58 protein-coding genes (1 of these 58 running past the window's edge) are annotated in these 55,187 nt (G+C 67.5%); 33 read left to right on the top strand and 25 right to left on the bottom strand.

Going from position 1 to position 55,187, the window contains the following annotated elements; translation table 11 throughout:
* The 10 genes in view from cysM to kdsB are tightly spaced (at most 27 nt apart) and all read left to right on the top strand, a layout consistent with a single transcriptional unit that may run on beyond the window.
* On the top strand, positions 1–339 hold the 3' end of the coding sequence (gene cysM / locus F572_RS0110260; RefSeq protein WP_017942311.1) for a cysteine synthase CysM. It extends 573 nt beyond the left edge of the window; only the last 339 of its 912 coding nucleotides appear in the window; its start codon lies beyond the left edge, outside the window; the stop codon is at positions 337–339.
* Entirely contained in the window at positions 336–1,142 is an 807-nt protein-coding gene (locus F572_RS0110255) for a 3'-5' exonuclease (protein ID WP_017942312.1), read from the top strand. The genes cysM and F572_RS0110255 overlap by 4 nt, the downstream gene beginning before the upstream one ends.
* Complete coding sequence (gene rlmD / locus F572_RS0110250) at positions 1,142–2,470, top strand: 23S rRNA (uracil(1939)-C(5))-methyltransferase RlmD (protein WP_017942313.1); 1,329 nt, start codon at positions 1,142–1,144, stop codon at positions 2,468–2,470. The genes F572_RS0110255 and rlmD overlap by 1 nt, the downstream gene beginning before the upstream one ends.
* 27 nt (positions 2,471–2,497) lie before the next feature.
* The gene (locus F572_RS0110245) at positions 2,498–3,136 is read left to right on the top strand and encodes a MotA/TolQ/ExbB proton channel family protein (RefSeq protein WP_017942314.1); all 639 of its coding nucleotides are present in this window, start codon (positions 2,498–2,500) and stop codon (positions 3,134–3,136) included.
* The gene (locus F572_RS0110240; RefSeq protein ID WP_017942315.1) at positions 3,133–3,561 is read left to right on the top strand and encodes a biopolymer transporter ExbD; all 429 of its coding nucleotides are present in this window, start codon (positions 3,133–3,135) and stop codon (positions 3,559–3,561) included. The genes F572_RS0110245 and F572_RS0110240 overlap by 4 nt, the downstream gene beginning before the upstream one ends.
* The gene (msbA, locus tag F572_RS0110235) at positions 3,551–5,332 is read left to right on the top strand and encodes a lipid A export permease/ATP-binding protein MsbA (RefSeq protein WP_017942316.1); all 1,782 of its coding nucleotides are present in this window, start codon (positions 3,551–3,553) and stop codon (positions 5,330–5,332) included. Before F572_RS0110240 ends, msbA begins: the two co-directional genes overlap by 11 nt.
* Entirely contained in the window at positions 5,322–6,458 is a 1,137-nt protein-coding gene (locus tag F572_RS0110230; RefSeq protein ID WP_017942317.1) for a glycosyltransferase N-terminal domain-containing protein, read from the top strand. The genes msbA and F572_RS0110230 overlap by 11 nt, the downstream gene beginning before the upstream one ends.
* A gap of 2 nt (positions 6,459–6,460) precedes the next feature.
* Entirely contained in the window at positions 6,461–7,483 is a 1,023-nt protein-coding gene (lpxK, locus tag F572_RS0110225; protein ID WP_018158455.1) for a tetraacyldisaccharide 4'-kinase, read from the top strand.
* A 3-nt stretch (positions 7,484–7,486) separates the two neighbouring features.
* A complete protein-coding gene (locus F572_RS0110220; RefSeq protein WP_017942319.1) occupies positions 7,487–7,681 on the top strand; it encodes a Trm112 family protein in 195 nt (64 codons plus the stop codon).
* A gap of 8 nt (positions 7,682–7,689) precedes the next feature.
* Entirely contained in the window at positions 7,690–8,457 is a 768-nt protein-coding gene (kdsB, locus tag F572_RS0110215) for a 3-deoxy-manno-octulosonate cytidylyltransferase (protein ID WP_017942320.1), read from the top strand.
* A 200-nt stretch (positions 8,458–8,657) separates the two neighbouring features.
* Here the strand turns inward: kdsB and F572_RS0110210 are convergent, their stop codons facing one another.
* The 5 genes from F572_RS0110210 to F572_RS0110190 all read right to left on the bottom strand — a co-directional run bounded on the left by F572_RS0110210 (position 8,658) and on the right by F572_RS0110190 (position 16,054).
* Positions 8,658–9,518, bottom strand: coding sequence for a PA4780 family RIO1-like protein kinase (locus F572_RS0110210; protein WP_026143069.1), 861 nt, complete (start codon positions 9,516–9,518; stop codon positions 8,658–8,660).
* Positions 9,519–9,965: 447 nt separating this feature from the next.
* The gene (locus tag F572_RS15800) at positions 9,966–10,121 is read right to left on the bottom strand and encodes a hypothetical protein (protein WP_017942322.1); all 156 of its coding nucleotides are present in this window, start codon (positions 10,119–10,121) and stop codon (positions 9,966–9,968) included.
* Positions 10,122–10,374: 253 nt separating this feature from the next.
* Positions 10,375–13,821, bottom strand: a complete 3,447-nt coding sequence (locus tag F572_RS0110200) for an ATP-binding protein (protein ID WP_017942323.1) — start codon at positions 13,819–13,821, stop codon at positions 10,375–10,377.
* 7 nt (positions 13,822–13,828) lie between these two features.
* Entirely contained in the window at positions 13,829–15,109 is a 1,281-nt protein-coding gene (locus tag F572_RS0110195) for a metallophosphoesterase (protein ID WP_017942324.1), read from the bottom strand.
* A 198-nt stretch (positions 15,110–15,307) separates the two neighbouring features.
* The gene (locus tag F572_RS0110190) at positions 15,308–16,054 is read right to left on the bottom strand and encodes an HAD family hydrolase (RefSeq protein ID WP_017942325.1); all 747 of its coding nucleotides are present in this window, start codon (positions 16,052–16,054) and stop codon (positions 15,308–15,310) included.
* 136 nt (positions 16,055–16,190) lie between these two features.
* Here F572_RS0110190 and F572_RS0110185 point away from each other — a divergent pair, with 136 nt between their 5' ends.
* Together F572_RS0110185 and F572_RS0110180 are read left to right on the top strand one after the other, a co-directional pair.
* Positions 16,191–16,775: a cytochrome b gene (locus F572_RS0110185; protein WP_017942326.1), complete on the top strand. Its 585-nt coding sequence runs from the start codon at positions 16,191–16,193 to the stop codon at positions 16,773–16,775.
* Positions 16,776–16,788: 13 nt separating this feature from the next.
* Positions 16,789–18,396, top strand: a complete 1,608-nt coding sequence (locus F572_RS0110180; RefSeq protein ID WP_017942327.1) for a hypothetical protein — start codon at positions 16,789–16,791, stop codon at positions 18,394–18,396.
* Between the two features lie 1,061 nt (positions 18,397–19,457).
* Here the strand turns inward: F572_RS0110180 and fabA are convergent.
* Both fabA and F572_RS0110170 read right to left on the bottom strand, forming a co-directional pair.
* Positions 19,458–19,970 (bottom strand): 3-hydroxyacyl-[acyl-carrier-protein] dehydratase FabA, encoded by a 513-nt coding sequence (fabA, locus tag F572_RS0110175; protein WP_017942328.1) that lies wholly within the window; start codon positions 19,968–19,970, stop codon positions 19,458–19,460.
* A gap of 94 nt (positions 19,971–20,064) precedes the next feature.
* Positions 20,065–20,379, bottom strand: coding sequence for a hypothetical protein (locus tag F572_RS0110170; RefSeq protein ID WP_017942329.1), 315 nt, complete (start codon positions 20,377–20,379; stop codon positions 20,065–20,067).
* Positions 20,380–20,583: 204 nt separating this feature from the next.
* On the opposite strand from F572_RS0110170, the gene F572_RS0110165 reads away from it, so the two are divergent.
* The 9 genes from F572_RS0110165 to mnhG all read left to right on the top strand — a co-directional run bounded on the left by F572_RS0110165 (position 20,584) and on the right by mnhG (position 28,625).
* On the top strand, positions 20,584–21,918 hold the full coding sequence (locus F572_RS0110165) for a hypothetical protein (RefSeq protein ID WP_017942330.1): 1,335 nt from the start codon (positions 20,584–20,586) through the stop codon (positions 21,916–21,918).
* Positions 21,919–22,017: 99 nt separating this feature from the next.
* Positions 22,018–22,719: a TIGR04211 family SH3 domain-containing protein gene (locus F572_RS0110160; RefSeq protein ID WP_026143070.1), complete on the top strand. Its 702-nt coding sequence runs from the start codon at positions 22,018–22,020 to the stop codon at positions 22,717–22,719.
* A gap of 206 nt (positions 22,720–22,925) precedes the next feature.
* A complete protein-coding gene (locus tag F572_RS0110155; protein WP_017942332.1) occupies positions 22,926–25,226 on the top strand; it encodes a putative monovalent cation/H+ antiporter subunit A in 2,301 nt (766 codons plus the stop codon).
* Positions 25,223–25,648 (top strand): Na+/H+ antiporter subunit B, encoded by a 426-nt coding sequence (locus F572_RS0110150; RefSeq protein ID WP_017942333.1) that lies wholly within the window; start codon positions 25,223–25,225, stop codon positions 25,646–25,648. The genes F572_RS0110155 and F572_RS0110150 overlap by 4 nt, the downstream gene beginning before the upstream one ends.
* Positions 25,648–25,995, top strand: a complete 348-nt coding sequence (locus F572_RS0110145) for a Na+/H+ antiporter subunit C (protein ID WP_017942334.1) — start codon at positions 25,648–25,650, stop codon at positions 25,993–25,995. The genes F572_RS0110150 and F572_RS0110145 overlap by 1 nt, the downstream gene beginning before the upstream one ends.
* Positions 25,992–27,491, top strand: a complete 1,500-nt coding sequence (locus F572_RS0110140) for a Na+/H+ antiporter subunit D (protein ID WP_017942335.1) — start codon at positions 25,992–25,994, stop codon at positions 27,489–27,491. The genes F572_RS0110145 and F572_RS0110140 overlap by 4 nt, the downstream gene beginning before the upstream one ends.
* Positions 27,488–27,961: a Na+/H+ antiporter subunit E gene (locus F572_RS0110135; RefSeq protein WP_017942336.1), complete on the top strand. Its 474-nt coding sequence runs from the start codon at positions 27,488–27,490 to the stop codon at positions 27,959–27,961. Before F572_RS0110140 ends, F572_RS0110135 begins: the two co-directional genes overlap by 4 nt.
* Positions 27,962–28,237: a cation:proton antiporter gene (locus F572_RS0110130; protein WP_017942337.1), complete on the top strand. Its 276-nt coding sequence runs from the start codon at positions 27,962–27,964 to the stop codon at positions 28,235–28,237. It begins immediately after the preceding gene.
* Positions 28,230–28,625, top strand: coding sequence for a monovalent cation/H(+) antiporter subunit G (gene mnhG, locus F572_RS0110125; RefSeq protein WP_017942338.1), 396 nt, complete (start codon positions 28,230–28,232; stop codon positions 28,623–28,625). The genes F572_RS0110130 and mnhG overlap by 8 nt, the downstream gene beginning before the upstream one ends.
* A gap of 415 nt (positions 28,626–29,040) precedes the next feature.
* Here the strand turns inward: mnhG and F572_RS0110120 are convergent, their stop codons facing one another.
* Entirely contained in the window at positions 29,041–29,490 is a 450-nt protein-coding gene (locus F572_RS0110120) for a hypothetical protein (RefSeq protein ID WP_017942339.1), read from the bottom strand.
* Between the two features lie 266 nt (positions 29,491–29,756).
* Here F572_RS0110120 and F572_RS0110115 point away from each other — a divergent pair, with 266 nt between their 5' ends.
* Together F572_RS0110115 and F572_RS0110110 are read left to right on the top strand one after the other, a co-directional pair.
* Entirely contained in the window at positions 29,757–30,455 is a 699-nt protein-coding gene (locus F572_RS0110115) for a metalloregulator ArsR/SmtB family transcription factor (RefSeq protein ID WP_026143071.1), read from the top strand.
* On the top strand, positions 30,452–31,768 hold the full coding sequence (locus F572_RS0110110; protein ID WP_017942341.1) for an MFS transporter: 1,317 nt from the start codon (positions 30,452–30,454) through the stop codon (positions 31,766–31,768). Before F572_RS0110115 ends, F572_RS0110110 begins: the two co-directional genes overlap by 4 nt.
* Positions 31,769–31,806: 38 nt before the next feature.
* Here F572_RS0110110 and F572_RS0110105 read toward each other — a convergent pair whose 3' ends face one another.
* On the bottom strand, positions 31,807–32,265 hold the full coding sequence (locus F572_RS0110105) for a DUF6231 family protein (RefSeq protein WP_026143072.1): 459 nt from the start codon (positions 32,263–32,265) through the stop codon (positions 31,807–31,809).
* Positions 32,266–32,369: 104 nt separating this feature from the next.
* Between F572_RS0110105 and F572_RS0110100 the strand changes: the two genes are divergently transcribed.
* The 5 genes from F572_RS0110100 (at position 32,370) to F572_RS0110080 (ending at position 37,864) form a co-directional block, all read left to right on the top strand.
* Positions 32,370–32,852 carry a Crp/Fnr family transcriptional regulator gene (locus F572_RS0110100; protein ID WP_017942343.1) on the top strand — a complete coding sequence of 161 codons (483 nt, stop codon included), beginning with the start codon at positions 32,370–32,372 and terminating at the stop codon, positions 32,850–32,852.
* A gap of 24 nt (positions 32,853–32,876) precedes the next feature.
* A complete protein-coding gene (locus F572_RS0110095; RefSeq protein ID WP_017942344.1) occupies positions 32,877–33,668 on the top strand; it encodes a YdcF family protein in 792 nt (263 codons plus the stop codon).
* Positions 33,668–35,743: a hypothetical protein gene (locus tag F572_RS0110090; RefSeq protein WP_017942345.1), complete on the top strand. Its 2,076-nt coding sequence runs from the start codon at positions 33,668–33,670 to the stop codon at positions 35,741–35,743. The genes F572_RS0110095 and F572_RS0110090 overlap by 1 nt, the downstream gene beginning before the upstream one ends.
* Positions 35,744–35,831: 88 nt before the next feature.
* Complete coding sequence (locus F572_RS0110085; protein WP_017942346.1) at positions 35,832–36,458, top strand: YdbL family protein; 627 nt, start codon at positions 35,832–35,834, stop codon at positions 36,456–36,458.
* 38 nt (positions 36,459–36,496) lie between these two features.
* Positions 36,497–37,864, top strand: coding sequence for a YihY/virulence factor BrkB family protein (locus tag F572_RS0110080; RefSeq protein WP_017942347.1), 1,368 nt, complete (start codon positions 36,497–36,499; stop codon positions 37,862–37,864).
* Between the two features lie 6 nt (positions 37,865–37,870).
* On the opposite strand, the gene F572_RS0110075 is transcribed toward F572_RS0110080, so the two are convergent.
* Positions 37,871–38,302 carry an SRPBCC family protein gene (locus tag F572_RS0110075; protein ID WP_017942348.1) on the bottom strand — a complete coding sequence of 144 codons (432 nt, stop codon included), beginning with the start codon at positions 38,300–38,302 and terminating at the stop codon, positions 37,871–37,873.
* Positions 38,303–38,517: 215 nt separating this feature from the next.
* On the opposite strand from F572_RS0110075, the gene F572_RS0110070 reads away from it, so the two are divergent.
* Positions 38,518–38,976 (top strand): hypothetical protein, encoded by a 459-nt coding sequence (locus F572_RS0110070; RefSeq protein ID WP_026143073.1) that lies wholly within the window; start codon positions 38,518–38,520, stop codon positions 38,974–38,976.
* 79 nt (positions 38,977–39,055) lie between these two features.
* On the opposite strand, the gene F572_RS0110065 is transcribed toward F572_RS0110070, so the two are convergent.
* From F572_RS0110065 to metG, 12 genes are all read right to left on the bottom strand, one after another.
* Positions 39,056–39,481: a DUF1841 family protein gene (locus tag F572_RS0110065; protein ID WP_017942350.1), complete on the bottom strand. Its 426-nt coding sequence runs from the start codon at positions 39,479–39,481 to the stop codon at positions 39,056–39,058.
* A 29-nt stretch (positions 39,482–39,510) separates the two neighbouring features.
* Entirely contained in the window at positions 39,511–40,158 is a 648-nt protein-coding gene (gene nth, locus F572_RS0110060) for an endonuclease III (protein WP_017942351.1), read from the bottom strand.
* A 66-nt stretch (positions 40,159–40,224) separates the two neighbouring features.
* A complete protein-coding gene (locus F572_RS0110055; RefSeq protein ID WP_017942352.1) occupies positions 40,225–40,662 on the bottom strand; it encodes a hypothetical protein in 438 nt (145 codons plus the stop codon).
* Between the two features lie 108 nt (positions 40,663–40,770).
* Entirely contained in the window at positions 40,771–41,472 is a 702-nt protein-coding gene (locus F572_RS0110050; RefSeq protein ID WP_017942353.1) for an electron transport complex subunit E, read from the bottom strand.
* A complete protein-coding gene (rsxG, locus tag F572_RS0110045; protein ID WP_017942354.1) occupies positions 41,469–42,164 on the bottom strand; it encodes an electron transport complex subunit RsxG in 696 nt (231 codons plus the stop codon). The genes F572_RS0110050 and rsxG overlap by 4 nt, the downstream gene beginning before the upstream one ends.
* On the bottom strand, positions 42,157–43,218 hold the full coding sequence (gene rsxD, locus F572_RS0110040; RefSeq protein WP_017942355.1) for an electron transport complex subunit RsxD: 1,062 nt from the start codon (positions 43,216–43,218) through the stop codon (positions 42,157–42,159). Before rsxD ends, rsxG begins: the two co-directional genes overlap by 8 nt.
* Positions 43,218–44,876, bottom strand: a complete 1,659-nt coding sequence (gene rsxC / locus F572_RS0110035) for an electron transport complex subunit RsxC (RefSeq protein WP_017942356.1) — start codon at positions 44,874–44,876, stop codon at positions 43,218–43,220. The genes rsxD and rsxC overlap by 1 nt, the downstream gene beginning before the upstream one ends.
* Positions 44,877–44,908: 32 nt before the next feature.
* Positions 44,909–45,493: an electron transport complex subunit RsxB gene (gene rsxB / locus F572_RS0110030; protein WP_017942357.1), complete on the bottom strand. Its 585-nt coding sequence runs from the start codon at positions 45,491–45,493 to the stop codon at positions 44,909–44,911.
* Positions 45,490–46,068 (bottom strand): electron transport complex subunit RsxA, encoded by a 579-nt coding sequence (gene rsxA / locus F572_RS0110025; RefSeq protein WP_017942358.1) that lies wholly within the window; start codon positions 46,066–46,068, stop codon positions 45,490–45,492. The genes rsxB and rsxA overlap by 4 nt, the downstream gene beginning before the upstream one ends.
* 142 nt (positions 46,069–46,210) lie before the next feature.
* Positions 46,211–46,918, bottom strand: coding sequence for a hypothetical protein (locus F572_RS0110020; RefSeq protein ID WP_017942359.1), 708 nt, complete (start codon positions 46,916–46,918; stop codon positions 46,211–46,213).
* Positions 46,915–47,535, bottom strand: a complete 621-nt coding sequence (gene mtnB, locus F572_RS0110015; protein ID WP_017942360.1) for a methylthioribulose 1-phosphate dehydratase — start codon at positions 47,533–47,535, stop codon at positions 46,915–46,917. Before mtnB ends, F572_RS0110020 begins: the two co-directional genes overlap by 4 nt.
* A 101-nt stretch (positions 47,536–47,636) precedes the next feature.
* The gene (metG, locus tag F572_RS0110010; protein ID WP_017942361.1) at positions 47,637–49,676 is read right to left on the bottom strand and encodes a methionine--tRNA ligase; all 2,040 of its coding nucleotides are present in this window, start codon (positions 49,674–49,676) and stop codon (positions 47,637–47,639) included.
* Between the two features lie 460 nt (positions 49,677–50,136).
* Here metG and apbC point away from each other — a divergent pair, with 460 nt between their 5' ends.
* The 4 genes from apbC (at position 50,137) to F572_RS0109990 (ending at position 53,108) form a co-directional block, all read left to right on the top strand.
* Entirely contained in the window at positions 50,137–51,228 is a 1,092-nt protein-coding gene (apbC, locus tag F572_RS0110005) for an iron-sulfur cluster carrier protein ApbC (RefSeq protein ID WP_017942362.1), read from the top strand.
* A gap of 30 nt (positions 51,229–51,258) precedes the next feature.
* Positions 51,259–51,825 carry a dCTP deaminase gene (dcd, locus tag F572_RS0110000; RefSeq protein WP_017942363.1) on the top strand — a complete coding sequence of 189 codons (567 nt, stop codon included), beginning with the start codon at positions 51,259–51,261 and terminating at the stop codon, positions 51,823–51,825.
* A gap of 34 nt (positions 51,826–51,859) precedes the next feature.
* Positions 51,860–52,765 carry a carbamate kinase gene (locus F572_RS0109995; RefSeq protein ID WP_017942364.1) on the top strand — a complete coding sequence of 302 codons (906 nt, stop codon included), beginning with the start codon at positions 51,860–51,862 and terminating at the stop codon, positions 52,763–52,765.
* A 124-nt stretch (positions 52,766–52,889) separates the two neighbouring features.
* Positions 52,890–53,108 carry a hypothetical protein gene (locus tag F572_RS0109990; protein ID WP_017942365.1) on the top strand — a complete coding sequence of 73 codons (219 nt, stop codon included), beginning with the start codon at positions 52,890–52,892 and terminating at the stop codon, positions 53,106–53,108.
* Between the two features lie 40 nt (positions 53,109–53,148).
* On the opposite strand, the gene F572_RS0109985 is transcribed toward F572_RS0109990, so the two are convergent.
* The 3 genes from F572_RS0109985 to fnr form a co-directional block, all read right to left on the bottom strand.
* Complete coding sequence (locus F572_RS0109985; protein WP_017942366.1) at positions 53,149–53,718, bottom strand: DUF2058 domain-containing protein; 570 nt, start codon at positions 53,716–53,718, stop codon at positions 53,149–53,151.
* A gap of 111 nt (positions 53,719–53,829) precedes the next feature.
* Positions 53,830–54,330, bottom strand: a complete 501-nt coding sequence (locus F572_RS0109980) for a DUF2390 domain-containing protein (protein WP_017942367.1) — start codon at positions 54,328–54,330, stop codon at positions 53,830–53,832.
* The gene (fnr, locus tag F572_RS0109975; RefSeq protein ID WP_026143074.1) at positions 54,323–55,057 is read right to left on the bottom strand and encodes a fumarate/nitrate reduction transcriptional regulator Fnr; all 735 of its coding nucleotides are present in this window, start codon (positions 55,055–55,057) and stop codon (positions 54,323–54,325) included. The genes F572_RS0109980 and fnr overlap by 8 nt, the downstream gene beginning before the upstream one ends.
* Positions 55,058–55,187: the final 130 nt, after the last annotated feature.

Raw genomic sequence — 55,187 nt, 5'->3', positions numbered from 1 at the left:
TCGCGCTATCTCAAGGAACGCGACCCGGAGGTGCAGATCGTCGGCGTGCAGCCGACTGAAGGCTCCTCCATCCCCGGCATTCGACGCTGGCCGGAGGCCTACCTGCCGACCATCTTCGAGGCCTCGCGGGTCGACCAGACCGTGGACGTGACCCAGGAGGAGGCCGAGGACACCATGCGCCGGCTGGCCGCCGAGGAGGGCATCTTCGCCGGGGTCTCTTCCGGCGGTTCGGTGGCCGCGGCCCTGAAGCTGGCGGCCGAGACCGAGGGCGGGACGTTCGTCGCGATCATCTGTGACCGCGGCGACCGCTACATCTCCACCGGCGTGTTCCCGTCATGAGCGCCCCGGTCCTGATCTTCGATCTCGAGACCGTCCCGGACATCGAGGGCGCGCGGCGCCTGCACGACTTCGAGGGCCTGAGCGATCACGAGGTCGCCGAGGCGATGTTTGCGCTGCGCCGTGCCCAGACAGGCTCCGATTTTCTCAAGCATCCGCTGCATCGCATCGTGTCCATCGGTGTGCTCTATCAGGGTGGCGATGCCCTGAAGCTCTCCGCCTTCGGCCGCGAGGGCGAGGATGGTCAGGCGCCGACCGAGGTGGAACTTCTGCGCCAGTTCTTCGACGTGATCGACAAGCGCACCCCGACGCTCGTCAGCTGGAACGGCGGCGGCTTCGACCTGCCGGTGCTGCACTACCGTGCCCTGGTCAACGGCGTGCAGGCCCCGCGCTACTGGGAGCAGGGCGACGACGACCGCGAGTTTCGCTACAACAACTACCTGTCGCGCTTCCACTGGCGGCATGTGGACCTGATGGACGTGCTGGCCGGATTCCAGGGCCGCGCGGTCACCAGCCTGGACATGATGGCGAGCCTGCTCGGCTTCCCCGGCAAGCTGGGCATGGACGGCTCCAAGGTCTGGCCGGCCTGGCGCGACGGGCGTCAGGCCGAGATCCACGACTACGTCGAGCACGACGTGCTCAACACCTATCTGGTCTGGCTGCGCTTCGAGTACATGCGCGGCAACCTGACCGACGCCGCCCTGGCCAGCCGGCAACAGCAACTGGCCGAATACCTGGACGGCTCGGGTGCGGCCCACCACCGGGAATTCCTCGACGCCTGGCAGCCGGCCGGTCGCGCGGACTGATGGCACGCATCGACAAGACCCCGTTCGAGGCCACGATCGAGGAGGTCACCCTGGACGGCCAGGGCGTGATCCGCCGCGATGGCAAGGCCTGCTTCATCCACGGCGCGCTGAAGGGCGAGCGCGTGATGGCGGTGCAGACCGGTCGCAAGCGCCGATTCGACAGCGCCGAGGTGGTCGAGGTGCTGGAGCCGGCCCCGGGCCGGGTCGAGCCGCCCTGCGAGTTCTTCGGCCTGTGCGGCGGCTGCAAGCTGCAGCACGCCTCCATCGAGACCCAGCGGGCCATCAAGGAACAGGCCCTGTTCGATGCGCTGGAACGCATCGGCCACGTGACGCCGGAGGCGCGCTTCGAGCTGCTGACCGCCGACACCCAGGGCTATCGCCGCACCGCGCGCCTGGGCGCGAAATACGTGCCGAAAAAGGGCGGGGTACTGGTCGGCTTCCGCGAGCGCGGCAGCCCCTACCTGGCCGAGATGGACCACTGCGAGGTGTTGCACCCGGCGGTCGGCCAACGCATCCGGGCGCTGCGCGAGCTGTTGGACGGGCTCGAGGCGCGCGACCGCCTGCCGCAGATCGAGGTCGCGGTGGATGACGACGAACGCGTGGCGTTGATCTTCCGCAATCTTGATCCGTTGTCCGAGGCGGATACCCGGCGCCTGTCCGACTGGGCCGAGGCCGAGGGCATCCAGGTGTACCTGCAGCCGGGCGGGCCGGAGACGGTGGAGCCGCTGGCCGGGCCGATCGAGCCGCTGGTCTATCGCCACCCGGACTACGGCGTGTCGGTGCCGTTTATGCCCACCGATTTCATCCAGGTGCACGCCCAGATCAACCGCCAGATGGTGCCGCAGGCCCTGGAGGCGCTGGACCTGCAACCGGGACAGCGCGTGTTGGACCTGTTCTGCGGGCTGGGCAACTTCACCCTGCCGCTGGCACGGACCGTGACCGAGGGCGAAGTTGTCGGCGTCGAGGTGGACGACGCGATGCTGGCGCGGGCGCGTGCGAACGCCCGTGATCAGGGCATCGCCAACACCTGCTACGAGCGCGCCGATCTGGACGACATCGAGGCGCTGAAGAATGCGGGCTGGCTGGGCGAGCGCTATGACCGAGTGCTGCTGGACCCGCCGCGTACGGGCGCGGCCGCGGTGATCGAGGCCCTGGCGCCGCAGCGCATCGAGCGCATGGTCTACGTGTCCTGCAACCCGGCCACGCTCGCCCGTGACGCCGAGCGCCTGGTGCATCATCATGGCTATCGCCTGGAGCGGGCGGGGATCATGGACATGTTCCCGCACACCGCACACGTGGAATCCATGGCCGTATTCCGGCGCGCCTGAGGCGCACCGATATCCGAGGGGAATTGCATGCTGGAGATCGTACAAGCGGGCGGGTGGCTGATGCTGCCGATCCTGCTGTGTTCCGTACTGGCCGTCGCCATCGTCCTGGAGCGGCTGTGGACGCTGCGCCGTTCGCGCGTGGTGCCGCCGCGGCTGCTGACCTCGGTGTGGGAGCAGATGCGTACCCAGGGGCTGAAGCTGGACGACATCCAGCGCCTGCGCGCCGGTTCTCCGCTGGGCGCGATCCTGGCCGCGGGCCTGGCGACCCACGACCGCGCCCGTCAGATTACCCAGGAGAGCATCGAGGAGGCCGGCCGCCGCGTGGCCCACGAACTCGAGCGCTACATGAATACCCTGGGCACGATCGCGATGATCACCCCGCTGCTGGGCCTGCTGGGCACCGTGGTCGGCATGATCGAGGTGTTTACCGTGATCACCGAGATCGGCGTCGGCAGCCCGCGTGATCTGGCCGGGGGCATCTCCCAGGCCCTGATCACCACCGCCACCGGCATCGGCGTGGCCATTCCGGCACTCGCCTTCCATCGCTACTTCCGCGGGCATATCGACGAGCTGGTGCTGGAGATGGAGCAGGAGGCCACCAAGCTGGTCGAGGTGATCCACGGCGAGCGCGAGGCCGGCGCGGCCGAGGGCGGGGCGAAGGCGTGAACTTCCGCACGCCCCGCCGCCAGGAAGAACCCGGCGTCAACCTGACGCCACTGATCGATGTCGTCTTCCTGCTGCTGATCTTCTTCATGGTCTCCACGACCTTCGACCAGCACGCGGACATCGAGCTGACCCTGCCTTCGGCCGACCGCGAGGCCGAGGCCGTTGAGCGCGCGTGGATCGACATAATCGTGGATGCCAACGGCAACTACTTCATCAACGGCCAGGAGCTGATCAATCGCCGCGCCGAGACCCTGGAGCGTGTGCTGTCCGAGGCCCGCGAGGGCCGCGAGGACGATCCGGTCCTGATCCGCGCCGACGCCAATGCCAGCCACCAGTCCGTGGTGCGCGTGCTGGACGTGGTCGGCCGCCTGGGCATCACCTCGGTCTCCATCGCCACCCTGGGTGAAGCCGCCGATGACGACTGAGGAGCAGCACCCGCAGCACTTCGATTCGGGCTGGACGGTCTATCGCCGCCTGCTGAGCTACGCCTTTGTGTACTGGCCACTGCTGGCGATCGCCACAGTCGCGATGCTGGGCATGGCGGCCACCGAGGCCGGCTTCGCCGCGCTGATGAAGCCGCTGATGGACGAATCCTTCGCCGAGGGTGAATCACATCCGATGGTGCCGTGGATCCCGGTCGCGCTGATCGGGCTGTTCCTGATCCGGGGCGTGGCCGAGTTCGGCTCCGTTTACGCGATGCGCTACGTCGGGCGGCAGGTAGTGAAGCGCCTGCGCGAGGAGTTGTTCGAGCGCCTGCTGCACATGCCGGTGCAGCGCTTCCAGGAGCAGAGCAGCGGCGAACTGATCTCGCGGGTGACCTACAACGTCGAGCAGGTGGCCACGGCCGCGACCGACGGATTCAGCACCCTGGTCCGGGACACGCTCACGATCATCGCGCTGCTGGCGTGGATGTTCTGGCTGACGCCGACCCTGACGCTCACCATCCTGATCATCGCGCCGTTGATGGCGATCCTGGTGCGAGTGGTGACCAAGCACTTCCGGCGCATCTCGCACCGCCTGCAGTACAACATGGGCGACGTGACCCATGTGACGCAGGAGGTGATCGAGGGGCACCGGGTGGTGCGTATCTTCGGCGGCGAGACCTACGAGCGCGGGCGTTTCGAGGATATCAACGAGCGTAACCGCCGGCTGCACATGCGCATGGAAGGCATCAAGGCCGCGTATACCCCGACCATCCAGTTCCTGGTGGCGGCGGTTCTGGCCTTCGTGATCTGGGTCGCGACCTCGGATTTCGGCGACGACACCGTCACGGCCGGTACCTTCGTCTCGTTCCTGACCGCCATGCTGCTCCTGTTGAGCCCGATCCGCCGGCTGTCGATGATCAATGCGACCCTGCAGCGCGGTATCGCGGCGGGGCAGAACATCTTCGCGGTGCTGGACGAGACCCCGGAGCGCGATACCGGGCATGTACCGCTGGACCGGGCCGAGGGGCAGCTGGCCTTCGAGGACGTGGCGTTTCGCTACGGTCCGGAGGGCCCGGACGTGCTGAAGGCCATCTCCTTCGAGGTGAAGCCGGGCGAGAACGTGGCCCTGGTGGGGCGCTCGGGCAGTGGCAAGACCACGCTGGTCAACCTGCTGCCGCGTTTCTACCACCCCACCGAGGGGCGCATCCTGCTGGATGGCCACGACCTCGAGACCATCCGCCTGCGCGATCTGAGGCGACAGATCGCTTATGTCGGCCAGAATGTCACGCTGTTCGCGGATAGCGTCGCGGCCAATATCGCCTACGGGCGGCCGGAGGCCACCGAGGCGGAGATCCGCGAGGCGGCGCGTGCAGCGCATGCGCTGGAGTTCATCGACCGGCTGCCGCAGGGGATGCAGACCCTGGTGGGCGAAAACGGAACCCGGCTCTCCGGTGGACAGCGCCAGCGCCTGGCGATCGCCCGCGCGCTGCTGCGGGATGCCCCGATCCTGATCCTGGACGAGGCGACCTCGGCGCTGGACAACGAGTCCGAGCGCCAGGTGCAGGCCGCACTGGAGGCGCTGGTGAGTACCCGCACGACGCTGGTGATTGCCCACCGTCTGTCCACCGTCGAAGGCGCCGACCGCATCCTGGTGATGGATAACGGCCGGGTTGTAGAGAGCGGCCGCCACGATGAACTGATTGCCCGTGGCGGGGTGTACACGCATCTGCACCGGCTCCAGTTCCGCGAGGAGGCGGGGGATGGGGCTTGATGTCAGGGGGTACGGGGATCGCCCGTTCCCGGTCTGGCGTGCGACCTGGCGGGACTACCGGCGGGGCGATGGCAGCCGGGCGCGGGCCCGGCGGGGGTTTCTCACGCCGCCGGAGGATCGCGGGCGGCTGATCTGGATCAAGGCCGGAGGCAGCCCCGAGGACGTGCGCCTGGGGATCGAATTTCTCGGCGCGGTACGCGACAAGCGCCACGATGTGCGCATTGTCCTGACCTTCGAGCAGGACTACCCGGAACTCTTCGAGCGCCATATGCAGCCTTTTCGCAAGGTGGGCGTGGGCTATGGCCCCTGCGATCGCCCGCGGGTGGTGCGTCGGGTGCTTCAGCGCTTCCAGCCCCACGGCATCCTGCTGGCCGGCGGTCAGGCCCCGGCGAATCTGCTGCAGGCGGCCGAGACGCCGGTGATTGCCGTCAATACGGCCCCGCCGGTGCGGACTGTGCCCCCGGTGGTTCGCTACTGGCCGGTCGACACCGGTGCCGCGGCGACGTGGCCTGAAAATGCGTACGCCGAGGCGCTGGTGCCAGCCGATCCGCAGGCGCGCTTCGTCGAGGCCCAGGCGGATGTGGTCCTGCGCTCGCTGGTCGGGGGCGAGGTGGAGCGCCTGTGGTGGTGGCATGGCACGAAGGATCAGTGGCCGGCGTGGCGAGCGGCCTGGGAGGCCTCCGGCTGGGGACGGACCGATATCCTGCTGGCCAGTCAGCACGGGGAGACGGACGACGGCGGACTGGCCGCTGCCGATCTGGCGGTGTCGCAATGGGACCGTTCGGCGCTGGCGCCCGGAACCATTTTGCACCTGGACGACCGGCGCTGGTTTGCCGCCGCGGCCAGCGCGGCCCATGCGGTGCATCTGGCCACGCCGGATCGTCAGGCCCTGTGGCAGGGCCTGGCCGGCGGCGCCGCGGTGAGTCTGGGCGAGACGACGGCCGCAGCGGTGCCCTGTCCGCTGCTGGGCGAACCTGGCGCGGTACTGGAGGCCTGGCAGGGCCTGCGCGATGACCCGGCGGCGCGACGCCAGCAGGGGGATGCGGCACGCCGGCGCTTCTGGGACGAGCGGCGCCAGGTGGATGCAAATTTTGACGCCGTACTGCAGCAGGTCTGGGACTGGTAGTCATGGGTTCGCTACAGGCATGGCTGGGGGCCCGGCTTTGGGATCAGTGGAGCCAGCGCGGCCCGTTCGCGGCCGCCATGTTCCCCCTGTCGCTCGTGTATGCCGGCCTGGCGGAGTGGAATCGCCAGCGCCAGGAGCAAATGCGCCGCGAGATCACCATCCCCGCCAGGGCCGTGATCGTGGTGGGCAATCTGACGCTGGGGGGCAGCGGGAAGACCCCGATGACGGTCTGGCTGGCCAAGCGCCTGCGCGCAGCCGGCTACCGCCCGGGGATCGTCAGTCGCGGCTATGGCGGTCGTGGGGACGTCGCCGGGATCGCCGTGACGGCCGATTCCGACCCGGTCGTGGTGGGCGACGAGCCGCTGCTGATCGCGCGGCGCACCGGCGTGCCGGTTCAGGTGGACCGTGACCGGGTCCGTGGTGCGCGGGCCCTGACGGATCAGGGCGTGGATGTGGTGATCGCCGACGACGGCATGCAGCATCACCGCCTGCCGCGCGACATCACCATCCTGATGGTCGACGGCAAGCGCCGCTTCGGCAACGGGCTCTGCCTGCCGGCGGGGCCGCTGCGGGAGCCCAAGCGGGCGCGCGAGCGGGCCGACTTCGTGATCGTGACCGGTGGCGAGCCGGAGCCCGGCGAGATCGCGATGGAGCTGGTCCCCGCCAGTCGCCTGCAGCGGGTCGACGGGGCGGAGGAGGCGCGCAAGCCCCACCGCTTTGCCCGGCGCGATGCCCACGCCATTGCGGGCATCGCGGACCCGGAGCGCTTCTTCCGTACCCTGGAGGCCGCGAAGATCGGTATCATTCGGCATCCGTTCCCGGACCATCATCGCTTCCTGCCGCACCAGATCCGGTTCGACGATGAACTGCCGGTTCTGATGACGGAGAAGGATGCCGTAAAATGCCGGTCGTTTGCGCAGGACAATCACTGGTACTGGCCGATCGCGGCCCGGTTGCCAACCACTTTCGAGCCGGCGCTGCTCGCGCGTCTGGAGACCATCAGTCGGCTCAAACACCTGGGGTAATGCATGGACAAGCGTCTGCTCGATATTCTGGTCTGCCCGGTCACCAAGGGGCCGCTCAAGTACGATCGCGAGAACCAGGAGCTGATCTCCGTCTCCGCCGGTCTCGCCTATCCGATCCGCGATGACATCCCGGTGATGCTCGAGGACGAGGCGCGGGCCCTCTCCGAGGACGAGAAGGAACGCTGGCGCGCGGCCTGAGTCGCCGCATGACGGGCTTCGTCGTCGTTATCCCGGCCCGCATGGCCTCCAGCCGCCTGCCGGACAAGCCGCTCGCCGCGGTGGCCGGGCGCCCGCTGATCGCCCACGTCATCAGTCGGGCGCAGGAGAGCGCCGCGCGACGGGTGATCGTGGCCGGGGATGACGAGCGCATCCTCGACGTGGCCCGCCAGTGCGGGGCCGAGGCCTTCCTGACCGATCCCGCGCTCCCCTCGGGCACCGACCGTATCGCCGCGGTCGCCGCGGCCGAGGGCTGGGGCGACGAGTCGATCGTGGTCAATCTGCAGGGAGATGAACCGCTGACGCCAGGCCCGTTGCTGGACGACCTGGCGGCCCTGCTGGAGCAGACTCCGCAGGCGGATATGGCCACCCTCGGCGTGCCGATCCGCTGCGCGCAGGATCTGGCCGATCCCAATCAGGTCAAGCTGGTGACCGACCGCAACGGACGGGCCCTGTACTTCTCCCGCGCCCCCATCCCTTGGGATCGCGAGGCCCATCGCGCCGGGCAGACACCCGCAGTGGAGCAGGCGACCCGCCACCTGGGCCTGTATGCCTATCGTGCCGGGTTCCTGCGCCGCATGAGTGCCGAGCCGCCCGCCGCCTTGGAACAGCTCGAGCAACTGGAACAGCTGCGGGCTCTGGCAATGGGCGCCTGGATTCAGGTGGGGAGGAGGACCGAGGCGCACCCGCCCGGCGTCGATACCCCCGAGGACCTGGACCGCGTGGACGCGTTTCTCTCGGGCACGGCCCGCGCGTAACGCGCAATCGGGCTTCTGACTGGCCCCATCCTTCGCGGGCCAGAACCCCCTGGGCGCTTCCGAGCCGCCGGATGGTTCGCCTGCCAGCAGGCTCCTACCGGGTCTTGCCCTCGTAGGAGCCTGCTTGCAGGCGAAGGGCCCCCGCCAAAGAGCTTCGATCCTGACCAGGCCAGGCCAGGCAGGATCGCCCGGACAGCCGTTTACTGGTTGTCGGGGTGGGTCGGGTCGAGGGCGGCCAGCAAGGCCTCGTGTTCCAGTCGCGCATCCTCGATCTCGTCGAGCACGCCATCGACATCGGCGATCTCTTCGCTGTGCTCGAAGTGCCCGGTCAGGGGTGTGTCCGGAGTCAGGTCGCCGTTGGCGAACAGATCCCACATCTCGTGCGCGTACTGCGTCTCCAGCAGCGCAGGGTCCGCGCGGCCGAAGGTTGCGCGCATGTTGTTCACGTCACGCTGCAGCATGCGGAATGCGTTGTTGTTGCCGGCGGCGTCGACGGCCTGGGGCAGGTCGATGATGACGGGTCCGTGCGCGTCCACCAGCACGTTGTACTCGGAGAGGTCGCCATGGATCAGGCCGGCGCACAGCATGCGCTGGATTTGGCGGATCATGAATACGAACCACTCGCGCGCCGTCTCGGGGTCCAGTTCGACTTCGTGCAGCTGGGGCGCGGTGTTTCCGTCGGCGTCCAGCACCAGTTCCATCAGCAGGACGCGGTCGAATACGCCGTAGGGGACAGGCACGCGCACGCCCGCGTCGGCCAGGCGGTAGAGCGCCTCGACCTCGGCGTTCTTCCACTGGGTCTCCTCGACCTCGCGGCCGTGACGTCCCCGTCGGGCCATGGCCCGCGCATCCCGGCTGCCGCGGACCTTGCGGCCTTCCTGGTACTCGGCCAGTTTGTGGAAGCCGCGATGCTTGGCTTCCTTGTATGCCTTGGCACAGCGTGTCGCGCCCCCGCTGCGGACGAGGTAGATGTTGGCCTCCTTGCCGCTTTGCAGTTGCCCGAGGACGGTATCAATGACGCCGTCTTCGATCAGCGGCTGGAGCATCTTGGGGGTTTTCATGAGCGGGTACGGGGTTAGTGAAACGAAAGACGCCGACCCGGGGAGAACCCCGGAGGCCGGCGTCGTGCGTTCCAAAACGGTTGGGTCAGGGCAGAAAGATCTTGGGCTTTCGCTTCTCCGCCTTGGCGGTGCGTTTCTCCATTAAGGCAACACTGATCAATGTACACGTTCGCGTTGGTGCCCCCGGTTTTCCGAGACAAGGCGCGCCGCGCAGAGCCGTAGCCATCCTACGGCCAAGCGGTGCAACGCAGAATCGGGGAACCTGGGGTACCAACCCCGAAGGGGCTCGGCCGCTTTTGAGCGCGCACGGCGTTGCGGCTCCCTTGTGCAGAGTGACTGCACGGCAGTCACCGCGCCTTGTTCGCACTCAAAAGCGACTCGAGCGCGAACGTGTACATTGATCAGTGTTGCCTTAGGTTCTTTTCGGCCTTCTTCTTGCTGTCGCGCTTACGATCCATGCTCTTCATGGGGTGGGTCCTCCGGGGCGCCGGATGGGTCATCCGGCTGATTGCGTGCCCGTTTCTGCTGGCGTTTTTCTTCCTGCTTGGCGGCTTTTTTCAGCTCGCGCTGGCGCTTTTCGTATTGGTAGTTCGGTTTGGCCATAGGGCAGCAGGGTCTCCATCGGGGTGTCGCCAGCGAGGCGGGGTCACGAAGCGTGGTCTCTCCACAATAGCACCGAAACATCGCCGCAGGGGCGAGCGCACATTGAAGGTCAGGGGCCGGCAACAGGAAGACAAGAAGCGTAAGAAGGTTCTTGATGGGATGACCGGGTGGTTCCAAGCGCTACCACCATTATTTTACTTCCAGTCTTCGTATCTTCCTGTCAACGGTTTTCGGGCTTCCGTCGTTGCACTACTCAGGCGGGCGGGTGCAAGCCGGCTTGCAGGGCGCGGGCCAGGGCCTGGCCTTCGGTGACGGCCTGCTCCGGTGTGGTGTGGTGTGGTTTCAGGGTCGCGATGGCGCGGTGTTCGAGTTCGGTTTCGGTCAGGACCGGGTTCGGGTCGATATAGCCGTTGTCGGTGAGCCATTCGGACAGCCGTTCGCGGGCGCTGCTCTGGAAGCGCTTGACCGTACCGTTTTCCAGTTCGGCAAGGAGCTTTTCGCCGTCGCCATTCAGCTGGCTCGCCAGGTCGGAGACGGCGTCGATGAAGGTCGCACTGACGGCCTCGGAGGCCTCCAGGGCCGCGCGGTCTACCGGGCGGCCGCGACCCTGGCGCCAGGCGCGAATCCAGGCGCGGGCGGCCTCGCTACGGGCCTGAAGCATCTGGCGTTCCGCGTGGTCCAGCAGGGAGTCGGCGGGGCCTTGCAGCAGGGACTCCAGCGCGCCCAGGCGATCCACTCCCAGCTCCAGCAGGCGCTGCAACAGCTCCAGACGGTCCCGCAGCAGGTGAAACAGATGGATACCGGCCGGGTCCTGCCAGGGGGCGATCAGCGGGACGCCTCCGATCCGCTGGGCGTAGTCCTCGGGCGAATCGTTGCCGGGGGCGGGTACCGGTTCGGTTTCCGGAAGGGTCAGCTGTTCGGGGCTCCCCAGCGTTTGCTGTCCCCAGCGGCGTGCGGCCAGGTCGATGATCTCGACGCTGGAGTCCTGTGCCTGCCAGTAACGGGCATCTTCGGGCTGGGCGGTCAGGTAGAAGACCTGGCGGCCGGCCTCGTGGGCCAGTGCTTGCAGGCTTTCGGCCACCGCCCGGAAGCGGTCCGGGTCCGCCGTGCCCAGCGCCTCGTCGAGGATGAGCGGGAGCGCGCTGCGGCCGCGCTCGGCCTCCAGCGCAAAGGCGATGCGTACGGCGAGCAGAAGCTGCATCCGCGTCCCGCTGGAGAGTTCGGTGAGCGCGCGGGTCGCCCCGCTGGCGGTCTCGCGGGCGCTGAATCGGGCCGTGGCATGGGGCGAGAACTGAAGTTCGTATTGATGGCGAGTGAAGCGCTGGAACCACTCCCGGGCCTGACGCAGGGCCGCAGGCTGCACCGCCTGTTCGTGTTCCATCTCGACCTGGTCCAGCAGAAAGTTTCCGGCCGTGGCAAACAGGGCCTGGTCGAGGCGCTCGCTCAGGGCGTCGCGGGCGAGTTCGCGGCGGGCGCGGGCCGATTCCAGCTGGCGTTCATGGCCGGCGCGGTCGATGGCCGCTTCGATGCGGGCGACCTCCTCGCTCAGCCGGTCGCGTTCCCCCGCCTGGTCGCGCAGGGTCTGAAGTTGCGATTCCAGGGGCTCCGCGGCATCGGCCTCGACCGCCTCCAGCAGGTCCGGGCGGTCCTCGAGGTGGCGGCGGCGTTCGCGCTCGCGTTCGCGCACATTACCCAGTTGCACGCTCAGTTCCTGCCAGTCGGGCCATAGCCGCAGCCTCTCGCGCAGGGTCGATTCATCGCCATTCTCCAGGCCGGCGGCTGCGTACAGCGCGGCGATCTGCTCTCGCGTGCGGTTCGTGTCCGCTTGCAGGCGTTCGAGTTCGCGCTGGGCGGCCTTTTCCTCGCGCTGCGCGGTGTCCCGTGCCTGCAGTCGCGCGGCGAGACGGTCCAGGCGCTGAGCCAGGGCATCCGCCGACGGGTTGGGGTCCTGGGGGACCAATGAATACTGGGCGAGAAAGGCCATGATGGGCGCCCGGGTCGCCTCCAGCTCGGCTGTCAGGCGCTCCTGCTCTGCCCGGGCCGCACTAACGGCCTGGCGGGCCCGGTCATGATTCGCGGTCAGGTGGATCCAGCGCTGCAGCGAGGCATTGATGCAGTCGGGGTCGAAGCCGACCTGCCGGGCAATATCCTTCAGGCGCTCCTGTTCCTGCTCGCGGGCGGCGCGCCGCTCTTGCAGTTCGCGTTCGAGTCGAGCGCGGCGCTCCGCCGTTCGTCGCGCGGCCTCCGCAGCTTCCAGGTCGCGCTCCAGGTGGGCCAGGCGCTCGCGGACCGCGTCGGTCTCCCAGTCCGTGGGCGGCTCCAGACCGGTATCGCGGAAGCGTGCCTTGGCCGCCTCGCGGGGTATGCGGTCGGTCGCCGGGCGAGCGGCGATGTAGGCGCCCCAGGCGACCGGCAGCGCGAGTACGGCGAAGGCGGGGTGTACCAGCACCGCCGCGGTGCCAATGGCGCCGCTCGCCGCGAGCAGGGCGATCCCGGCGGCGACCCGGCGCAGGCCGGTCCAGGGGGCGGGACGCGGGGACCCCAGCCAGTGCAGCAGCTCGTCGCGGCCGCGGCGCAGTGTGTCGGGGGTGGGCAGGGCGTCCTCGGTCGGAGGCAGGGAGGCGAGTTCGTCTTCCCGTTGCGTGATGCCGGCCTGCAGCCCGCGCAGGGTCTCCAGGGACTGTTCCACCCCGTGGAGCGTGGCGGGGTCCAGGGCTGGAGCCGCCTCTGGCGTGCCCCCCAGTTCTTCGGTTGCCTGGCGCAGTGTTGCCTGCGCCTCGTGCAGCTCGCTCGTCGCCTGTTCCAGCCCCCTCTCCAGCTCCAGCAGCCTGCGTGCCACGGGGCGTTGATCGTCCACGGAATCCGTATGCAGCTCGGAGTCCGCCAGGCCAGCTTCCTCGCGGCGCTGACGGGCGTCCTCCAGGCGTTCACGGGCCTGTTGTTGTTCGTGTTCCAGGCGCCGCAACTCGTCCTGGAGCGGGGCGAGGCGTTGCAGTTCGTCGCCGCGCAGCCGGTCCAGACCGGGAGGCAAGGCCGCCATCCGGGTCTCCAGATCCCGGTGTTCGCGTCGGGCCCCCAGCAGGTCCAGGGCGCGTTCGTACTGATCGGCCTCGTGGGCGGCGCGCTGGGTCTGCTGGCGTTGCGCCTTCAGCTCGGTCAGGCGCTGTTCGTCGTGCTGCAGGCCGCGTTGCTGCTGGCGGCGTTCGCGCAGTTCCTGTTCCGCGGCCGTCAGCGCCTGAGACTCGCTACGGGCATGGGTCGACTTCAGGGTCAGGTCTTCGCGCAAGGCGGGCAGGTCGTAGCCACCGGCCAGCTCGCGGGCCAGGCGCAGGCCGATCTCCTGCTCGGTGCCGTGGTCGGCGTTCAGCAGGTCCTCGATGCGCAGGGTGTAGCAGTCGATGAAGCGATGATCCGGCAGCGGGGGCGCCTCGACGCGTTCGCCGTTGCGCGACCAGGTCAGGTCGGTCCCCAGCCGATGGGCCTGCAACGGGCCCTGGGCATCGACGAAGGTCGCCTCGATTTGGACTCCGGTCTGGCGCAGTTCCTGGGTATACAGGACGGCCCGCAAGGCGCGCACAAGGCTCGATTTTCCCGAAGCGTTGGGTCCGACCGCCACGTTCACGCCCGGCCCCAGGGCATCCAGACGGAAGCCCGGATGGATGCCCGGCAGGCGGACGATATCCAGTGAGTCCAGTCTCATGCGGCCCTCACGCTTCGCGCTCGCGCTGGAGCAGCAGCTGGTCAAGGGCGTGCAGGGCGGCCGCTTCCAGGTGGCGGGCGATCGCCTCGTCATCCGGGACGTCGGGGGCGAGGGCGCGATAACGCGGGTCATGAATTATCTGGGCGAGCGGATCGCGGGCCTTGTCCAGGAGTTCGCGGCGGGCCGCGTTGTCCGGGCCTTGCAGCAACTGGAGCTTGCGGGCCAGCAAGGCGGCGGGGTCGCTGCCCGCGGCGAGTTCCGCCAGATCCAGGGCGGGCAGGGCCTCCAGGCGCCAGTCGTGGACGAAATACAAACGGCCGCCGAGGTCCTGCGGTGTGGTGCGCGGGTCGTCGGCGTGCAGGCTGCGCTCCAGCGCGTGGCGCTGATCGCTGCGCCCGGTAAAGCGCAGGCGGCAGCCGACGGCCGCAGGTCTGTGGCTCCAGGTCTCCAGCTCGGTATGGAGGGCTTCCAGGGCCTCGGTCACCCGCCGGTGGATATCGGCCGCTTCCTGCAGGCCATCCACGGCGATTTCGAGGGTATGCCAGTACAACGGTGCCAGGGGAATCTGCGCGATCGCGAGGTCGCCGCCCGGGGTAATCTCGAGACACCATGGGCCATGGCGGCCGGGCTCGCCCGGGTCCATGCCGCTCAGGGAGCCCAGATAGCCCATCGGGCGGGGCGCGGCGAGCGGATCGGGGCGGTGGATATGGCCCAGCAGCCAGGCCTCGACCGGGGCCGCTTCCAGGTCGCTGCTGCGCACGGGGGCGTGCGGGCTGCGCGACTGGTCACGGTCGCAGTGCAGCAGCCCGACGGTGGGGCAGTCTGTGGGGGCGGGAAAATCGCCTTCCAGCGGGCTGGTGGTTACGCGCGCTTCGGGGAACGACCAGCCCGCAATCCGCAGGCGCTGTTCAGCATGGCCGCGCAGCTCGCGGGTTTCCCACTGCCCGCCGGCCCCCAGCAGCTCGAAGGCCGGCAGGGATTCGGCCAGTCGTGGCAGGACCTGGACGTCATGGTTGCCGGCGACACCGAGGACCCGGATGCCCGCCTCGGTCAGGCGTTCGACACCCGCCCTCAGGTCGCGGTAGGCCTCGTAGAAGTCGTCCTCCTGTTCGACCACGTCGCCGGCCAGCAGCACTGCGTCGATGCCTTGTTCGACGGCGTAGTCGACGCTGCGGCGCCACGCAGCGGCCGGGCCGAGGTTTGCGATGCCGAGCGCCTCGTCCACCGCGGGCGGGATGCGCGAGGGCTGTCGGCCCAGATGGATATCGCCCACGCACAGGAGCTTCATGGACGCGGGGAGGTGGTCGGGATCATGGGCGCAGTTTGGAAGAATCGCGGACCAAAGCCAATCCCGGAACATGGGATGGGCCCCTTCATCGGTTCTGCCCGGTGGGAGCCTGCTTGCAGGCGAAGCCCCTGCCAGAGTCGGACGCGGGCGGGGGCTTCGCCTGCAAGCAGGCTCCCACCGGTGTGGTGGTGCGCCGAGTCAGGTGTCGATGCCGAGGTGGCGGGGTAGCTGGCCGAGGCGGCCGAGGGTCAGGCAGGGGCGGGGGTGACCGTGTTCCCAGGGGAGAGATTGCGGGTTGAACCAGGCGGCGCGGAAGCCGGCCTGGAGCGCGCCGAGGACGTCCGCCGTGCTGTCGTCCCCGACGTGCAGGATGGCGTCGGGCGCCATCCCCGCATGCTTGCGGGCCTGGTCGAAGATATGCGGATCGGGCTTGGCCGCACCCGCTTCGCCGGCGGCGATGGCGAAGTCGAAGTACTGCCCGAGGGGCGTGCGGAAGACATCGGCATTGCCGTTGCTGATCGCGCCCAGGCGGAAGTGACGCGACAGCGTCGTCAGCACACTTTCGGCTTCGGGATAGGGCGTGACCTCGTTGCGTGCCTCCCAGAACACCTGGAAGCCTTCGCTCGAAAGGTGGTCCGGACAGCAGCCACAGGAATCGGCCAGTTCGCGCAGCCAGCGCTTGCGCAGGCGGGTCAGGTCGTGGCGCTCGTGGTCGGGGGCCGCGCGCATGAATGCCGTGCGCTCCTGGATCAGGTCGTCTGGATCAAAGCGTTCGCAGACCGCCGGGGCATGCTCGCGCAGCCAGGCATAGAAGCGCGCCTCGGCGTGGTGGATGACCGGCATCACCGGCCACAGGGTGTCGTCGAGGTCGAACGTCAGGCAGCGGATACGGTCCGGATCGAGGGGCGCGGGTCCGCGTGGTCCGCTTGCAATGGAATGATTCATTAGCATAAGAGTAGCGTGGGGCCGGGTTGCATCGGATATTCGGATAACGACGCTGGGGGTACTCGAGCCCTCTGTTCGAGTCGGCTTGATAGGGTGAGGGGGTACCAAGTGATTCGGGTCGAGGAGGTGGTTCGGGATGCGCAACGAGAGCGATTCGATGGTCTGGCCCCGCTACGGCCTGGCGCAGCGGGTGTTGCACTGGCTGGTGGCGGTGCTGGTGCTGGGGGCAGTGGGCCTTGGCGGGACGATCGGCTGGTTCGGCTTCGAGGGCCTGCAGGCGCGCTTCGGCGAGGCGACGACCAACACCATCTACACCTGGCACAAGAGCTTCGGGGTGCTGATCCTGGCCTTGATGCTGGTGCGGATCGGACTGCGGATCCGGCGCGGCAAGCCCGGCTATGCGGTGGACCTTGCCCGGTGGCAGCGAGTCGGGTCGGAGGCGGTGCACGGGCTGCTCTACGTGTTGCTGATCGCGATGCCGGTGATCGGGTGGTGGGGAACCGCGGCCGGGGGGTATCCGGTGCAGCTGGGGCCATTGATCCTTCCGGGGCTGTTCCCGGAGAACGAGGCGCTTTCGGAGACCCTGTTTGCCTGGCATCAGGCCCTGGGAAGGGTGACCTTGATCCTGGTCGTGGGACACGTGGCGGCCGCGCTGTACCACTGGCGTGTGCGCCGTGACGGGGTGATGCAGCGCATGACCTTCGGCCGGACCCGACACTGAGCCCGGGGCCTGAATGACCCGACTGCTGCTGACGCTGGTTGCGCTGAATGCGGTGCTGCTTGCCCTGGAGATCCCGCGCCATGCGGGGCTCGGCCCGTACGGGCTGGCCTGGGAGGCCGTGTTGCTGGTTGGCCTGTTCGCCCTGCTGCCGGCTGGAAGGCTCGCCCGGAGCCTGGCCTGGCTGATCGGTGCAGTACTCCTGGCTCTGGTGGTCCTGGCGTTGTTCGATGCCCTGACGCGCGCGAGCCTGACCCGGCCGTTGAATGTGGTGCAGGACTGGGTGCTGCTGGATGCGGTGTACCGACTGGTGACCGGCAATCTCGGGGCATTCACCACGGGGCTGCTGGGACTGGTGCTGGCAGTGGGGCTGGTAACGGTCGTCTGGGGTGCGAGCCGCGGGCTGCACGCACTCGCAAGAACAGCGCCGGATCATCGCGGGCATCCCCGGGTTCCGTCATTCGTGGCCCTCGGACTGCTTCTTGTGGGGCTGGCGGGTACGCTGGCCGCCATGCGCGGGGTGGCCCCACCGGCGACGGCGGCGCCGGGTTTTGGCCTGGTTCAGCAGCAGGTCATGGCGGGGCAGGCGGCCATTGCCGAGAACCGGCGCTTTCGTACGCAGCTGGAGGCGACCCGCGAGCAGGCCCAAGGGCGGCCGTTCCCGGGTCTCGATGGCATCGATGTGATCCTGGGGCTGGTGGAGTCCTACGGGGTCTCCACGGTGTTCGACGAGCGCTACGCGCCGGTGATCGTGCCCGTCCTCGACCAGGTCGGCGACGACCTGGAGGCGGCTGGATTGCACGTGGTGACCGGTGTACTGGAGGCCCCGATCGCCGGTGGGCAGTCCTGGCTGGCGCACGCCTCGCTGCTGTCCGGCCTGCAGGTCCGGTACGCGGGGCATTACGACGCGCTACAAGCCGAACCGCGTGATACGCTCGTACAGGACTTCCAGGCTACCGGGCATCGGACGGCCATGCTCGCCCCGGCGATCCAGCTCGACTGGCCGGAGGGGCGCTGGTTCGGCTGGGATCGGATCGTCGACAAGCACGACTTCGACTACGCGGGCCCACCATTTTTCTGGGTGACGATGCCGGACCAGTACACCTGGTCGTTCTTCGAGGAACAGGTGCGGGCGTCGAGCGATGCGCCGATCTTCGCCATGCTGGCGCTGGTGAGTTCGCATGCACCGTGGACGCCGATCCTCCCCGTGATGGAAGACTGGGACACGATCGGCGACGGTGGGGTGTTTCACGAATGGGCCGGGAAGGGGCCGCCCCCGGAGCGCTTGTGGCGGGACTTTGATCGGGTGCGCGAGTACTACGCGGAGTCGGTGCGCTATTCGCTGGAGGTCACCGGAGCCTATGCGGCGCGCCATGTCGATGACCAGACGCTGTTCTTCATGCTCGGCGATCATCAGCCGGCCGCCCTGGTCACTGGCCAGGACACGAGCTGGGCGGTTCCGGTGCACGTGATATCGGGTGATCCCGCGCTACTCGAGCCGTTCCTCGAGCGTGGTTTCGTTCCCGGCATGCAGCCGCCAGGCGAACACGCCGACTACGGCTTCGACGCCCTTCGGGGCTGGATGCGCGATGCCTTCGGCGCGTCCTCCAATGTAGATGGGTGACTCCGCCTTTTTGCCGCCGGTGGAGCGTTCTAGCTGTCCGGCCCTACCACGACCTTGATTCTGCATCCGGTTTACGCAGTGGCTTCGGCTGGCCACCTGCCCTGCTGTGGCTAGGCGTCGTTCGTCATCCGGTGTTTGCGGTGGCCTCGCCCCGGCCACCTGCCTTGTGGTGGCTGGTCCTGGTTCGGCTTCGGTGTTTACGTGCCTTCGGCCCGCATACTGCCCGGCGCTGACTCGCCAGCGCACCCCGAGGTACTTTCTTGCTTGCCCAAGAAAGTACCCAAAGAAGGGCACCCGACTATTCGCCCGGGAACCTTGCGGAGGACGCGTCAGGCCGGCGGCGCCGAACTCGCTGCGCCTTCGGCTTCGCTCAGACATGCGGCGCCTTCTCCCGGCCTGCCACGCCCTCCGCAAGGGGCGAATAAACGGGGGGATAAGGTCAAAACCAGCGGTGCCCGAACCCTTGTGCCCAAGAGTCGTCCCCGGTGGCGAGAACACCCCCCGGCGCCCGCCACGCGGGCGCGGCACGCGAGGGCCAAAGGCCCAGCGTGCCGATGAGGCCAGAACACCCGGTTCACGGCCACAGGCACTGCCTTTCGGCCTGTAATTGTCTTGACCTTCGCGCCCCCGTTTGTCGCGCCGAGTGGAGAGGGCTTTCGCGGGAAACAAGGCGCCGCATGTCTGAGCGGAGCCGAAGGCGTAGCGAGTTCGGCGCCGCCCGCGAAAGCCCTCGGAGCGAGGGAAACCCCGGCCCGCGCAGCGGGCCGGGGTCGCGACAGTCGGGTGTGTTTCTTGGTTACTTCTTTGCACAAGCAAAGAAGTAACTCGCGGCGCGCTCGCGAGTGAGCGCCTGGCAGGACGCCGGGGCAAAGCCACCATAAACACGAACGCCGGATCCAGGTCCAGCCATTCCCGGGCGGGACGCCGGACCGAAAGCACGCAAACACCGGAGGATTAACCGGGACCAGCCACAACAAGGGAGGCGGCAGGTCGAAGGCACGGAAACGTGCGAGGGTGAAGAAAACCGGCTCCCGAGCCAGCGGCGGCGAAAGCCGGTCGGGCTAGAAGTTTTCGGTGGAGGTGAACAGGCCGACGCGGAGGTCGTGGGCCTCGTAGATCGGGCGGCCGTCGACCTTGACGATGCCGTCGCCGATGCCGAGGACCAGCTTGCGCGAGATCACCCGTTTCATGTCGATATGGTAGGTGACCTTCTTCGCGGTGGGCAGGACCTGGCCGGTGAACTTGACCTCGCCGACGCCGAGGGCGCGGCCGCGGCCCGGGTTGCCGAGCCAGGCCAGGTAGAAACCGACCAGCTGCCACATCGCGTCGAGGCCGAGGCAGCCGGGCATCACCGGGTCGCCGGGAAAGTGGCAGGCGAAAAACCAGAGGTCGGGGTTGATATCCAGCTCGGCGATCATTTCACCCTTGCCGTACTGGCCCCCGTCGCTGTTGATCTCCGTGACCCGGTCCATCATCAGCATGTTGGGGACCGGCAACTGGGCGTTGCCCGGGCCGAACATGTTGCCGTAGCCACAGGCCAGGAGTTCGTCGCGATCGTACTGGTTCTTCTGCATGGGAGCGCCGCTCGGGGAAAAGGCCGGTATTGGACCGAAACCCGCGCGCAAAAGCAATTGCGGCGGGGTTCGACGGCGCGCTGATGACCGTGTCTCAGGCGTCGGATGGATACCGTAGCAGTTCCGCGAGGGTGAAGAAGCGATCGCCCCTGAGATAGCCGGCCTGGATTTCGGCGATCAGTGCACCGGGACGGCCCTGGTCGTCGCGTTCGGCGACCCAGGGGGTGGGGACCGTATCCAGGATATGGGTGCAGGCCAGGCGCCCGTCTTCCAGGTGACTGGCGTGGACCTCGCCGGTGCGCCGGTGGCGGAAGGCCGGGAGCCAGCCGGCCGTGAAGCCGGCGTCCAGCCAGGCGGGGTTCTCGCTGCGTGCCGGTTCGGGTGCCGGCATGAGGTCGAGGCTGAGCATCGCGAGGTCTCCGGGGATTTAATCCGGGTATCGGCGCGGACGAGGCAAACTTGAGCGTGATCGGCCCGGCGTGGAGGCGAGAACCGGAACGATTCGACATAATCAGGCAACCGGTTGGTGGGGCCCGGAGTTGCGCGCGAGGTGGCGGGCACGGACCATGCCTGAAAGAACAACAAACGAGGGGGAGTCGTGGCCGTCACTGTTTTGCTGTGGGTGCTGGGGGTTGTGGTCGCAATCGTGGTGCTGGACCTGGCACGGCGGCCCTTGCGGCGCTTGCTGGTGGGGCTCACGGGCGGGGTAACCCGCCTGGTTTGCGCCCTGCGGCGTCAGGTGTTGCACCTGCGCGACGCGACCCAGCGCTGGCATCACGCACATCTGGCCCGGCTGGAGGCCGAACGCGTTCATGTGGCGGTCCATGCCCTGGAGCGGCGTTACGCCCGTCTGGTGGGCCATGACCTGGCCGAGATCCCCGATCTGCGCCAGCAGGTCCACGAGACGCTGCGAGAGTTGGAAGATGCCTATGTCCGCGACGAGGGGCGCCTGTCCGCCGAGCCGGGGTGGGTCAGCCGGCTGGAGGCGCTCGTCAGTACGCCGGTGAGTGACAGCCCGCAGGGGCAGCGCCTGGCGCAGGACATGCAGGAAACGGTGCTACGGATTGCCCGTCTGGGCATGGAGGAGCACCGGCAGACAGCGCGGGGCTTGTTGTCGGCCCGCCGGCGTCTGGAGGCCCCTTTGCAGGAGCTCACCGGGCGACTGGAGCAGGTGCATCGGCGGCTGGCGGATCTGCAGCGCCAGGGCGAACGTCTGGATAACGGTTTGACTCGCTTCGAGAGCCGCGACCATCCGGCGCAGCGTCATTTGCCGGCGTATGCCCAGGCCGGTAGTCAGTGGCTGCTGGGCGCGGCCGGGCTGGTGCTGACCGGCGTCGCGGTGGTGGTGTACCAGCGGTTGTTCGATCCGGCCCTGAGTGCGCAGTTTCCGGGGTCGATGGAGACCGGTGGTATGGCCTTCCCGGACCTGGTGGTCGCACTTCTGCTCGGGGGCGCGGCGGTCTGCGGCTGGTTGCTGGCCGAGGCCCGGGGCGTTTCGCGACTCCTGCCGCAGGCCCTGATGGACGGGAGCGAAGGCGTACGCCGTGCCCTGGTGCTGGTGGCTGCGGTCACGCTGGCTGCAGTGGCGCTGGTGTCGGGCTTTGGCGGGTTTCATCTGGAGTGGGTGGTGTATCGGCAGGAACTGCTGGACACCCTGCTGGCGGGGGATGCGGCGCCTCCGGCGACGCTGGATCTGTTCGAACAGTCCGTGGGGGCGATCCTCGGCCTCGTCATTCCCTTGATTGTGGCGCTGGCACCGATCTGGCTGGTGAGTGTTCTTCAGGCGACGCGCGTGATGCTGGGCGGGCTCGTCAGTCTGCTGCTCGCGGTGCTCGCCGGAATCCTGTACCTGCTGGCGGTTACGGCGGCGCAGGTCCGGCGACTGGTGCCCGTGGCCTTTGATCTGCTCACGTTCCCCGCGCGAGTGGTGCGCGAGCGATTCATGTGAGGCGTTATGTGAACTCGATCAACCCCTGGTGCGACGTGGCGCGCGCCCGGTCTGTGCCGCTGTAGAATGCGGCGCGGTTGTTCCCTGATGAATCAAGAGATGGCAGCAGACATGACGATGAGTGGGTGGCCGATGCGCGCGATGATGCTGATCCTGGGCGGACTGCTGATGGTGGCCTGGAGCGGCGCGGCCGCTCAGCAGACGCGGTACGTGAGTGAGGAACTGGAAGTGGGGGTGCGTGGTGGTCCCTCCACCCAGAACCGCATTGTGAGTGCCGTGCGGGCGGGGCAGCCCTTGACGGTGCTGGAAGCCTCCGGCGATGGCTGGAGTCGGGTGCGCCTGCCCAGCGGCAACGAGGCGTGGATCCTGACGCGCTACCTGCAGGACGAGCCGCATTCCCGCGAACGCCTGGCCGAGGTCGAGGCCGAGCTGGCCGAGATCCGTTCCGGCGCCGACGACCAGGAGGGTCGGATCGCGGAGCTGCTGGACCGGCGCAACGAACTGACCACCGAGCGCGACGAACTCCAGGCCCGGATCGCGGACATGGAGTCGGAACTGGAAGAACTGCGGGATATCGCGTCGCGCCCGCAGGAGATCCAGCGCGAGAACCGGCGGCTGGAGCAGGAGCTGATCGAGGCCCGCGACTCGGCCGACGACTATCGTCGACAGGTCGAGGTGATGCAGGCGGACAGCCAGCGCAAGTGGTTCATGACCGGCGCCCTGGTCACCGTGGGTTCGGTGATCCTGGGTATCATCCTGACCCGTATCCCGACGCGCCGGCGCCGCAGCGACTGGGTCTGATCGGGATTTCGGCCCTCCGGCAAGGGATCGTCGTGAGGAACATCGCGTTTCTTGCGCGGTCCCACCCAAGTCAGTAGGCTTCCGCGACCGTTCGAGACCGGCACGCGATACCCAAGCCTGTCCGAATTCTGTACGACGGAACGATTCTTCATGCGTGGCCACCGGCCGCGCCCTTGGCCCGGAACCAAAAGGACTGAGCTGGCCGGATGCTCTACGCGATTCTGTCAACGTTCTTGGTCGCGGCGATCGCCCCCGCGGTCCACCGCCTGACCGGCCGTGCCAGCGGCTGGGTGCTGGGCCTGTTGCCGGCCGCGCTGTTCGTCTATTTCCTCAGTTTCCTGCCGGCGGTCTCCAGCGGCGAGTCCATCGTGCTCGCCTGGCCGTGGCTGCCGGGGCTGGATATCCAGCTCTCGTTCCTGGTGGATGGTCTGTCGCTGCTGTTTGCGCTGCTGATCTCGGGCATCGGCTTCTTCATCGTCACCTATGCCGGGCGCTACCTCGAGGGGGATCGCGACCTCGGGCGTTTCTACGTGATCATCCTCGCCTTCATGGGCTCCATGCTGGGGCTGGTGCTGGCGGACAACCTGGTCGCGATGTTCGTGTTCTGGGAACTGACCAGCATCACGTCCTACCTGCTGATCGGTTACAACCACGAGAACGCGGACGCCCGGAAATACGCCCTGCAGGGCCTGTTCGTCACCGTGGGCGGCGGCCTGGCGCTGCTGGCCGGGATCATCATGCTGGCGATGGCCGGTGGTTCCTGGGAGCTGTCCGAGATCCTCAACAATGGCGACGTGGTGCGCGAGCATGCGCTCTACCTGCCATTGCTGATGCTGATCCTGCTCGGGGCATTCACCAAGTCGGCGCAGGTCCCGTTCCACTTCTGGCTGCCGCGCGCGATGGCGGCGCCGACGCCGGTTTCCGCCTACTTGCACTCCGCCACCATGGTGAAGGCCGGCGTGTACCTGCTGGCGCGCCTGAATCCGTCGCTGGGCGGCACCGACATCTGGTTCACCACGCTGGCGCTGTTCGGCGCGGTGACCATGTTCACCGGGGTCTTCCTGGCGTTCCGCTCGACCGGCGTGAAGAAGGTGCTGGCGTACTCCACCGTGATGGCACTGGGCACGCTGACCATGCTGATCGGCATTGGTACCGAGACCGCGCTGATGGCGGCGATGGCCTTCCTGCTGGCGCATTCGCTGTACAAGGGCGCGCTGTTTATGGTCGCCGGCATTCTCGACCACGAGGCCGGGGCGAAGGACTTCCTGCAGACCGGGGGGCTGCGCAGCGCGCTGCCGGTGACGGCGGCGTTCGCGATCCTCGCGGCACTGTCGCTGGGGGGCGTGATCCCGCTGTTCGGCTTCGTCGCCAAGGAACTGATGCTGGAGGCGGTGCTCGATGCGCCGAGCCTGGGCGGCATCCTCGCCCTGCTGGCGGTGCTGACCGCGATCCTCGGGGTCGCGGTGGCCGCGATCGTGGGTATCCGCCCCTGGTTCGGACCCAAGGTGGAGACGCCGAAGACGCCGCACCATGACGCCCCGGTGGCCATGCTCGCCGGCCCGGCGGTGCTCGCGAGCCTGGGCCTGATCTTCGGTCTCGGCCCGGGGCTGGCGGACGAAGGCCTGATCAACGCCGCGGCGGCCAGCGTGCAGGGCGCGCCGGTGGACGGCTACCTGGCGCTGTGGCACGGGGTCAACTGGCCACTGGCGATCTCCGCGTTCAGCCTGGTCGCCGGTGGCGTGCTGTACTGGCGCTGGGAGCAGGCGCGCCGCGCGCTGGCGTGGGTGGACCGTGCCGCCGAATACGGCCCGGAGAAGGGCTACTTCAAGATGATGGACGGCCTGGTGGCGCTGTCCGAATGGCAGACCCGCGTGCTGCAGAACGGCTACCTGCGCTATTACGTGATTGTGATCGTCGCGATGACCGCGGGTCTGGTCGGGGTGACGGCGCAGCTGTTCGGCGTCGGTGTGGGCGGCCTCGACTGGGCCGCGCTGCAGATCCACGAGGTCGCGATCCTGGCGATCCTGGTGGCGTCCATGCTGTTCGCGGTGCTGACCCGCTCGCGACTGGGCGCGGTGGCGGCGCTGGGCTCGCTGGGCTTTACCGTGGCCCTGGTCTACGTGCTCTACAGCGCGGCGGATGTCGGCATCACCCAGGTGCTGGTCGAGACCCTGACCGTGATCCTGCTGGTGCTGGTACTGTTCCGCCTGCCGGGCTTCCTGAACCTGTCGTCCACGGCGCTGCGCGTACGCGATGCCGGTATCGCGCTGGTGATGGGTGGCATGATCACGCTGCTGATCCTGAGCACCCTGGATGCGCGCCTGTTCCCGTCGATCTCGCAGTACTTCATCGACGAGTCGGTGCCCTCCGGTTACGGCCGCAATATCGTCAACGTGGTCCTGGTGGACTTCCGTGCGCTGGACACGCTGGGCGAGATCTTCGTGCTGGCGCTGGCGGCGATCGGGGTGTACGCGATGCTGCGTTTCCGCGCGGAGGACCGCCGATGAACATGCATTCCCTGATCCTGCGCACCGCGGGGCATTTCCTGCTGCCGCTGCTGCTGCTGTTCTCCGTGTTCCTGCTGCTGCGCGGTCATGACGAACCGGGCGGCGGCTTCATCGGCGGTCTGGTCGCGGCCGCGGCGATCGTGCTGTACCTGTTCTCGATGGATATCCAGTCGGCGCGCAAGGTGCTGCGCGTGGACCCGCGCGACGTGCTGGGCGTTGGCATGGTGCTGGCCGTGATCAGCGCGATCCCCGGGGTGTTCCGCGGGGAGGCCTTCTTCACCGCCCAGTGGTGGGAGTTCACCGCGCCGCTGTTCGGCGAGATGAAGCTCTCCACTGTGCTGATCTTCGATATCGGGGTGTACCTGGTGGTAATCGGGTCCGTGCTGACCATCATGCTGAACCTCGCGGAGGCGGAAGACTGATGGAAGTCGTCATGGCCTTTGTGGTGGGCGGCCTGTATGCCGCGGCCATCTACATGATGCTGCGCCGCTCGATCGTGAAGCTGGTAATCGGGCTGGTGCTGCTGTCGAATGCGGCCAATCTGCTGATCTTTACCGTAGCGGGCATGACCTCCGGTGCGCCGCCGCTGATCGCGCCGGGCGACACTGTGCCCGAGGGGATATCCGCCGATCCGCTGGCCCAGGCCGTGGTGCTGACCGCGATCGTCATTGGCTTCGGGGTGCTGGCGTTTGCCGTGGTGCTGATTCACCGCGCCTACGAGGTGGTTCAGGCCGATGACATGGACCAGATGAAGGACACTGATCGATGATGATGTCGGTGGCCCTTCCGGTCGTGCTGCCGCTGCTGTTCGGCGCGCTGTCGGTGATGTTCTGGCGCTCGCACTTCGCACAGCGCTCGCTTGGTGTGCTGGGCACCGGCGCAATGCTGGCGGTCTCCGTCTGGCTGCTGGCGGATACCTGGGAGCACGGCCATGTGGTGATGGAGATGGGCTCCTGGCCCGCTCCGTTCGGGATCGTGCTGGTCTCCGACATGCTGGCCGCGATCATGGTGGTGCTGACCGGGATCATCGGCTTTGCCACCGCGCTCTATTCGCTCTCCGGCATCGGCAAGATGTCGGAGAAGTTCGGCTACTACCCGCTGCTCCATCTGCTGCTGGCGGGGGTGAACGGCGCCTTCCTGACCGGCGACATCTTCAACCTCTACGTGTGGTTCGAGGTGATGCTGGTCGCCTCCTTCGCGCTGCTGATCCTGGGCGGGGAGCGCGCGCAGATGGAGGGGGCGATCAAGTACGTCACCCTGAACCTGCTGTCGTCGATGATCTTCCTGACCGCGATCGGCCTGACCTACGGGCTGACCGGTACGCTGAACATGGCGGACATCGCGGACAAGCTGGCCACGGTGGAGGACACCGGTCTGATCACCGTGATCGCGATGCTGTACCTGGTCGCGTTCGGGGTGAAGGCGGCGGCGTTCCCGTTCTTCTTCTGGCTGCCGGCCTCCTATCACACGCCCAAGGTCGCGGTCTCCGCGCTGTTCGCGGGCCTGCTGACCAAGGTCGGGGTGTACGCGCTGTATCGCGTGTTCACGCTGATCTTCAATCAGGACGTGGACTATACCCACGAGATCCTGCTGTGGGTGGCGGCCGCCACCATGCTGACCGGCGTGCTCGGGGCGGCGGCGCACTACGAATTCCGGCGCATCCTGTCGTTCCACATCATCAGCCAGATCGGCTACATGATTATGGGGCTGGCGCTGTTCACGCCGCTGGCGCTGGTCGGCGGGGTGTTCTACATCATGCACCACATCATCGTGAAGGCGAATCTGTTCCTGATCAGCGGGATCACCTTCGTGATGAAGGGGACCCACGAGCTGAAGCAGATGGGCGGGATCTACCGCACGAACCCGATGCTGGGCGTCCTGTTCCTGATTCCGGCGCTGTCGCTGGCGGGGCTGCCGCCGCTGTCCGGCTTTTTCGCCAAGTTCATCATCATCCGCGCCGGCATCGAGGCCGAGGCGTACTGGGTGGTGGCGGTCGCGCTGGTGGTGGGGCTGCTGACCCTGTACTCGATGATCAAGATCTGGGCCGAGGTGTTCTGGAAGGCGCAGCCGGAGGGCGTGGAGACCGATGACGTGACCTCCGGTCCGATGATCTGGATGTGGATCCCGGTGATCATGCTGGCACTGATGACCGTGGCCATCGGCCTGTACGGCGAGCCGATCTACCAGATGGCTTTGATGTCGGCCGAACAACTGCTGGATCCGTCGCAGTATATTGAAGCGGTCCTCGGGGAGAGTCGCCCATGATCGCGCTGACCTGGAATATCGCGCTGGCCCTGATCTGGGTCTTTTTGACCGGGACGTTTACGACCGGGAACCTGCTGGTAGGCTTCTTCCTCGGCTACGTGCTGCTGGCGTTTGCGCTGCGCGACAAGCCCGGGTTTTCGAGTTACGCGCGGCGGGTGCCGAAGTTCATCGCCTTTATTGGCTACTTCCTGTGGGAGCTGTTCCTGTCCAACCTGAAGGTGGCCTACGACGTGATGACGCCGACCCACCACATGGTGCCGGGCGTGATCGCATTCCCGCTGGATGCCGAGACCGATGGCGAGATCACCATTGTCGCCAACCTGATCTCGCTGACCCCGGGGACGCTGAGCCTCGACGTGTCCACCGACAAGAAGGTGCTCTATATCCACGTGATGTATATCGAGGATCGGGAAGAGGTGATCCGCTCGATCAAGTACCTGGAACATCGGGCCCTGGAGGTCCTGCGCTAGATGTTCGATATCGCCATCATCGCTGCCAACGTCCTGCTGAGCATCGCGCTACTGCTGGGGTTCTGGCGGCTGTACCTGGGGCCGACGCTGCCCGATCGCGTGGTCGCGCTGGAACTGATCGCATCGCTGACGATCGGCTTCATCGCGGTGTACGTGATCTCCAGCGGGCGCACCCCGTTCATTGATGTGGCCATGGTGCTGGCGCTGACCGCGTTCCTCGCGGCGGTCGGGTTTGCCCGCTATCTGGAGAAAGGGGGGCACCGGGACGATGACTGAGTTCTTCACGGGGCTGTTTCTGGTGGTGGGTGCCGCGTTCATGGTGGTGGCGGCGCTGGGCCTGGTACGCATGCCGGACCTCCCGATGCGCTTGCATGCCACGACCAAGGCGGGGGTGCTGGGCGCTGGCCTGATGATGGTCGGGGTAGCGGTGTACTTCGGCGACGGTGGCGTGACGACCCGGGCCGTGGCGGTGATCGGTTTCCTGTTGTTGACTGCTCCGGTGGCCGCGCACGCGATCGGACGCGCCGGCTATTTCGTCGGTGTGCCGCTGTGGGAACACAGCAAGACCGACGAGCTGAAGGGACGCTACGACGAGAAGACTCACACCCTGTCTTCGCCGCCGGAGATGCACGAGCCCGAGGATCAGGACGACGCATCGCGCTGAGACCGATGCTTTTCGGTATACCCAGCGAGCCCCGTGGCCATGCCGCGGGGTTCGTTCGTTTGGGGCCGGCGCGGCCGGGGCGAGAGGACACCCATCTGCGTTCGGAGGCCATGCGGTCACCCGGCCGGGGTGAAGCGCAGAGCCGGGATCTCCGGCGTCAGAAAGAGCCCGGATGCTTGAGATGACCCCCGGTTCAGCACACCCCAAACATCGTAGGAGCCTGCTCGCAGGCGAAGCCCCTGCCAAAGTCAGACGTGGTCAGGGGAATTCGCCTGCAAACAGGCTCCTGCAGGGCGCTATGGAGGCGCGACCAGGGCGGCCGACAAAAAAGCCGGGGCGTTAGGCCCCGGCAATGGGTACAGTCGTTGGAGAGACGACAGTTCCTTGTTCCGGGATCGCTCCCGGCATGCAGCCGTCAGGCCGCGTGGGTTTCCTTGGCCTCGCGGGCGGCCTTGGCCTGTTCCGGGTCGTAGGCCGCGCCGGACCAGAGCATCTCGTAGGCGATCTCCTCGTTCCCGTTCTCGCACAGTTCCAGGACCTGCTGGAACAGGGGCTGGAAGGTCTCGCTCTGATGCGACGCCTCGTGTTCCTCGAAGCTGTTCCAGAAGGTAATGATCAGCGCTTCCTTGTCCTTCATCGGGCTCTCGACCGCCTGGCCGATCGTCGAGCCCTCGTTGGAGACCGCGCCGGAGTTCAGGGCCACAAAGCCGCCCACGAACCCGGTATCCGAGTGATAGGTCTTCACGTTCTCGCAGAGGACCGCGACACGCTCCTGCAGGTCGTCGATGGTGTATTCCGGCTTTAGGATCACGCGATTGATGGTGACCACGCCGTCGGCCGGGAAGTTGTTGATCAGCTGGCTCATGACGTCCTCCTTTTGCAGGGGAAGGGTGCCCGTGGGCACGGGATAGTCATTCAGTTAGTAAGCAACTTCTAATCGAAGTTCCCGAGTAGATTACTCAGGAATTAATCTTCCTCCCAAAATCACCCAAAAACCGGAGGGCCCGATCGTGGGTGCCCTGTCGGAATGGGTGCGCCGGAATGCGCGCGCCGCAGAGGGGAAGGGCAGCCTGACCAGGGGATTGCGTGAGGTCGCCGGATCCTATAGCGTTCATTCCAACGAATATTGGAATGAACGCTATGTCGGGTAGAGACCTCAAGAATTTGCTGTACGAGCAGGTGGCCCGCATTGCCCGGGCTGCGGCCAGTCCGAAGCGGCTGGAGTTGATCGAAGTCCTGGTGCAGGGGGAAAAGAGCGTCGAGCAACTGGCAGCCGATGCGGAGATCAGCGTGAAGCTGACCAGCGCCCACCTGAAGGAACTGCGCCAGGCGCGGCTGGTGGAGGCCCGGCGTGAGGGTCGGCGCATGTTCTATCGCCTGGTGGACCGGCATGTTGCCGATTTCTGGGTGATGCTGCGCGGTCTGGCGGAGGAGCGTCTGCTGGAGCTACAGGCCGCTACCCGCGAGCTCGCCGAAGGCCCGGGCGAGCTGGCCCCGATGGCCGGGCCCGAGCTGCTGGAACAGGCCCGCCGTGGCGAGGTCATCGTGCTGGATGTGCGGCCGGGTATGGAATACGCGAATGCCCATCTTCCCTATGCCCGCTCCATCCCGGTCCATGAACTGCGCGACCGGCTGGGCGAGTTGCCGGCGGATCGGCCGGTGGTGGCGTACTGCCGAGGCCCGTACTGCCTGATGGCGAGCGAGGCCGTGGAGGTCCTGGGCCAGTACGGCTTTCACGCGACCCGGCTCGAGGACGGCGTTGCCGAGTGGCGCTACCAGGGGCTGCCCCTGGAAACGGTGGATCACAACGACACGGAGCGCACGACGTGACAGACCATCACAAGGCCGCGGAGGCCTATGCCCACCTGACGCACGGCATCCGCGAGAATCTCGGACAGTTCGGGCAGCAGTTGATCCAGGTCTTCTTCGTCGGCTTGACGATCGGCATGATGCGCACGGTCGTGCCGGCGCTGGCGGAGAGCGAGTTCGGCGTGGCCGAGGGCTCGTTCATGCTGCTGACCGCGTTTGTGGTCGCCTTCGGGGTGGTGAAAGGCGCGCTCAATTTCGTCGCCGGGCGCCTGTCCGAGCGGCTGGGGCGCAAGACGGTCCTCATGCTGGGCTGGATTGCGGCGATTCCGATCCCGTTCATGATCCTCTACGCCCCGTCCTGGAGCTGGATCGTGGCGGCGACCGTGCTGCTGGGCGTGAACCAGGGGCTCGCGTGGTCGATGACCCAGACTGCGAAGATGGACATCACCCGTGCCGACGAGCGCGGCTTCACCATGGGGATGAACGAGTTCTCCGGGTATGTCGGGGTCGCTGTCGCGGGGATCGTGACCGGCTACATGGCGGCCGCGTTCGGCCCGCGCATGGGCCTGCTGATCTTCGGCCTGGTGGTGATTGCGCTGGCGATCGTGATGACCGCGGTGTTCGTGCGCGAGACGCTGGAGTGGGCCAAGGCAGAGGGTGCGCGGCATGCGGCCGGTCAGTCCACCGGTCCGGTTCCGCGTTATCCGAAGAACATCGCCGACACGCCCACCACCTGGGAGGTGTTTACCCTGATGTCCTGGCGCGACCGGCGTATGGCCGCATTCAGCCAGGCCGGGCTGGTCGAGAAGTTCGTGGATGCCCTGGTCTGGGTGTTCTATCCGGTGTTCCTGTACCAGCAGGGGCTCAGCCTGGCGGCGATCGGCTGGGTGGTCGGAATCTACGGCTTCGTCTGGGGTGGCTCGCAGTTCATGACTGGGCGCCTGTCGGACCACATCGGGCGCCGCCAGCCGATCATCTGGGGGATGTGGATCTGTGGTGGCGGGGTGGCCCTGACGCTGCTGGGCGACGGCGTGCTGTGGTGGTCGTTCGCGGCGGCCGTGACCGGGTTCGGTATGGCGCTGCTGTACCCGAACCTGAGTGCCGCAGTGGCGGATATCGCGCACCCCAACTGGCGAGGATCGGCGATCGGGACCTACCGCTTCTGGCGTGATCTCGGCTACGGCGTGGGTGCGCTCGGGCTGGGCATCGTGGCCCACCTGGGCGGCTCGGTCGTGTGGGGCTTCTGGTTTGTGGTGGTCGCGATGTTTCTCTCCGGGGCCCTGGTCTGGTGGTGGGGCGAGGAGACCCACCCGCGGTTGAACCCGGACGACTGACCGGCCACTGGCGCCGGCGGGGAGGGCCGCGGGGCGCGCTACCAGCGCGCCTTGTTCCACATCTCCGGGTTGGCCCAGAAGCGGGCGTTCAGCCAGTCGGGGGTCAGCTTGTAGTCGTACAGGCTGGTGCGGTAGACCGTGTGGTCCGGTGCGGCGGTCTCGGCCTCCGGATCATGACGAAAGCCCAGGGCGAGGAAATCGTTCAGGTCCCAGCGTTCGTCGTCCCTCCGGTGCAGGATCAGGACCTCGTCGGCCCAGCGATCGCGCAGTCCGCCCAGTAGCCGCTGACCGGTCGCGAGGTCGAGCCCGCTCAGCGTGTCCAGTAGCAGGACCAATGGCACACGCGCCTCCGGCGGGTGCTCGAGAAACGCTTCCACCGTTTCGAGTTCCGCACCCCGCGGGCTTTCGATGTTTGCGGCGTCGGTCACCAGCACGACGGCGCACCCGTCGCGCAGGCGCCTTGGCAGGTGGCGGCGCAGGGCCTCGATGTCGATCAAATGATCCTCCTTCGGCATGTTCGTGACCCCGCTTCGGGGCTTCGTTCGTTATACTCTAAAGCCTCTCACAGCCCATTGCGGACCCGTCAGAAGGAACCCTCTCCATGTCCAAGGAACTGCTGACCGAATTTCTCTCCAAGCACCCGATCTCCGCGTCGCTGACACCGGCCGAGGTCGAGGTCCTGCTCCAGTACCTGGAGGTGGTGGAGACGCACCACAAGCAGGTGATCGCCGATATCGGCGAGGTCGGGGAGTCGCTGTTCTTCGTGGTCAGCGGGACCGCCGCGCTGTACCACGACGATGGCAGTCAGGAGATCGAGGTCGGCCGCATGCAGACCGGCGAACTGGCCGGGTCCATGTCGTTCTTTGACCGCGTGCCGCGGGGCGTGCGCATGCGGGCCCTGAGCGACAACACCCGCCTGCTGCGGCTGTCGCGCTCGATGTACGACCGCCTGCGCGTCGAGCAGCCGTACATCGCGGTGAACCTGCTGGAATTCGCCATCATCAGCCTGGATCACCTGATCCGCCGGGTTTCCGAGGACGTCGCCACCTACGCCCACTATCTCTACTCGCCGGGCAAGAAGTAACCCCGGCCGCGGGCGGAGACCATCGTGCTCGCCACCCTGCAGACGATCGCCGAGCACCTGCTGCTGCCGCCCGGGCTGGGTATCGCGCTGACTCTGGTGGGTGTCGCCTTCTGGCGCGCGGACTGGCGCGGTGGGCGCCCGTTGCTGGCCGTGGGCCTGCTGGCGCTCGTGCTGCCGAGCCTGAACATCGTGGCTCAGCCCCTGGCCCACAGCATCGAGCGGGACCTGCGCGACACCGTGATCGCCGTGGGCCGGGCCGATGCCATCGTGGTGCTGGGCGGAGGGCGCTGGCCCGGCCGTGGCGAGGACGGGGGGCGGGACGCCCTGAATCCACGGACCCACGAGCGCTTGCGCCATGCCGCCCTTCTGCACCGTGATACCGGTTTGCCGATCCTCGTCTCGGGCGGACGTCCGGGGGCCTTGCCCGGCCGGCGCTCCGAGGCCGAGCTGATGGCGGCCACGTTGCAGACCGATCTGGGCGTGCCGGTGCGCTGGCTGGAGAACACCTCGCGCAACACCTGCGAGAACGCCACCCACACCCGCCAGCGGCTCCAGCACAGCGACGTGGAGCGGGTGCTGGTGGTGACCCAGGCGCTGCACCTGCCGCGTGCTCTGGCCTGCTTCGAGCGCGCCGGACTGGCCGCCGAACCGGCCCCGACCGGCTTCCGCGGCCCCACCGGTGACCCGCGCCGGGTCGAGGACTTTCTGCCGCGCCTGGACGCCCTGGAGACCTCCCGTTTTGCCCTGCGCGAGTGGCTGGCGCGTCTGGCGCGCCCGCTGCGCGATCGCCTGCCGGAGCGGGGCGACCCGGCCTGATGCGCGCGTTGCGCGGTGCACCGGGCAGGATGGCCGCGGCGGCCGCGCCGGTGCTCTTCCTGCTGGCAGGGGCACCAATGGCCTCCGATGCAGCGACGACATCCGGCGGTATCCAGCTCGACCTGCAGATCGAATCCCTGTTACGCGACGACCTCGACGCACGCGGTCTGAGCACGCGGGTGCAATGGACGCGCGATGGCCTGTCGCTGGAGATCCGTGCGGAGCGTGTCGAGCTGCCTGACCCGGTCGGGACGCTGAGGCAACTGCGTGTGGAATGTGACGACCTGCGGGTCAGTCGTGCCGGTATCCAGTGCGACGCGGCGCGGCTCTGGGGGGATGCCGGGGACCTGGCGCTGCGCGGGGAGCGGGTGAGCCTGCGCTGGGGGCGCGAGGCCGGACGGCTTGAGTTGACCGGCGCGTGGCCCGGCTGGTTCGGGGCACGCGGCGACTTCCGTGTGCAGCATGACGCCTCGCGCGGCTGGGATGTCCGGGCCGACCTGCGGGGTATCGAACTGACGGCGCTGACCGCTTCCCCGCGCCTGCCGCTGGAGCTGCCCGTGCAACTGGGGCAGGGCACGGCGGATGTCGTATTGCGCTGGCGTGAACGCGGCCATGCGGAAGCGACCCTTCGGGTCCATGACCTCGCCTTCAGCGACGACCTCGGGCTCCAGGCGGGCGAGGAGCTGGATGCGCGGTTGCGGGTCGCCGGGGATGGCGGGGGCTGGGACGTGGAGGCGGCCGTGACGGCGGGGGTGGTGTTCGTCGACCCCTGGTTCGTGGATCTCGACGCCGAGGGGCCCGTCACGCTTGAGGCCCGCGGCGTAGTGGCGGACGCCGACGCCGGCTCGGTACGCACGGATTCGCTCTCGCTGGAATACGGAGCGGCGGCGGCCCTGCAGGGGCAGGACCTGGCGTTCGCCTCCGGGCACGGCCTGGAGGGCCGGATCCAGGGAGAAGTTGCGGCGCTGGGGGTGATCTACGACACCCTGTTGTCGCCCTGGTTGGTGGGGACCGCCCTCGGTGAACTGGACGTGGCGGGACGACTGGCCGGGGAGATCGAGCTGGAGGCATCGGGGCCACGCTACGCTCGCGTTGCATGGTCCGGGGTGGAGGCTCAGGACCGGCGCGGACGCTTCGGTCTGAGCGGTTCCGGGGGCGAGCTGGACTGGTCGGACACGGTGCCGGGGGGGGCGGGGCGGATCGAGGTGGATGCCGCCCATGTCTACGGGCTCCCGCTCGATGCCTTCAGCGCGAGCGTACGCGCGCGACCGCAGGGGCTGGAGTTGCTGGAGGCGACCGAGATCCCGATCCTCGACGGTGGCCTGCGGGTCGGAGCCTTCAGCGTGCAGCAGACGGAAACCGGGCCGGACGTGCAGTTCCAGGGCGGGATCCGGGCGATCAGCCTGGAGCCGCTGACCGAGGTGCTGGGATGGCCCCGATTCTCCGGGCAGGTAGCGGGAATAATCCCCCGCGTGCGCCTGGAGGACGGCGACCTGAACGTGGACGGGCGCCTGCTGGTCCAGGTGTTCGACGGCGAGGTCATCCTGCGCGATCTCTATATCCACGACCTGTTCGGCTATGCCCCGGAGCTCGGGCTGTCGACGCAGATCCAGCGCCTGGACCTGGAGCTGGTCACGCGCGCCTTCGATGTCGGGCGTATCCAGGGTCGGCTGTCGGGCCACGTGAACGATCTGGTGATGGTGGACTGGTCGCCGGTCCACATGGACCTGGAACTGATGACGCCGATGGACGATCCGGGCCGGCGCCGTATCAGCCAGCGCGCGGTGGAGAACATCACCGAGCTGGGCGGTGGTCTGCAGGCGGCGGCCTCGTCGATCTTTCTGCGCTTATTCGAGAACTTCAGCTATCGCCGCCTGGGCTTTCGGTGCGAACTGCGCGGGGACGTGTGCACCGCCTCCGGCGTCGCGGATCGTCCCGATGGCGGTTTCGTGCTGGTGCAGGGCGGCGGGCTGCCGCAGATCCAGGTGATCGGCTACAACCGGCGGGTGGACTGGCCGGAGCTGATCAACCGCCTGGCGGTCATCCAGGCCGGTGAAGGACCGGTGGTCCAGTAATGACGGGGCCGCGTTTGGTTGCCATTCAGCATCATGGTGTAGATTGGGCACATGCGGGATGGACCCGCCCGAACAAGGGATGACAGGCATGAAGGCTTTGTGGAGTGTTCCGGGACTGGCGCTGGTGTTGGCCCTGATGGCCGGCTGCGTGACCATCAATATCTATTTCCCGACTGCCGCGGCGGAGGAGGCGGCGCGCGCCATTGTGCGAGACGCGTTGCAGCTTCCGGATGCCGAGGCGGCGCCGGAGTCCGAGTCCGGGGCGCAGCTGCCGGCGCAGCCGCGTCACGCCGGCAGCGCGGGCGCCACCCCCGCCCTGGCGTGGGTGCTGGAACGCCTGGTGAGCCCGGCCGCCGCCCAGAGCCCGGACCTGCAGATCGAGACCCCGGCCATCAACCGGATCCGGGCCTCGATGCGCGAGCGGGCGCCGCAGCTGGCGCCGCATTTCCGCAGTGGGGCGATCGGTTTCGGCAACAACGCCGACGTGGTAATCCGCGACCTCTCGGATGTGCCGCTGCGGGATCGCAGCACCGTGCAGCGGCTGATCAGCGAGGAGAACTCGGACCGTGATTCGCTCTACCGCGAGATCGCCCGCGCCAACGACCGCCCGGACTGGGAACGCCAGATCCGCGAGACCTTCGCCCGGGTCTGGGTAGAGGAAGCCCCCGCGGGTTACTGGTACCAGGACCGCAACGGCCAGTGGCAGCAGAAGTAGGGCCGCGTGAGGAGGCGTCCGATTTGCGGGAGTGATGCGTGGCGGGGCTAGCCTGGGCCGAACGCCTGGACGCCCGGCGCCGTCAGCTGACCGAACTGGTCAATGACACCGACCTGTCGGCTCTTCCATGGTGGAAGGCGGTGCCGCTGGGGATCGTGCGGGGGCTGTTCGGTCTGGTGCGCGAGGTCGCCGAGGGCCAGCTCACGCTGCGCGCGATGAGCCTGGTCTACACCACGCTGCTGTCCATGGTGCCTTTGCTGGCGCTGTCGTTCTCGGTGCTCAAGGCCTTCGGCGCCCACAACGCGGTGGAGCCGTTCCTGCTGGGCGTGCTCGAGCCCCTGGGCGAGCAGGGGGTGGAGATCGCCCACAACGTGCTCGACTTCGTCGACAACATGCGCGTGGGCGTGCTCGGCTTCGTGGGCCTGCTGTTCCTCGTGTACACGGTCATCGCGCTGGTGCAGAAGATCGAGCTGGCCTTCAACACCATCTGGCGGGTGGAGAACAGCCGCAGCCTGGCCCAGCGCTTCTCCAATTACCTGTCGGTGATCCTGATCGGTCCCGTGCTGGTGGTCTCGGCCCTGGGGCTGACCGCCACGGTGATGTCGTCGGCCGCGATGCAGGCGATTGCCGGGGTCGAGCCCTTCGGCATGCTGATCACCCAGATCTCGCGGCTGGCGCCGTACTTCCTGATCATTGCCGCGTTTGCCTTTATCTACGTGTTCGTGCCGAACACCCGGGTGAAGATCCTCCCGGCGCTGATCGGCGCGGTGGTCGCGGGGTTCCTGTGGCAGAGCGTGGGCTGGGTGTTCGCCAACATGGTGGCGGGCTCCACTCGCTACGCGGCGATCTACTCCAGTTTCGCGATCATGATCATGCTGCTGATCTGGATCTACCTCGCCTGGCTGATCCTGCTGATCGGGGCGAATGTCGCCTTCTTCGTCCAGCACCCGGAATACATGAATGTGCGCGGTCATCGTCTGCGCCTGTCCGGTGCGGCGCGCGAGCGCATGGGCCTGCACCTGATGCAGCAGGTGGGCCAGCGCTTCCATGACGGCCATCCGGCGCCCACGCTGGATGAGGTCGCCGGCGCACTGGCGGTGCCGGGCAATGCCCTGGGGGCTGCAGCGCGGCGGCTGGAAGAGGCCGGGTTGCTGCTGAAGGCGGGGGAGGACGGGCAGCACCTGGTGCCGGCGCGGGATCTCGATGCCATCCGCGTGGAGGAGATCCTGGAGGCCCTGCGCGAGGATACCGATGACCACGCCATCCGCCGCCTGCGCGGCAGTACCGCGGTGGAAACGACCCTGAAGGAGGTCGATTCCGCGCGCCGCGAGCGCCTGGACGGGCGCACCCTGCGTGACCTGCTGAATGTCGCGCCTGACCCCGAACCGGTCGCCGGCTCGGCCTGAAGTCGTTCAGGGGCGCGCCGACTCGGCGTCGAGTCGCTGCTGGGCGCGGGTCATCAACTGGCCGGAGACCCGCTCCACAAGGGACTGGGCCGCGCGGCGGACGGCGGCATCCAGGAACGGGTTCAGCTTGTACTCCAGCTCGAATTCCACCCGTGTGTGGCCCTCGCCGTCGGGGCTCAGCCGGTAGCTGCCACGGTTGTGGATGCCCCGGATGGAGCGCCAGGCGAAGTGCTCGGGGGCGATGGCGCTGCAAACCTCGACGTCGAAGTCCATGCGCATCCCGGCGGCCCGAACGGTCCAGCGGTAGCAATCGTCCCCGAGACATTCGATATGCTCCACGTGGTCGCACAGCTCCACGAAATTGGGGACGTGGCTCAGCAGCTCGAAGACCCGGTCCGGTTCGGCGCGCAGGGAGGTGGTATGGCGGATGGTTCGCATGGCGGCATCGTCTTCGCTGGCAGGTGGTGAGGGGCAAGCCGTCTCTCCCTGAGAGCCTCGCGGCTTTCCGGGGTTCCCTGCAAGAGCGATCCGGGATTTTTGGGCGCCGCCGGCCCGGGCGGGCGGGGCGATCCCGTCGCCATGCCATGCCTGCACATTGATCCGCGTTTCCCCTAGGATGAATGGATTCGCTGGCGAACTCCGGAAACGACTCCATGCCCACCGTGCAAGAACACCCCGAGCCCGACTTTCTGCAACGCTTCGAGGCCGGGTCTACCGGCATCCTGTACTGGGAACAGCTGGACGCGCTGTGGGCACGTCTGCGTGAGGATGCGGATGATGGCTGGTATGTCTACGCCGTGGGCGATGCCGTGCCGACCCGGCCGGCGCCAAAAGAGACGTTCCTGCGCTTTGTTGACGAGGTCGATGCCCTGCTGCGCCGCGACCATGACGAGGATTACTGCGGGATCGTCTATGTCGACGATCGCGAAAACCCCGAATTCCTGAAGATCTTCGACCCCAACAATCTCGGCTCGAGCTGCGGCTCGTCCGGCCTGCGCGTGCTGCCGGGCTGGGTCGTCTCGCGGGTCCCGCCGGTGGACCTGGAAGTGGCCGTGCCGCCCACCGGTAGCCGCCGGCGCTGGTGGCAGCGGTTGTTCGGTTCGGCGCAATGAACCGGTTGCGGGTCGCGCTAGAGGTTGTTGCTGGATCGCTGGGGTCTGGATCGGCCACCGGTGGCGGTCGAGCGCGAGGCTAGCGCGACGCCAGGCGCTTGAGGCACTCGAGGTAGGCGTTTTCGTCCGGCGCGGCGTTGCTGCGCTGGGCCTCCCACAGGGTCTGGCCGAGGCATTCCATCATCCGGTGCTCGGCGTCCATCACGCCGAAGCGGGCGCACAGCCCCTGGTGCAGGTCGCGGATCCCGGCCGGGCGGTCGGTGCGGGCCTGGTCGCGCAGGCTCAGGTGCATCGCCATGTGCAGGAAGGGATTGGAGGTGCCGAGTTCGGGCGGGAACTCGCCGGTCAGCGCGGTCTCGCGGTCCTTCAGGTACTCGTGGTATTCAGGGTGTTCCGAGATCACGTCCACCAGCTGCTGTTCCAGATCGGTCAGGGGCTCGCCGGCCTGGGCCTTCTGCCAGGCGTCGACGAACTGGGTGCGGATCTGGTCGCGATTGCCGTACATGGGATGTTCCTTGAAGGGGATCGGTTCGTTCAGATGCCGGCGGGCGGCGGGGTCTTGGCCTTGTATTCGCACAGGTCGGCGATGGGGCAGCGCCAGCACTCCGGCTTGCGCGCCTTGCAGACGTAGCGCCCATGCAGGATCAGCCAGTGATGGGCATCCTGCAAGTAGGCCTTCGGGGTCAGGCGCATCAGGCGCTTCTCCACCTCCAGCACCGTCTTGCCCGGGGCCAGGCCGGTGCGGTTGGCGACCCGGAAGATGTGGGTGTCCACCGCGATGGTGGGGACGCCGAAGGCGGTGTTGAGGATGACGTTCGCGGTCTTGCGCCCGACGCCGGGCAGGGCCTCCAGCGATTCGCGGTCACGGGGGACCTCGCCGCCGTGGCGCTCGACCAGCATGCGGCAGGTCTTCATTACGTTCTCGGCCTTGGCGTTATACAGGCCGATGGTCTTGATGTGTTCCTTGAGGCCGTCGAGGCCCAGCTCGAGGATCGCCTCGGGCGTGTTGGCGACCGGGTAGAGGCGGCGCGTGGCCTTGTTGACGCCGACATCCGTGGCCTGGGCCGACAGGATGACCGCGATCAGCAGTTCGAACGGGGTGGCGTAGTCGAGCTCGGTCGTCGGCTCGGGGTTCGCCGCCTTCAGGCGCTCGAAGATGGCTTCACGCTTCGCGGCGTTCATGAATGCGGGAGCTCCAAACAAACCGGCCCCGCGTCGCGGGGCCGGCAACTCGCGTAACGGCGTTGCTCAGACGTGGCGGAAAAGACCGACATCCGGCGCGGCGTCGCGCGGGTTGGACTCGGCTTCCTTCTCCAGATCCTTGATCAGCTTGGAGTGCTTCTCTTCGAGATCGTGCATCGCTTTCTCGTCCATCTTCGGGAAGATGACATCCCGGATGAACGAACCCAGCTCGTCCAGGCAGCTCGGCCAGTACTTGTCGTTCAGGTGGAACGCGTGATGGGCGTGGGTCCCCATCGGGTAGCTGTCGAACTTGCGGATCATGGTGTAGGACAGGTCGCTGTCCTTCTCGACGAAGTCCTTGGCGAAGTCGTACCACCACTTGTAGTACTTCTCCTGCAGGTCGTCGTTGAACCCGTGGTTCTCGAAAAAGGCGGCGATCGTGCCGCGCGGGGCGAGGCCGTAGCGCGTGCCGCGCTTGCCAGCAAACGGGAAATGTCCAGCCATGCCAATCTCCTGGGACGTTTGAGTGTCCGGGGCGTGCGGCCCCGGTAGAACGAATTCGTGGCGCCGGAAGTTTACCGGCTGACGGCCAGGAATCAAGGCCGGTCGGGTTCAGGCGTTGTCCGGGGCGGTTTCGGATTCGGTGGCGCTCTCGTCGGCACTGGGCGCGGGTTCGGCTTCGAACTGGCTGTCGATCCAGTTCTTGGCGGCGATCAGCAGGCCCATGGCCATGAAGGCGCCCGGTGGCAGCAGGGCCAGCAGGAAGCCGTGCTCGGACGGGTAGAGCTGCAGGGTCATCCCGTGCCCCCACTCGCCGAACAGCAGGTGCGCATTGGCCATCAGGGTGCCCTGGCCGAGGACCTCGCGAAGGGCGCCCAGGGCGATCAGAACGCCGGTGAAGCCCAGCCCCATCATCAGCCCGTCGAGCGCCGCGCGCGGGACCGAATTGCGCGAGGCAAAGGCCTCGGCGCGGCCAATAATGGCGCAGTTGGTCACGATCAGCGGGATGAAGATCCCGAGGATCAGGTACAGCCCGTGGAACCAGGCGTTCATGGCCAGCTCGATCGCGGTGACGATGGACGCGATAATCAGCACGTACACCGGGATGCGGATCTCCGGACGCGCGTGGTTGCGGATCAGCGAGACCAGCACGTTGGACAGCAGCAGGGTCAGGGTGGTCGCAATGCCGAGGCCGATCGCGTTGACCATGGTGCCGGAGATGGCCAGCAGCGGGCACAGGCCCAGCAGCTGCACCAGCCCGGGGTTGTTGTGCCACAGGCCGTCGCGAATGATGTCGGTCAGGGTCGGGTTCATCGGCTTGCCTCGTCATCCCCGCTGGCTTCGGCCTGCGGGAGCGGTTCCACTACGGAGCCGCTGGCGTCGGGCCGGGTGGCCAGCAGTTCGTCGCGGTGTTGGTCGAAGTATTTCAGGGTGCGGTAGACGGCGCGAACCACCGCACGCGGGGTGATGGTGGCCCCGGTGAACTGGTCGAAGACGCCGCCGTCCTTGCGCACCCGCCAGTCCTCGGCCGGCGGGTTGCCCAGCGAGCGGCCGTCGAAGCCGTGGATCCAGTCGGAGCGCTCGGCCTCGATGGCATCCCCCAGCCCGGGCGTCTCGCGATGCGCGGAGACGCGCACGCCCTGGAGTTCGCCGTTCCGGTCCAAGCCGATCAGCAGGTGAATGTCGCCACTGTAGCCGTCCGGGGCAACCGCCGAGAAGACGATGCCGACCACATCGCCGTCCGCATCGCGGGCGAACCAGGCGGGCAGGTGGTCGCCGCCCAGCAGTTCATGGCTCAGGTTGGCGGTGTCGTGGACGGGATCGTTGCGGTAGTCGAGTTCCCCGGTCAGCTCCGCAATGCGGTTGCGGTTGACCGCCATGCGGTTGTCCTCGATACGCGCCTCGGTGGCGTTCTGGACCAGGGCGACGATCCCTGCCCCGGCGGCGGCAAAGCCGGCGAGCAGGGCGGTGGCCAGCAGGATGTCGCGGGGCTTCAGGTCAAGCATGCCCGTCCCCCGGCGGCGGGCCGCGGCGCGAGCGGCCGAAGATGCGCGGGCGCGTCAGGTGGTCCAGGGTCGGGGCGACCATGTTCATCAGCAGCACGGCGAAGGCGACCGCGTCGGGATAGCCGCCCCAGGTGCGGATCACGAAGATCAACAAGCCGATGCCGGCCCCGTAGAGGATGCGCCCCAGGGGGGTGGTAGAGGCGGAGACCGGGTCGGTGGCGATGAAGAAAGCGCCGATGATCACCGCCCCGCTGAAGACGTGGAATGCGGGGGAGGCGAAGGAATCCGGGTCCAGGATCCAGAAGAAGCCGGCCGGGATCGCCACGCCCAGGATGACGGCGACCGGGATATGCCAGTGGATAATGCGCCGGAACAGCAGGTACAGCCCGCCGAGCAGGAAGAAGTTGCCGATCCACTCCCAGCTGCTCTCGCTGAAGCTGCCGAACATCGGGCTTGCCGTGATCTCGCTGACCGTGCGGCCGGTGCCCAGGCCCTCGCGCATGGCGTCCAGGGGCGTCGCGCGGGTGATCGCGTCCCAGTCCATGGCGGCCGGCAGGCTGCCGGTGAGGACGGTCTGCAATGTCTGGCCAAGGCCCAGCGACATGTCGGAGAGGGTGTCCGGTGCGGGCCACAGGGCCATCTCCCGCGGGAAGGAGACCAGCACGACCACGTAGCCGACCATGGCCGGATTGAACGGGTTGTAGCCCAGCCCGCCATAGAGGTGCTTGGCCACGATGATGGCAAAGGCGATGCCGATCAGGGTCACCCATATGGGGGTCAGTGGCGGTACGGCCAGGGCAAACAGCCAGCCGGTCACGATGGCCGAGTTGTCGCCGAGGGTGGTCATGACCGGGCGCTTGCGGGCGGCCACGATCGCGGCCTCGAAGGCCACGGCGAACAGCACGGCCAGGACCACATTGACCAGTACGCCCCAGCCGAAGAACCAGGCCATCGCCAGGGTCCCCGGGACCAGCGCCATCTGGACCTGCTGCATCACCCCGCCCACGGAGTGAGCCGGGATCATGTGCGGGGAGGATTCGGTGCGAAAGCGCATCAGCGGCTTTCCGTGTCCGTGGAATGGGATTCGCCGGACCGGGCCGCTCCCGCGTCGTTTTCAGTATCGGTCGGGGCCGTATCGGCGGACTCGGACTTGTCATCTCCGGTGGCACCGCCGGCCCTGGCGGCCTTGCGCGCACGGGAGCGCTCGAGCGCGGCCTGGATGGCGGCCTGTTTGTCGCTGTCGCCACCTTCCTCGCCTTCCTTCTTCTTGACCGCAGCCTTCTTCTTGGCCAGGCGCTCGGCCTTCTCGCGTTCCTCGCGTTCGATGCGTTCCTGGCGGAACTCGTAGCGTTCGCGCGCGATGTCCGACTTCTGGCGTTCCTTCTCCCGCGCCCAGATCTCGTTCTTGGCGTAGCGGTAGTACTGTACCAGCGGGATATTGCTGGGACAGACATGCGCACAGCAGCCGCATTCGATGCAGTCGAACAGGCCGTAGTCCTGAATCGCGTCGAAATCCTTGGCCTTCGCCTGCCAGTAGAGCTGCTGTGGCAGCAGCTGGGCGGGGCAGACGGCCGCACACTCGCCGCAGCGGATGCAGGGCATCAACGGCCCCGGGGGCGGGGTGTCCTGGGGGCGGGTGGCGAGCAGGCAGTTGGTGCCCTTGATCACCGGGATCGCGTCGTCGTGGACCGCAAAGCCCATCATCGGGCCGCCCATCACCAGGCGGTCCACGCCCTCGGCGTAGCCACCGGTCGCGGCGATCACGTCGGCAAAGGGCGTCCCGAGCAAGGCCTCGACGTTGCGAGAGTGCTGCACGCCGGGCCCGGTGACGGTGACGATGCGCGACAGCAAGGGGCGGCCCTGGATGACGGCGTCGCAGACCGACTTGAAGGTGCCGGGATTGTTGCAGACCATGCCGAGGTCCGCCGGCAGGCCGCCACTGGGGACCTCCTGGCCGGTCAGGACCTTGATCAGCTGGCGCTCGCCGCCGGTGGGATAGAGCGAGGGGACCGAAACGAGCTGGACCAGGTCGCGCAGCTCGCCGGGGAGGTTCTCGGTCAGGGACCGCATGGCCTCGGGCATGTTGTCCTCGACCGCGAACAGCACCCGATCCACGCGCAGCAGATGGGCGACGATCCGGATGCCCTCGAAGACCGCCTCCGGGGCCGTGCGCAGCAGCATGTCGTCGGCGCTGATGTAGGGTTCGCACTCGGCGCCGTTCACGATCAGGGTGTGGATGCGCTGGCCCGCACGCGGGTTCAGCTTGACCGCGGTGGGGAACGCCGCCCCGCCCAGCCCGACGATGCCGGCATCACGGATGCGCTGGCGCAGCCTGCGCGGATCGCGGGTATCCCAGTCGAGCCACGGCTCCATGCGGTTGTCGCCCCAGTCGTCCTGGCCGTCGGTCTGGATGACGATGCAGGGGGCGCTGAGACCGGAGGGGTGGGGGACGGCGTGCGGGGCGATCTCGACCACTTCGCCGGAACTGGGCGCGTGCACATGGGCGGCGATGTAGCCCTTGGACTGGCCGATACGCTGACCCTTGGTGACGTGGTCGCCGACCGCTACGCAGGGCTCCGCCGCTTCGCCGATGTGCTGGCCCAGCGGGACAATCAGCTGCGACGGCACGCCCATCACCAGCACCGGGTCGCGGGTGCTGGCTGCGGTCTCGTCGGCCAGTTTCAGGCCCCCGTGGAAGCGATGCAGCTGCATAAGGGTATTCTAACGGTTCGTGGCAACCCGGCTTAGCCGGGTGCCCGCGAACCGTCCGCGATGGCGTGGATGGGCCGCTCGATGGGCGAGGGTTCCGGCTCCGACCAGCGCCATTCGGTGATGTCGGTGCCGACCGGGACCATGGTGATGCAGTCCACCGGGCAGGGCTCGATGCACAGCTCGCAGCCGGTGCATTCCTCCTCGATCACGGTGTGCATCTGCTTCGCGGCCCCGAGGATCGCGTCGACCGGGCAGGCCTGGATGCACAGGGTGCAGCCGATGCAGATGTTCTCGTCAATGATCGCGACGGCCTTCTCCTGCTCTTCCTCCTCCAGCGGGGTGGGTTCGCGGTCGAGCAGGTCCGCCAGGGCCTGCACGGTGGCCTGACCACCGGGCGGACAGCGGTTGATGTCCGCCTCGCCGGCGGCGATGGCCTCGGCGTAGGGCCGGCAGCCGGGGTAGGAGCACTGTCCGCACTGGGTCTGCGGCAGCAGGGCGTCGATCTGGTCCACCACCGGGTCGGACTCGACCCGGAAGCGCTGGGCGGCAAAGCCCAGCACCAGCCCGAACGCGGCCGCGAGGCCGCCGATCGCCAGGATGGCGTAGAGCACACTCATAGCCGCACCAGCCCGGAAAAGCCCATGAACGCCAGCGACATCAGCCCGGCCGTGACCATGGCGATCGCACTGCCGCGGAACATCACCGGCACGTCGGCCACCGCGATGCGCTCGCGGATCGCGGAGAACAGGATTAGCACCAGCGAGAAGCCGACCGCCGCACCGAAGCCGTAGAGGGCCGATTCGACGAAGTTGTGTGCCTCCTGGACGTTGAGGAGGGCCACGCCCAGCACCGCGCAGTTAGTGGTGATCAGGGGGAGAAAGATGCCCAGAACGTTGTACAGCAGCGGCGAGGTCTTGCGCACCACCAGCTCGGTGAACTGCACCACGGCCGCGATCACCAGGATGAAGGCGATGGTGCGCAGGTACTCGAGCCCGAGCGGGATCAGCAGGTATTCATTGATCACATAGGAACTGACGGCGGACAACGTCAGCACGAAGGTCGTGGCCAGGCCCATGCCGGTGGCCGTCTCGACCTTGCGCGAGACCCCCATGAACGGGCACAGGCCCAGAAACTTCACCAGTACGAAGTTGTTCACGAGGATCGTACTGATGAGGATCAGGACGTATTCCACGAAAAATCCGAGTCGTCAGGTCAACAACACAGTATCGGCGACGGGCCGTGCCCGCTCAACCCTGCCCATTACGGGGCGATTGCCTTGTTCGACCGCAAAAGCCCGCCGCGAAGCGCGCTACGGGCCGGGTCTTCAGGCCAGATTACCGGTCTCCGGCGTCGCCGGAGATGAGCGAGGTCAAGGTACGTACCGGATGGTCGTCGTCCGCCTGAGGGTCCGCGGCCGGCCGGGCGGTCAGCAGCCAGGCCTGGTGGGCGGCGTCCAGCTCGTCGCGGCGGGTGGACAGCACTAGCACGGTCTCCGGCGTCAGGCCGATCTCCTCTGCCAGACGGCGGTAGCTGCCGGCGTCGCGGCGCCCACCGATGCGGGTGTCGAACAACCCGGCAAGCCGTTGTTCGACCTCGGGATGCGGGCCATGGCGCAGCCAGTCGCGCTGCACCGGAGCCGGGGTCGCGCCGAAGCTGTACAGGGCCACGCCGGACTGGTGCAGCCGGTCCAGCGCGCCCGCCGTGGGTTCGTCGAGCCGGGGCTGCAGGGCCCCGGCTTCCAGTGCATCGGCCCAGACCATCCCCTGGAGCTGGCGCACCGGCGTGATGTCCTGCCCGCCGCGGATCCAGGCGCGGATCTGGGCGAGCAGCCCCTCCACGTCCAGTTCGCGCCCCGAGTAGGCCAGGATGTCCGCCAGGGTGCGCTGCACGGCAGTGGATTCGGCGTGGCGCTCGAGGAAGTCCGGCAGCGCCTCCAGGGCGTGCGGTTCCAGCGTCTCGCGCAGCACGCCGGGCGGGGCGAGGACACCCTCGAAGGCGAGGATGACGGCCTGCGGGGCGGGATATGTGTCGCCCGGGGTCATGGGGTCAGCTGGCGCGCCAGCGACTCGCATTCGAACATGAACTCGAAGGCCTCGGTGCGCTGCATGGCCCGTTCGACGGTCTGGCCCCAGGTGTAGAGGCCGTGACCGCTGATCAGGTAACCGGCGAGTGCCGGGTCGCGATCCATGGCGGCGTCGACCCGGGCGGCCAGCTGCCGCATGTCCGGCTGGTTGGCGAATACCGGGAGGCGGATGCCGCGCGCGGGGTGTTCGCAGCCCGGGAGTTCGCGCAGCGCCTCGTAGTCGCGCAGCAGCAGGGACCCCGAGACCTCTCGCGACAGGACGGTGCCGTGAATGCTGTGGGTGTGGAGGACGGCCCCCAGATCGGCGTCGCGGCGGTACATGATGATGTGCAGGAAGGTCTCGGGGCCGGGCTCGCCGCTGCCGGCGATCCGGTGCCCCTCGAGGTCGACGACCATGAAGTCGTGGGCGTCCAGCAGATCCTTGCTGCGGCCGGGCGCGGTGATGACGATGTGCTGGTCGTCCAGGCGCGCAGAGAAGTGCCCGGTGCGCGCGGGGAGCCAGCCGCGGTCCGCGAGCTCGCGTCCGGCGTCGGCCAGCAGGCGAACCTGCGCTTTGAATTCGGGGCTTTGTTCCATGCGTCCGGGTGTCGAGAAAAGAGCGGCAGCTTACGCGAGGCTCGGGTGCAAATCCATGGGGCGTTGCGGTTGGGCGCAAAACACGCCGTAGGGGCCGGGCATTACTTGACGCGCATGCCGGGGCGGGCACCGTCGTCCGGGTTCAGGATGTAGAGTTCCGAACCGCCCGGCCCGGCGGCCAGCACCATGCCCTCGGAGACGCCGAAGCGCATCTTGCGCGGGGCCAGGTTGGCGACCATCACGGTGTGGCGACCGATCAGGTCCTCGGGCGCGTAGGCGGACTTGATGCCGGCGAACACCTGACGGGTCTCGGAACCGATATCCAGGGTCAGCTTCAGCAGCTTGTCGGCGCCCTCGACGTGTTCGGCATTGGCGATGCGCGCGATGCGCAGGTCGACCCTGGCAAAGGTGTCGAAGTCGATGGTCTCGGCGATGGGGTCCACATTCGCCTCCGGGGCGGCGTTCTCGGGCGCGTCCGCGGTCTCGGTGGCGGCCAGGGTGGCCTTCGAGGCCTCCAGCAGTTTGGCGATGGTCTCCGGCTCGATGCGGGTCATCAGCGGCTTGAACTTCTGGATGGAACGCCCGACCAGCGGCTCGCGGCTCTCCCAGCGGGTGTCCTCCAGGTTCAGGAACGCGGCGGCGTCGGCCGCGAGCTTCGGCAGCACCGGCGCGAGATAGACGATCAGGATGCGGAACAAGTCCAGGCCCTGGGTGTTGATGGCCTGGACCTCGGCCTCGCGGCCTTCCTGTTTGGCCAGCACCCAGGGTTGCGCCTCGTCGATGTACTGGTTGGCCTGGTCGGCCAGCGCCATGATGCGGCGCATGGCCTGCGCGAACTCGCGCTGCTCGAAGGCCCGGGCGATCGCCTCGCCCTCGTCCACGAACGCCTGGTGCAGGTCCGGGCGCGGGAGTTCCGCGGCCAGTTCGCCGTCAAAGCGCTTGTTGATGAACCCCGCGCAGCGACTGGCGATGTTGACCACCTTGCCGACCAGGTCCGAGTTCACCCGCTGCACGAAGTCGTCCAGGTTGAGGTCCAGGTCGTCCACGCCGTCTCCCAGTTTGGCGGCCAGGTAGTAGCGCAGGGATTCGGGGTTCAGGTGCTCCAGGTAGTCGCGAGCGCGGATGAAGGTGCCGCGCGACTTGGACATCTTCTGGCCGTTGACGGTCAGGAAGCCGTGGCAGAACACCGCCGAAGGGGTGCGAAAGCCCGCGCCATGCAGCATGGCCGGCCAGAACAGGGTGTGGAAGTAGGCGATGTCCTTGCCGATGAAGTGGTACAGCTCGGCGTCGGAGTCCGCGCCCCACCACGCGTTGAAGTCCAGGCCCTGCTGCTCGGCGTAGGCGCGAAAGCTCGCCATGTAGCCGATCGGCGCATCCAGCCACACGTAGAAGTACTTGCCCGGCGCATCCGGGATCTCGAAGCCGAAATAGGGCTTGTCGCGGGAGATGTCCCAGTCGGTCAGGCCGGTTTCGAACCATTCATCCAGCTTGTTGCGGATCGCGTCCTGCAGGCGACCGGAGCGGGTCCACTCGCGCAGGAAGGGTTCGAAGTCGCCGAGCTTGAAGAAGTAGTGTTCGGAGGCGCGCGACTCGGGCCGCGCGCCGCTGATGGCGGACACCGGGTCCTTCAGGTCCAGCGGGCTGTAGGTCGCGCCGCAGGCCTCGCAGGAGTCGCCGTACTGCTCCTGTGCGCCGCACTTGGGACAGGTGCCCTTGATGAAGCGATCCGGGAGGAACATCCCGGCCTCGGGGTCATAGGCCTGATCGATGGTACGGGTCTCGATGTGCCCGGCATCGCGCAGCGCGGTGTAGATCTGCCCCGCCAGCTCGCGGTTCTCGTCCGAATGGGTCGAGTGGTAGTGGTCGAACCCGATCAGGAACTCGCCGAAGTCGGCCTCGTGCTCCTGGCGCATCCGCGCGATCAGTTCCTCCGGCTCGATGCCCTCGGCGCGTGCCTTGAGCATGATCGGGGTGCCGTGGGCGTCGTCCGCGCAGACATAGATCACCTCGTGGCCGCTTGCGCGCTGAAAGCGCACCCAGATGTCGGTCTGGATGTACTCCACCAGGTGCCCGAGGTGAATCGGGCCGTTGGCATAGGGCAGGGCGCTGGTGACGAGGATCTTGCGCGGTTTGTCGGTCATGGCTCGGCTCGTGTTGGCGGCCCCGGGCCGCGGGGTGCAGGGGCGCTATTGTCGGGGCTGGGTGGCGGGTTGTCGAGGCGTTCCGCGGGCTCCGGCTCGTTGTCCACAAAACCTGTGGATAAGTCTGTGGGAAACCCGGTGGAATCGGGCGCAATGCCTTGCCACACAAGGCCGTATGACAGATTGGTTAAAAATCGACCATCATGCGAAAATACCGAAAAAACAGATGGATACATGATCATTGTGTAGCGGTTTGGATGTTTGTGTGTCTATCTTGCCTTGTGCTGCAGCTCTGCGGGCCTTTTGTGCATAAAAGTCTCGCAGGAGGGCTTGACACCCGCCCGAATCCCGCTACACCGGGGGCTGAAAAGGACTGGCGCGGCGTGGTGCCATTGGCGTGCCGCACCGGGGCCAGTAGAATCGCGCGGTCACTCCTCAATTGCTGGATGGAACAAACGCCATGGCCGAACTCTCGCGCGAGCAGATCGAAAACGCCCTGAAGGGTGTTCAGGACAAGTACCTGGAGCAGGATTTGGTGGCCGCCGGCGCGGTCAAGGACATCCAGGTGGACGGCGCGCGCGCCTCCATCGCGATCGAGATGGGGTATTCCGCCAACGGTTATCACGACGAGCTGCGGGCCGCGATCCAGGGCGCCCTGGCCGGCGTGGCCGGGCTGGAATCGTCGGAAGTGACCATCAGCACCAAGGTCACCACCCACGCGGTCCAGAAAAGCCTCAAGCCGATGGCCGGGATCAAGAACATTATCGCCGTTGCTTCGGGCAAGGGCGGGGTCGGCAAGTCCACCACTGCGGTGAATCTCGCGCTTGGTCTGGCCGCGGAAGGGGCTCAGGTCGGCATCCTGGATGCGGATATCTACGGTCCCAGCCAGCCACGCATGCTGGGCATCAAGGGCAATCCGGAGTCCAAGGACGGCAAGAGCATGGAGCCCCTGGAGCGCCACGGCGTGCAGGCCATGTCGATCGGCTTCCTGATCGAGGAGGATACGCCGATGATCTGGCGCGGTCCGATGGTCACGCAGGCGCTGGAGCAGCTCCTGAACGAGACCAACTGGAAAGAGCTGGACTACCTGATCATCGACCTGCCGCCGGGCACCGGCGACATCCAGCTGACCCTGTCGCAGAAGATCCCGGTGTCCGGCGCGGTGATCGTCACCACGCCGCAGGACATCGCGCTGCTGGACGCGCGCAAGGGCCTGCGCATGTTCGAGAAGGTCGAGGTGCCGGTGCTCGGGATCATCGAGAACATGAGCATCCATATCTGCTCGAAGTGCGGCAACGAGGAATACATCTTCGGCCAGGGTGGTGCGGAGAACATGGCTGAAGAATACGGTGTGGACATGCTGGGCGCGCTGCCGCTGGATATCCGCATCCGCGAACAGGCCGATGGTGGCGAGCCCACCGTGATCGCCGACCCGGATGGCCGCATCACCGAGATCTACCGCGAGATCGCGCGGCGCACCGGGGCCAAGCTGGCCGAGCAGTCCAAGGACTACAGCAGCAAGTTCCCCAACATCGTGATTCAGAACAACTGATCCGGCGAAGCGCCGACCAGGGACGGACCCATGAGCATCAAGTCGGATCGCTGGATTCGGGAGATGGCCGAGACGAAGGGCATGATCGAGCCCTTCGAGCCCGGCCAGATTCGCTACCGTGACGAAGAGCGGATCGTGTCCTATGGCACCTCCAGCTACGGCTACGACGTGCGCTGCTCGGACCACTTCAAGATCTTCACCAACATTAACTCCAGCATTGTCGACCCCAAGGGGTTCGACGAGGGCAGCTTCGTCGACGTGCAGTCGGACGTCTGCATCATCCCGCCGAACTCCTTTGCCCTGGCGCACACGGTCGAGTACTTCCGCATCCCGCGAGATGTGCTGACCATCTGCCTGGGCAAGTCGACCTACGCCCGCTGCGGCATCATCGTGAACGTGACGCCGCTGGAGCCCGAATGGGAGGGTCACGTGACGCTGGAGTTCTCCAACACCACGCCGCTGCCGGCCAAGATCTACGCCAACGAGGGCGTGGCGCAGATGCTGTTCCTGCAGTCCGACGAGGTCTGCGAGACCTCCTACAGGGATCGCGGCGGCAAGTACCAGGGGCAGCGCGGCGTCACCCTGCCGCGTACCTGACCCCCCCCATCGCCCCACTTCGGAGGACGCCGCCATGCGCATCGTGATCGCGCTGGGCGGAAACGCCCTGCTGCAACGCGGCGAGACCCCGTCGGCCGAGGCGCAACAGCGCAACGCGCAACGGGCGGCGGAGGCGATCGCTGCGGTGGCCCGTGACCACGAGGTGGTCGTTACCCACGGCAATGGCCCCCAGGTCGGACTCCTGGCCCATCAGGCGGAGTGCGACCGCATCGCCTGGCCGCTGGACGTGGTCGGTGCCGAGAGCCACGGCATGATCGGCTACATCCTGGCGCGCGAACTGCACAACGCACTGGGCCACGATCGGGTGGCCAGCTTGCTGACCCAGACGGAAGTCGACCCCAACGATCCGGCCTTCGGCCATCCGGAGAAGTTCATCGGCCCGACCTGGGACGAGGCCCGTGCTCGTGCGCTGGCCGACGAACGCGGTTGGGATATCGCGCCCGACGGCGCGGGCTGGCGGCGCGTGGTGGCCTCGCCCGAGCCGCAGCGGCTGCTGGGCATGGAGGCGGTACGCTCCCTGGTGGATGGTGGCTCTGTCGCGATCTGCGCCGGGGGTGGGGGTGTGCCGGTTGCGCGCGACGTCTCCGGGCGCCTGCAGGGTGTCGAGGCCGTGGTCGACAAGGACCTGACGGCGGCCCGTCTGGCGGCGCATGTCGAGGCCGACTGGCTGCTGATGCTGACCGACGTCGATGGCGTCTACATGGACTGGGGTACGCCGGACGCCCGGCGTCTGAAGGCGCTGCTGGTCACGGCGGTGGATCCGGCGGCATATCCGGCCGGCTCCATGAGGCCGAAGATGGAGGCGGCGCGTCGCGCGGCCCAGGGCGGTATCCAGGCGGGGATCGGCGCGCTGGGGGATGCCGCCGCCATCCTGGCTGGTCAGGCTGGAACCCGCATCCTGCCGGTCGGCAGCATCTGACGGAAAACCCGCAGCGAGGCGGGTCTCAAGGGCGGAACCCAAGCCCGTGATCTTCACGCCGGCGCTTGCGCGACGGGCCGCGGGCTTGCACGCTTTGACCTGAAAACACCCGAGAGCGATAGCGATGCGAGAGATTCAGCGAGCGACCCCCCTGGTGATCGGCGTGACGGCCGTGAGCCTGCTGGCGCTGGGTTGCGGGAGCGGCGAGCCGGACGAGCCGGCCGGTGAGGCCCGGAGCCTGGAGCAGGGCGGTATCACGCCGCAGGACATGTCCAGTGACGAGGCGCGGCGACCCCAGCAAAGCGGCATGCCGGCCGCGGACGTGAAGCGCACGACGGACTGAGTGACATGTGGCGCCGCGGGCCCCTGCGGCGCGCGGCGGCTCACCACATGAGGTCGTCGGGCACGACGTAGTCCTTGTACGGATCGTCCGGGTCGGGTTCCGACGAGGCGTCGTCCTCGGCCGGGATCACCAGCGGCCACTCCGGGTCGCGCTCGCGGATGCGGTCGGCGGTTTCGCGCGGAATCACCCGAAAGCCTTTCTCCGGCCGGATATCAAGTCCGGCGATCGCCGCCCGGCCATCGACCAGGCGCTTTTGCAGGTCGGCGGTGACCGGCAGGTGACGGATCTGCCCGCCCTGCTGGAAGTGGTAGTCCAGCGCGGCATCCCCGGTGGGGATCGGGGCCAGGTGGGTGCTGACCAGCTCGCGAATCTGCGCGTGGCGAGCCCGGCGCTCGGCTCGTTCCTGCTGTTCGCGGTTCTTCTGCCGCGAGCGTTCGGCCTGCTCGGCCTTGCGCGCCTCGGCCACGCCGGGTTCCGGACCGGTATTGCGGTCCTTCTTCTTCTTTGCGTTGCCTTTCTGTGCCTTGTGCTTTTGCGACTTGGCCTTGCGAACCTGTTTTTCGTCCACCAGCCCCGTTTTCAGGAGCTGGCTGCGCAGATCATCCGACATGAATCCTGCCGTGTTGGGTCAATGGTTTAGGTAAGCGCGCGTCCATGTACACGCTCGCCTGCTTCCCCGAGAGGATAGCCGGAATACGGTCCCGCTTGCAGCCGCAGGGCTTCAGGCGACGGGGAACTCGTGCAGGCCGTCGCGAATTTCGGCCGTGGGCAGGCCGGGGAACAGGACGCGCAGCCGGCGTTCGCGGTCGATCGTGACCGACTCGTGTGTGGGTGGCGTCATCCATCGCGCGTGCGCAAGCATTTGCAGCCCGGCGAGGCGCTCGCTTTGCAGCTCGAGGTCCAGCACCGCGCGGTAAAGTGCGTGCCGGTCCGGGGTGTGGAGCCGGCGGCGCAGCGCGCGAATGCGCCCGGTCGCCGACGTCCGCCAGTGGCGGGCCGTCGTTTCCAGCGCCCGCCAGTGCGCGACGTCCAGCGGGCGCGGATACCACACGGCGAACAGCGCCAGCATTACGTCCACGTCGAAGGCGTCCTGCCAGCGCATCAGGCGCGCGCGTGTCGACGGGTCGGCCCAGACTGTGCCGGCAAAGTCCCAGAAGGCGGTGAAGTCCGCGGCGAGCGGCGGGTGCGGATCAGGCTTCCGGCTGCGCCCGGATTCAGGCACTGCTCGCGGCGGAGGCGGTGAACGTAACCCCGGCCGTGTTCCGCAGGCTCTCGGGCTGAAGGATCTCGAGGTCCCGGGTATGCAGGCTGATGACACCCTGATTGCGCAGCTGGGTGAACAGGCGGCTGATGGTCTCCTGGGTCAGGCCCAGATGGTTGGCGATGTCCGCCCGGGACATCGGCAGGTAGAAGCGCTCGGCGGACAAACCGCGGGCGCGGTGGCGTTCCGACAGGGTTACCAGGAACGTTGCCAGGCGCTGCTCGGCCGTTCGCTGTCCGAGCAGGGCGTGCAGGCTCTCGTCATGCGCCAGCTCCTGGCTCATGACGCCCATCATGTGCTGGCGGAACGTGGGCAGGCGCCCGGCAAGGTCGTCGACATGCGTGTAGGGCACTGCACACACGCTGGTGGATTCCAGGGCAATGGCGCTGACCGGGTGCTTTCCGGAGTGGATTGCGTCCAGGCCCAGGAGGTCGCCGGCCAGGCCGAAGCCCGTGACCTGTTCGGTGCCGTCGTCGGAGATCAGGACCGTCTTAAGCGCGCCGGTTCGGACTGCGTACAGGGCATCGAACGGGGCGCCCATGGTGAACAGGGCCGTGCCCTTGGCGATCGGCCGGCGCTGCTGGACGATTTCGTCGAGCTGCCAGAGCTCGTCGTTGGGCAGACCCACGGGCAGGCAGAGCTGGCGCAGAGTGCAGTGCTGGCAGGCTTGGGTGGGTCGTAGCGTCATGTCTGCAGGGTAGCCGTTTTTTCGAGGTGGGGGAAAGGGATTTCGGGGGTCTGCCATCGGGTACAGGAATGCGGTACTGTCCCCAAGGTTCGTGGGCGTTTTCTGGATGTGTGCTTGTGTCCGCCAGGGA

Origin of the sequence: Thioalkalivibrio sp. ALE14 (assembly GCF_000376845.1) — a bacterium.
GTDB lineage: Bacteria > Pseudomonadota > Gammaproteobacteria > Ectothiorhodospirales > Ectothiorhodospiraceae > Thioalkalivibrio.
The sequence above is the reverse complement of the archived record's forward strand: the minus strand, read 5'-3'. Positions and strand labels throughout refer to the sequence as shown.

Bases quoted from the DNA above. Each gene is read 5' to 3' on its own strand.
- F572_RS0110180 (WP_017942327.1), top strand. From the start codon at position 16,789: ATGACCCGACTGCTGCTGACGCTGGTTGCGCTGAATGCGGTGCTGCTT.
- F572_RS0110245 (WP_017942314.1), top strand. From the start codon at position 2,498: ATGCTGGAGATCGTACAAGCGGGCGGGTGGCTGATGCTGCCGATCCTG.
- F572_RS0110115 (WP_026143071.1), top strand. From the start codon at position 29,757: ATGAACGCTATGTCGGGTAGAGACCTCAAGAATTTGCTGTACGAGCAG.
- F572_RS0109995 (WP_017942364.1), top strand. From the start codon at position 51,860: ATGCGCATCGTGATCGCGCTGGGCGGAAACGCCCTGCTGCAACGCGGC.
- nth (WP_017942351.1), bottom strand. From the start codon at position 40,158: ATGAACGCCGCGAAGCGTGAAGCCATCTTCGAGCGCCTGAAGGCGGCG.
- F572_RS0110075 (WP_017942348.1), bottom strand. From the start codon at position 38,302: ATGCGAACCATCCGCCATACCACCTCCCTGCGCGCCGAACCGGACCGG.
- F572_RS0110065 (WP_017942350.1), bottom strand. From the start codon at position 39,481: ATGTACGGCAATCGCGACCAGATCCGCACCCAGTTCGTCGACGCCTGG.
- fabA (WP_017942328.1), bottom strand. From the start codon at position 19,970: ATGCAGAAGAACCAGTACGATCGCGACGAACTCCTGGCCTGTGGCTAC.
- metG (WP_017942361.1), bottom strand. From the start codon at position 49,676: ATGACCGACAAACCGCGCAAGATCCTCGTCACCAGCGCCCTGCCCTAT.
- F572_RS0110150 (WP_017942333.1), top strand. From the start codon at position 25,223: ATGAACATGCATTCCCTGATCCTGCGCACCGCGGGGCATTTCCTGCTG.
- msbA (WP_017942316.1), top strand. From the start codon at position 3,551: ATGACGACTGAGGAGCAGCACCCGCAGCACTTCGATTCGGGCTGGACG.
- F572_RS0110210 (WP_026143069.1), bottom strand. From the start codon at position 9,518: ATGAAAACCCCCAAGATGCTCCAGCCGCTGATCGAAGACGGCGTCATT.
- mnhG (WP_017942338.1), top strand. From the start codon at position 28,230: ATGACTGAGTTCTTCACGGGGCTGTTTCTGGTGGTGGGTGCCGCGTTC.
- F572_RS0110195 (WP_017942324.1), bottom strand. From the start codon at position 15,109: ATGAAGCTCCTGTGCGTGGGCGATATCCATCTGGGCCGACAGCCCTCG.
- rlmD (WP_017942313.1), top strand. From the start codon at position 1,142: ATGGCACGCATCGACAAGACCCCGTTCGAGGCCACGATCGAGGAGGTC.
- F572_RS15800 (WP_017942322.1), bottom strand. From the start codon at position 10,121: ATGGCCAAACCGAACTACCAATACGAAAAGCGCCAGCGCGAGCTGAAA.
- F572_RS0110160 (WP_026143070.1), top strand. From the start codon at position 22,018: ATGGCAGCAGACATGACGATGAGTGGGTGGCCGATGCGCGCGATGATG.
- fnr (WP_026143074.1), bottom strand. From the start codon at position 55,057: ATGACGCTACGACCCACCCAAGCCTGCCAGCACTGCACTCTGCGCCAG.
- rsxG (WP_017942354.1), bottom strand. From the start codon at position 42,164: ATGCTTGACCTGAAGCCCCGCGACATCCTGCTGGCCACCGCCCTGCTC.
- rsxD (WP_017942355.1), bottom strand. From the start codon at position 43,218: ATGCGCTTTCGCACCGAATCCTCCCCGCACATGATCCCGGCTCACTCC.
- F572_RS0110090 (WP_017942345.1), top strand. From the start codon at position 33,668: ATGCGCGCGTTGCGCGGTGCACCGGGCAGGATGGCCGCGGCGGCCGCG.
- dcd (WP_017942363.1), top strand. From the start codon at position 51,259: ATGAGCATCAAGTCGGATCGCTGGATTCGGGAGATGGCCGAGACGAAG.
- F572_RS0110140 (WP_017942335.1), top strand. From the start codon at position 25,992: ATGATGATGTCGGTGGCCCTTCCGGTCGTGCTGCCGCTGCTGTTCGGC.
- kdsB (WP_017942320.1), top strand. From the start codon at position 7,690: ATGACGGGCTTCGTCGTCGTTATCCCGGCCCGCATGGCCTCCAGCCGC.
- F572_RS0110070 (WP_026143073.1), top strand. From the start codon at position 38,518: ATGCCCACCGTGCAAGAACACCCCGAGCCCGACTTTCTGCAACGCTTC.
- F572_RS0110055 (WP_017942352.1), bottom strand. From the start codon at position 40,662: ATGGCTGGACATTTCCCGTTTGCTGGCAAGCGCGGCACGCGCTACGGC.
- F572_RS0110100 (WP_017942343.1), top strand. From the start codon at position 32,370: ATGTCCAAGGAACTGCTGACCGAATTTCTCTCCAAGCACCCGATCTCC.
- F572_RS0110220 (WP_017942319.1), top strand. From the start codon at position 7,487: ATGGACAAGCGTCTGCTCGATATTCTGGTCTGCCCGGTCACCAAGGGG.
- F572_RS0110135 (WP_017942336.1), top strand. From the start codon at position 27,488: ATGATCGCGCTGACCTGGAATATCGCGCTGGCCCTGATCTGGGTCTTT.
- apbC (WP_017942362.1), top strand. From the start codon at position 50,137: ATGGCCGAACTCTCGCGCGAGCAGATCGAAAACGCCCTGAAGGGTGTT.
- F572_RS0110200 (WP_017942323.1), bottom strand. From the start codon at position 13,821: ATGAGACTGGACTCACTGGATATCGTCCGCCTGCCGGGCATCCATCCG.
- rsxB (WP_017942357.1), bottom strand. From the start codon at position 45,493: ATGAGTGTGCTCTACGCCATCCTGGCGATCGGCGGCCTCGCGGCCGCG.
- F572_RS0110190 (WP_017942325.1), bottom strand. From the start codon at position 16,054: ATGAATCATTCCATTGCAAGCGGACCACGCGGACCCGCGCCCCTCGAT.
- F572_RS0110145 (WP_017942334.1), top strand. From the start codon at position 25,648: ATGGAAGTCGTCATGGCCTTTGTGGTGGGCGGCCTGTATGCCGCGGCC.
- F572_RS0110170 (WP_017942329.1), bottom strand. From the start codon at position 20,379: ATGCTCAGCCTCGACCTCATGCCGGCACCCGAACCGGCACGCAGCGAG.
- F572_RS0110155 (WP_017942332.1), top strand. From the start codon at position 22,926: ATGCTCTACGCGATTCTGTCAACGTTCTTGGTCGCGGCGATCGCCCCC.
- lpxK (WP_018158455.1), top strand. From the start codon at position 6,461: ATGGGTTCGCTACAGGCATGGCTGGGGGCCCGGCTTTGGGATCAGTGG.
- F572_RS0110085 (WP_017942346.1), top strand. From the start codon at position 35,832: ATGAAGGCTTTGTGGAGTGTTCCGGGACTGGCGCTGGTGTTGGCCCTG.
- F572_RS0109990 (WP_017942365.1), top strand. From the start codon at position 52,890: ATGCGAGAGATTCAGCGAGCGACCCCCCTGGTGATCGGCGTGACGGCC.
- F572_RS0110050 (WP_017942353.1), bottom strand. From the start codon at position 41,472: ATGAACCCGACCCTGACCGACATCATTCGCGACGGCCTGTGGCACAAC.
- rsxC (WP_017942356.1), bottom strand. From the start codon at position 44,876: ATGCAGCTGCATCGCTTCCACGGGGGCCTGAAACTGGCCGACGAGACC.
- mtnB (WP_017942360.1), bottom strand. From the start codon at position 47,535: ATGGAACAAAGCCCCGAATTCAAAGCGCAGGTTCGCCTGCTGGCCGAC.
- F572_RS0110230 (WP_017942317.1), top strand. From the start codon at position 5,322: ATGGGGCTTGATGTCAGGGGGTACGGGGATCGCCCGTTCCCGGTCTGG.
- F572_RS0110130 (WP_017942337.1), top strand. From the start codon at position 27,962: ATGTTCGATATCGCCATCATCGCTGCCAACGTCCTGCTGAGCATCGCG.
- F572_RS0110120 (WP_017942339.1), bottom strand. From the start codon at position 29,490: ATGAGCCAGCTGATCAACAACTTCCCGGCCGACGGCGTGGTCACCATC.
- F572_RS0110020 (WP_017942359.1), bottom strand. From the start codon at position 46,918: ATGACCCCGGGCGACACATATCCCGCCCCGCAGGCCGTCATCCTCGCC.
- F572_RS0110255 (WP_017942312.1), top strand. From the start codon at position 336: ATGAGCGCCCCGGTCCTGATCTTCGATCTCGAGACCGTCCCGGACATC.
- F572_RS0110185 (WP_017942326.1), top strand. From the start codon at position 16,191: ATGCGCAACGAGAGCGATTCGATGGTCTGGCCCCGCTACGGCCTGGCG.
- F572_RS0109985 (WP_017942366.1), bottom strand. From the start codon at position 53,718: ATGTCGGATGATCTGCGCAGCCAGCTCCTGAAAACGGGGCTGGTGGAC.